Origin of the sequence: Cedecea davisae DSM 4568, assembly GCF_000412335.2 — a bacterium.
GTDB lineage: Bacteria > Pseudomonadota > Gammaproteobacteria > Enterobacterales > Enterobacteriaceae > Cedecea > Cedecea davisae.
On the sequence record NZ_KE161030.1, the window covers coordinates 958515 to 1013448 of the forward strand.

Genomic DNA, 54934 nt, shown 5'->3' on the forward strand with positions numbered 1-54934 from the left:
AGCTTAAATCGCCTCCGTTTTCTCTCCGACTGACCAGGGTCCGGACGCCGGGAGCGGGCGGAGGCTGTGAGCGTCGGGAACGCATCTCAGCCGACCCAGGGCTGGGAGATAAAACGGAGGTTTACCGCTTGCGGCGATTTATCTCGCCGGGAGTCCGGGGTCTCGGGGGAGTGACGGTGACTGCATATGAAGCAGGTCTGGAAGTGAACGGGATCCTCTCCGAACTGGCATAAATGGCTGTAAACCGAAGAGATAATCTCTACAAGTTCGGTTATGTTTCGTTCGCCCGTGCAGCGAGAAAACTCAATGCAACGGATAAAGAAATATAATCCCGCTTTGCCCCACCACCAGCGGCTGCCCGTTAAGCTTCAGCGGCTGCATCCAGACATCCATATTCATCATCAAATCCACCAGGCCGTCTATCATCAGGCCCTTGCTGGGGGTGCTGTAGTAAATAGGCGACCAGGAAAACCACTCCTGGCCTCGCCGGGAGTCGATGCGGGTGAATTTTCCTTTCAGCATAAAGCGCGGATCGTCCGGGCTGGTGATGGTAGTTAAAATCGTGTGGTTCACCATCTCCATGCGGGAGTCGTAAACTTCTTTGCGGCGTGACATCAGGTCATAAAAGCCCATTTGAACGTCGCCGGTAGCCTGCCGGGCAGGTGCCTCGCTGCTGTACGACCAGTTGTAAAAGCCGAGCATACTCAGCGCCAGTACGGCAATTAATGCACTCAGGATCCACTTAGCCAACGGTGCAGCCCTCCATTTCGCCAATTTTTCGTCTGGTTTCACGCAGGATCAAATTGTTGAGTTGATTGCCGTCAATGCGCCAGTGGTAGATGGCCATCGCCAGCTGTTTACGGTCGCAGCTGCTCTCCAGCGAAAAGGTGTAATTCAGCGTCTGGTCGATGCTCTGGTAGTAAATATTCATCATGACGGACTGCCCTTTTAGCAACTGATTCATCTGGTAGAGCGTGCCTTTTAGCTTGGTATAAAGCTGATCTTTACCGACGTCATCGTGGCTGGCAGGGTAAATTTCGTAGAGATGAATATTGCTGTAGACGTTGCTCTCTTGCTCTCTATACATCAGCCGGTTCCGCCCGGCGTCAAAAAAGTACCAGGTCGTGCTGGCAACGATCAGTACCGCTGCGATTACCAGGAACGTAATGCCCGGCATGCTTCGCCACCAGCGAGGGGCGCGAGCCGCTGCTACCGCAGGCAGTGGGGCAGGTTGGGGGAGAAGAGGCTCCGGCTGTAGCGGCGCGACTTCCCTGACTTCCGGTTCAGCGTTGGGCTGTTCTTCATAGAGAACGCTTTCGCTTTGCAGGATGTCATCTGAGTTATCACGAACCTCTTCTTCTTCTTTTTCAATAACGCAGCAGTAATCCTGCTCCAGCAAATAACCCTTTTTGGGTATGGTTTTGATTATTCTTTGTTGTTTTCCATCATCTTCAAGAGCGGTGCGTAAAGCATGAATGGCATTGGGTAAACTATTATTGCCAATTACCCTGCGCTCCCATACTAGCGTGGTGAGTTCTTCTCTGGTGAGAATCTTTCCCGCATTTTGCGTAAGGGTATCCAGCAGCTTTAATTGATATTCACCGAGGCGCTTGCGCTCCCCGCTGGTTAAATTGAGGATTGAACCAGAGCTAATATCAATCAGCCAGTCGTTTACAGAACAGTAGCGTTTATTCATTTTTTGGCAGCAGCCATTCCTTTAATAATTAACGGATATCGCCCCCGGCAGTGGCCTGCCGAGGCTAATTAATACGTCATCATTAAGTCCATTTAGAATTCATCACTGAATTGCCGCTCGCTGCGGAGGGAACGAAAGAACAGCCTGTTCTTATGTATGAGGACAGATTCAACGGCGCTGAAGCGGAAATAAAATGTAAGTTGACAGAGCAAAAGCAGGAAAATGTCCTTCCCGGTGTCTTTTTTACGCTATAAAAGTGTGATTGGCAACGTGATTTGGAATAATTTATTCTGATTTATATTAAATGTTTTGGGTGAATGTTAATGGATGTGAGTCGTGGAGGTGAATGTTATAAAAAACACGGTGAATGTGAAAATGATGTTTTCTGTTGCCCGCGTAATTAACCGAAATGCCCAGGTGGGAATTATTTTAATTTGGAATTTTTTATTATTTATCGATTAAGAATATTCTTAAATGTGTCGCTATTGTTTTCTTTTGTGCTTTTTATTTTTATTTCCCCGTGCAAATGAGAATGACTATTAATGCAGTGTAGGATATTTGTCTGTATATAAAGAGTCAGAGTGGAGGGGTGGCAAGATATGAAAAAATATTGCTGCTGGATTTAATTTGTCCGAACAGGATGTCGTTTTATCTCAGTACAACATCAAGGGACCTGATGGTCAGGTTCATTAAGGAGAATATAAAATGTCATTATCTATTTTCACCAGCGGCTCTTCCATGGCGTCCATCAACGCGCTGAATAAATCCAACAGCATGCTGTCCACCGCGATGGAACGCCTGGGCACCGGCAAGCGCATCAACTCTTCCGCAGACGATGCGGCAGGTATGCAGATTGCTTCCCGCCTGCAGGGCCAGACTAACGGTATGGCCGTTGCGCAGCGCAACATCTCTGACGCTACCGCAATGCTGCAAACCGCGGAAGGCGCGTTCGATGAAGTGAGCAACATCATGTACCGCATGAAAGACCTCGCCACCCAGGGCGCGAACGACACCAACACTCAGGACGACCGCGACGCGATCAACTCCGAGCTGGGCGAACTGCAGAAAGAGCTGGGCAACATCATGAGCAACACCTCTTACGGCGGCGAAAAGCTGTTTGCGGCCGGCGGCAAGCTGTCCGACGACCTGAACTTCCAGATTGGCGCCAGCGCCAACGAGAAAATGACCGTCAGCCTGTCCGGCTCTCTGGCAAAAACGGCTTCTGCGATTACCGGGCTGTCAAGCCAGCTGGATATCAAAGATGCTTCCGGCGCACAGGCGCTGATGAGCAGCCTGGAAAGCAGCCTGGCATCTGTAGGCTCTATGCGTTCCAGCCTGGGTGCCAACATTAACCGTCTGGGCCACACCGCGGCCAACCTGTCCAACATGAAGGACAACACCGAGCTGGCGTTGGGCAACATTCAGGATGCGGATTTTGCCACCGAAGCTTCATCCATGACCCGCAACCAGATGCTGGCGCAGACCAGCATGTCGATGCTGAAGCAGTCCAACAGCATGTCCGGCATGGTGATGTCCCTGCTGGGCTAATCCCTGCGAGACTCTGCATGACAAAAACACCGCCTTCGGGCGGTGTTTTGCTTCCAGGCGATAAAAATTAAGTTTTTTTGATTAAGCCATTTAATTATCCCGACCGCTGTGCCGCTTTGATTAAGTAACGAAAGCTCTATAACACGAACAGAATCCAGGAGATTTACTATGTCTTTATCTATTTTCACCAGCGGCTCTTCCATGGCATCCATCAACGCGCTGAACAAGTCCAACAGCATGTTGTCCACCGCGATGGAACGTCTGGGTACCGGCAAGCGCATTAACTCTGCGGCAGACGATGCGGCAGGTATGCAGATTGCTTCCCGCCTGCAGGGCCAGAGCAACGGTATGGCGGTTGCACAGCGCAACATCTCTGACGCTACCGCAATGCTGCAAACTGCGGAAGGCGCGTTCGACGAAGTGAGCAACATCATGTACCGCATGAAAGACCTCGCAACCCAGGGCGCGAACGACACCAACACTCAGGATGACCGCGACGCGATCAACTCCGAGCTGGGCGAGCTGCAAAAAGAGCTGGGCAACATCATGAGCAACACCTCTTACGGCGGCGAAAAACTGTTTGCCACCGGCGGCAAGCTGTCCAAAGACATGAACTTCCAGATCGGCGCCAGCGCGGAAGAAAAAATGACCGTCAGCCTGTCCGGTTCCCTGTCCGCAACCGCATCCGCAATCACCGGGCTGTCAAGCCAGCTGGATATCAAGGATGCTTCCGGTGCGCAGGCTCTGATGAGCAGCCTGGAAACCAGCCTGGCGTCCGTGGGCACCATCCGTTCAAGCCTGGGTGCCAACATTAACCGTCTGGGCCACACCGCGGCCAACCTGTCCAACATGAAGGACAATACCGAACTGGCGTTGGGCAACATTCAGGATGCGGACTTCGCAAGCGAAGCCTCCTCCATGACCCGCAACCAGATGCTGGCGCAGACCAGCATGTCGATGCTGAAGCAGTCCAACAGCATGTCCGGCATGGTGATGTCCCTGCTGGGCTAAAACCCGCAGGCAGTTGCACAACAAATACACCGCTTTATGGCGGTGTTTTTGTTTCTAAGTATTGCCTTCCGCCTTCCCCCTGTGCGGAAGAATGCCTTCCCGTTTCAATTTAACTTATTGATTTTATTTTAATTTAAAATTGGCACGCTAATTGCTAAATAAATCCGCATAACGCCCGGCAAGCCCGGCGTGCCCGTATACCTGGAGATGAAAAATGTCTGATTTGACCAGTCTTGATCCTCAATACCTCGCCACGCAGCTGGCGGGTTATGACATTGCGGCGATGAAAGCGGCGCTGGAAAAGCAGAGCAAATCTCTTGGCGCACAAAAAACGGCGCTAACAGCACTGCGTACAGCGATGAGCGATTTCCGCACCGCGCTGACCGCGCTGAACAAAACCGACAGCGGCATGCTGCAAAACGTGGCGACGACAAACATTGAAGGCATCGCCAATGTTACCGCCAGCTCAAGCGCGCAGAAGGGGACTTATAACCTTTTCGTGGAGCAGCTGGCCTCGGCGCACCAGATCTCATTCGATGATATGACCGATGAGTCAATCAAAAATGCTACCGGCACCATGACGATTACCATCAACGGCAAGTCGATGGATATCGAGATGGACGATCTGCAGTCGTTGTCGGATCTGACCAAAAAAATTAATACCAATAACGATAAAGATGCGCCCGGCGTGACCGCCTCGCTTATCCGCACCGACGGTAAAGTCAGCCTGATGCTGAGCAGCGACGAAAGCGGCGAGGCAAATAAGGTTGAGCTGGATACCAGCAAAATGGACGCGAACAGCGCACAAAAATTCAGCACGTTCGAAACCATCACCCAGGCGCGTAATGCCAAATTCAAACTTGGCGAAAGCAATAAGGTTTATGAAAGCAGCTCTAATACCCTGGATAAGCTGATTGATGGCGTCACCATCAAGCTGACCAAAGCCCAGAAGGATGGAGATGAGCCGCTGCGCATCGATGTCGGGGTAGATAACACCGCCACCAAAGAGCAAATGCAGAGCTTTGTTGATGCCTTCAATACGCTGAAGGGGGAACTCGGCAAGCTGACCAACAGCGGCAGCGACGGCAAAGACCGTGGCGCGTTTGCCGGTGATGCGGGTATTGCTTCGCTCGAGAGAGATATGAACAACCTGCTGCGCCAGACCTTTGGCGACAAGAACATGACCGATTACGGCATTACCGCCTCGCGTGACGGCACGCTGTCAATCGATAGCACCAAGCTGGACAAGGCGCTTTCTGAAGATCCTCAGGGTCTGAACGATTTATTTAACGGTAAAGACGGGCTTATCAAGGGCATGGATAAGTCGCTGGATAAATACCTCAACACGTCTAACGGTTTGCTCAAAGGCCGCCAGGAAACCCTGGACCGTCAGCAGAGCGAAATGGATATTCGGTCCGACAAAATTCAGGCGCGGTATGACACCTCTTACAACCGCTACCTGAAACAGTTCACCCAGTTGCAGTCGATTATGACGCAGATGAATAACACCATGAGTATGTTTGGCCTTGCCTAAGGAAGAAGTGAGTTATGTACGGAAATGAACGGGAGGGCTTTGGTGAGTATCAGCAGTCGGACCTGGCTATTCAGGCCGCTGCCGCAAGCCCTCATCAGCTGGTGCTGATGCTGTTTAACGGCCTGATGGACGAGCTGGTGCGCGCGAAGAGTCACATTGCCGCCCGCCGCTATGAGCGCAAGGTACAAAGCATCAATAAGTGCATCGATATTCTTAACGCACTCACCAGCGCGCTGGATTATGAAAAGGGCGGTGACCTGGCATTAAGCCTCGCCAACCTTTACGACTACTGCGTTTACCGCCTGTATGACGCCAGCCATAAGCTCTCCGTTGAGTATGTGGAGGAGGTCGAAAAGATCCTTATAAATCTGCAGGAAGGCTGGCAAAAAATGGGTCAGCAGCATGGATGATATTCAGGTCATTCGCTTTCTGACCCGTGCGCTGGCGGTAGCGGCAGAGGAGGAAAACTGGCCGCAGGTGCAGGAGGTGGATAAGCAAATTGCTTCTCTGCTGGCGGCGCTTGCGCGTAATCCTCTAACCGATGCCAAACGTGTGGCGCTGGAAGACCTGCGCCGTATGCATCACAAGGTCAATGAAAAGTGCCGCCTGAAGAGCGAAGAGCTGGAGCGCAAAATGGCGCTCCAGCGCCGTAATCAGGAAGGTGTTGCCGCCTACGCGGTCTTTATGGATGAAGAGGATTTTCGCTGATGAACGTGACCGCTTCTCCAGTGTTGCTCAACGATGCAGCCGTGACTACGGCTTCCGGCTCGCTGATGGGGGCGCAGGATATGGCTGCACCTGCGGCTATCGGGGCTAAGGCTGGCGCTACCGTGCAGCCTCAGCCGTTCACTCTTGCCTTGCTGAATGTGATGCAGGCTACTCCGGCCAGCGCTGCCGAAAGCGGGCAGTTACCGGGGCAGGCTGAACCCGCCGCGGAGAGTGACGACGACGGCGATACCTTAACCGCTGATGCCGAAGCGCCGGTGGCGCTGCTTCAGCAATTGCTCGATGGTCTGCTGGCGGCAAACGCGGTTCCGGCGATGCCGGTTAACACGGTTATCAACAACGCATCGGGTCAGGTCTCATCTGAACCCGGCGGTGATCTAATTTTGCCGCTTAGCAGCAATGTGCCTGCGCCTGTGGTTCAACAGCAGACCCCTGTGGGGTTACCCGGTGTGCCGCAGGCCGTTGGCCTTAAGGAAATGACGCCGGTAGCGCCGATATTGGTGCTTCATGCTGGTGAAAACGCGGCAATCTCTGCGGCTCAGCCGGATAGCAAAGCACAGGTGTCTGGCGGTGTAACTCAGGTTACGGCAGCTTCGGCCCCGATCAAACTGGATGCCGAAGAGTCGCGTTGGGCGCAGCAGCTTCAGTCCGCGCTGGGCGATCGCCTCCAGGTTCAGGTTAAGGACCAGATCCAGCACGCCACCATCCGCCTCGATCCGCCGGATATGGGCAAGATAGACATCTCGCTGCACATCGAAAATGGCCGTATGCAGGTCACGATTAACGCCAGCCAGGGTGAGGTTTATCGGGCGCTTCAGCAGGTCAGCAATGACTTACGTCAGAGCCTGACCGAGCAGAACTTTATGCAGGTTAATGTCCAGGTTTCCTCCCAGGGAGGGCAGCGTGAGGGGCAACAGCGTCCGTCGCAGCATGAACTGGCGCAGGATGTGCAGGCCGCCGCAGCCATCGAGGCGGATGCGGGCGCGCGCCGCGAAGATGACTCCGTACTACTGACCGTTTAATGACAGAAGATTATGACTATAAAAACTTTTTCACTCGGGCTGTTAATTGCCCTGATTGCCGCGGTGTTTGCGGCTCTGCTCACGGTAGTGGGTACTCACGTTATGAATAAGGACGATGGGGCGAGCAGCCTCATTAGCTCAATGTTCAGCTCCTCAGACGAGAAGGGCGTTGAGTTTGTGGAGATTAAAAACGTCGTTATCACCCTACAAAGCGACGGCAGCAAAGAACGCTATTTGCTTCTGGAGCTGGCGCTGGCGACCCACGAGCCGGAAAACGTGCAGAAAATTAACGATATGTCTCCCGCTATCCGCGGGGCGACGGTAAGCCTTCTGTCCGACATGCATTATGACGCTGTACGGGCGATGAGCGTTTCTCAGTTAAAGGAAAAGCTTATGGCCGCCTATAGCGAGCGCTTCAAAAGCCTCAACAGCGTTATGCCGTTCAGGGATGTGATCATCAGCAAGATGGTCTTTCAGTAAGCAGCACGGCGGTAAGGAAAATGATGGATTTTATTGCTGACGATGCGCTGACCCCGGCGGACGAGTCGCGTTATGTGAACGCTTACTTACCGCTGGTGCACCGTGTTGTTAAACAGCTTGCTTATCAGGCCAGCAGCGTAATGGACAGAGAGGATATGGAGCAGATAGCCCTGATGGGGCTGCTCTCTTCCCTGCGTCGTTACGGCCATCCTGATGAGCAGTTTGGTGCCTATGCGGTACACCGCATTCGCGGCGCCGTGCTGGATGAGCTGCGCCAGCTTGACTGGCGTCCTCGTCGTCTGCGGCAGAAAACCCACAAGCTGAACGACGCCATCCGCGAGATTGCCCGCGAGCTTGGCCGGCCGCCGGTGTTTGCCGACCTTGCCGGGCGGCTGGAGATTACCGCCGAAGAGTATCAGGAATATTTGCTGCTGGACTGCGCCAAGTCGATGGAGAGCCTCGACGAGCTGCTCGGAAGTGAAACTCACTTCGTGGCGCTTAACGGCCGCTCTTTAGAGGACGAGGTGATGGTTAGCCGGACGCTGAAAACCGCGCTGGCAAGCCTTGATGAGAGGGAAAAAATGATTTTGACGCTCTATTACCAGCAGGAAATGAGCCTGAAAGAGATAGCGCTGGTGCTCGACCTGACCGAAGCGCGTATCTGCCAGTTGAATAAAAAAATAGCGCAAAAGATTGAGAGTTTTTTTTAGCAGTTTATTGAGAAGTGGAAATCCATGCAGAAATTATTAGGTTTAACGATCATTTTCGTCTGTGTTCTGGGCGGCTTTATTATGTCGGGCGGGCGCCTGGCTTCGTTCTGGCAGCCCGGTGAAATCATTATTATTTTGGGCGCCGGGCTGGGCGCGATGGTGCTGGCCAACCCGAAAGCGGTGCTGGCCGAAATGTACCGTCAGTTTCGCGGCGTGATGCGTAAAAACGAGCATACCGATGAGTATCAGCGCCAGCTACTGATGCTGCTGTTTGAGCTGCTTGAGCTGGTGCAGGACGGCGGCCTGAAAGTGCTGGACGAGCATATTGAAGTCCCTGAAAGCAGCCCGCTGTTCCAGAAGTATCCGCTTATTCTGCGCGACAAGGCGCTGATTACCTTCATCTCGGACAACTTCCGCCTGATGGCAATGGGCAAAATCAACGAGCACGAACTGGAAGGGATTCTGGAGCAGGAGCTGGTGGCGATGGAAGAAGATCTCCTCCTGCCGTCCCGTTCGTTACAGCGTACCGCAGAGGCGATGCCGGGCTTTGGTATTTGCGCAGCGGTTCTTGGAATCATCATCACCATGCAGTCGATTGACGGCTCTATCGCGGTTATCGGCGTAAAAGTGGCGGCGGCGCTTATCGGCACCTTCCTCGGCGTATTTATCTGTTACTGCCTGATGGACCCGGTTGCCAACGCCATGGAACAGCGCACCAAAAAACAGATGGCGGTGCTGGAATGCGTGCGTACCGTGCTGGTCAACCATGTGGCGGGTAAACCGACGCTGCTGGCGGTAGATGCTGGGCGCAAAATGCTGCCGATGGACTCTAAGCCGACCTTTGCCACGCTGGATGGTTGGGTCAATCAGATGACGGGTGAAGCATAATGCGCGGCAAAGCGAAGGGGCATACCACGATAATTAAGCGCTCCTCGCGCAAAAGTCATGATGCGGTTCACGGCGGCGCGTGGAAGGTAGCGTTTGCCGATTTTACCCTCGCGATGATGGCGCTGTTTATGGTGCTCTGGATTATGGGGGCGGTAACCGAAGAGGAGCGTAAAGAGATTGTTTCCCTGCTCAACAGCGACTCTTTGTTTGACGGAATGTCGCCTTCGCCGATTACCCAGCCGAACGGCTCCGGCGGCAGCATTACGGTTCTGGCCGGCAAGCCGAAGTCCGAAGACGGCGGCAAAGATGCTAAGCAGAATGCCGAGGCGATACAGGCGCTGGCTAAGCAGGCAAGCCTGGGCGAGAGCCTGAAGGACGTAAACCGCCGTTCAGAGCAGGAAATTGAGGATCTGGCGCGGACCATCATGAAGATTACCTCCGCCTATGATGCCCAGTCGAACCTGCAAATTGAGATTGTTCCGCAGGGGCTGCGCATCCTGGTGCAGGATGACCAGAAGCGTGAAATGTTTCAGCGCAGCAGCGCCATTCTGACGCCGTTCTTTAACCGCCTGCTGACCGAGTTCGCCACGGCGCTGAACTCTATCGATAACAAGATAATTATTACCGGCCACACCGACTCAACCCGCTTCCGCGATCAGGAGTTATACAACAACTGGAATCTGTCCGGAGAGCGAGCCATGCAGGCGCGCAGGGCGCTGACGAAGGGCGGGCTGGACGGCGGCAAAATATTGCAGGTTAGCGGCATGGCCGATCAGATGCTGCTCGACCCGGAACATCCTCTAAGCTCGGCGAACCGCCGCATAGAAATAATGGTGTTAACCCATTCGGCAAGCGAGTCGCTGTATCAGTTCTTTGGCCAACACGGCGAAAAGGTTATTAAACCGCTGGCGGAAAGCGTTGCTAAGACGTCGCCGCCGGCACGATAAATTTCTCAGGTATTTTGTTTTGTTAATCTCGATTTCCACCTCAATTGTCTCCACTTTTCCGCCTGCGTCCGAACTCTCCCGACGCATGGCGGGATTCTTTTTTCTGCTGCTGATGGTGTTGTTTTCCACGCAGGTATTTGCCGCGCCCGTTAAACATAAACCGACACAAAGCCGCGCGCAGACGCAGAACAAAGAAGCCCGGGAACGCATGAAAAACCGCGCAAAGCTGCTCGCGAAGGCGAAAAAACGCGTTGCCGTGGTGCCCCTCACGCCCGAACAGCGGATACGCCAGGCGGCGGAAAAACTGGCCAGCCGCAGCTGGAATCGTCAGCAGCTGGCAATGCACGCCCGCTGGCGCCCAGGATATTTTGGCGGTTCGGAGCGCCTGCTGCCGCTGGCAACCGAGTCGCTGATGGCCGAAATGGTCAGCCCGCGCGTAGAAGAGACGATTTACAAAGTGATTCATCGGCTTAAGCAGCAGCTCGGCAAGCCTTATGTTTGGGGCGGGCAAACGCCGGATCAGGGGTTTGACTGTAGCGGGCTCATTTATTACGCCTATAACCAGTTACTCAGCCGCAAGCTGCCGCGCACCGCAAACGGAATGTTCCAGGACAGCAAGTTAAAGCGGGTCAACCAGCAGCAGCTCCAGCGCGGTGACCTGGTCTTCTTCAGTATTAAAAGCCAGGACAAGGCGGATCACGTTGGCGTTTACCTCGGAGACGGGCAGTTTATTGAAGCGCCGCGAACCGGGCTGAATATCCGCATCAGCCAACTGACGGACAATTACTGGCAGGATCACTATTTGGGCGCGAAGCGTATTTTGACCGAGGAAGCGATTCTGTAAGGTTTGACCCTCACCCCTTTGGGAAGAGGGTGAGGGGAAGTTCAACGCTTAGCGGTGCAGGTCGCCGGCCGCTTCGGGCTGGTACTGAAGTTCAAGCACTTCAAGGTTGGTCTGGCTGCCGTTTGGCATTACCCAATTAATGCTATCGCCTACCCGCAGGCCCAGCAGCGCGGCGCCTACCGGTGCCATGACGGAAAGCTGGTTGTCGCTGTCCGTGAGGTTGGCAGGGTAGACCAGAGTGCGAACGTGCTCTTCCTGAGTGCTGAGGTCACGGAATTTCACCCGGCTGTTCATGGATACCACATCCGCAGGCATTTTTTCCGGACTACACATCTCAGCGCGATCCAGCTCGGCGTTTAGCGCCTCTGCGACCGGGCTTTTGGCATACTGCGGTTGCTCCAGCAGTCGGTCAAGGCGTTCGGCGTCTAGTTCGTTAATGATGATGGCAGGTCTGGACATAATTCTCTCCGTGTAAAAAAGCAGGGCACTCATGTGCTGAAAATCGTACAAAGAAAAACCCTCACCGAAACCGGCGAGGGTTGATTCTGTAATGATGATACTGAGCTTAGCTTACCGTTGAAAGGGAGATAAGTCACATTTTGGCGTGCCTGCCCGCATCAAAGGATAATACTGCCCAGCGCCGCCAGCAGGAAGGCGATGGTGCCGATTAGCGTTTCCATTACCGTCCAGGTTTTCAGCGTAGTCTTTTCATCCATTTCCAGGAAGCGGCCAACCAGCCAGAAACCGGAATCGTTAACGTGGGAGAGTACCGTCGCCCCGCCCGCAATCGCTATCACGATAAAGCACAGGTCAAACTGGCTAAGGCCGGTCGTCGCTTCAACCATCGGAGCGACCAGAGCGGCGGTGGTGGTGAGCGCGACGGTAGCCGACCCCTGAGCAACGCGCAGCGCGGTAGAGATAACAAATGCCGCGACGATAACCGGCATTCCGGTATCGGACAGCACGCCGGCAAGCGCGTCGCCGATGCCGCTGGCGCGCAGTACGCCGCCGAACATGCCGCCAGCGCCGGTCACCAGAATAATGCCGCAGATTGGGCCCAGCGCGCCGTCACAGACCTTTTCCAGATGCTGACGGCTGTGTTTTCCGCTGAACACCATCAGGGCGAAGAATACCGTGATAAGCAGGGCGATAGGCGTTTTTCCAAGCATGCGCAGGAAGTTAACCAGCGTATTGTCGGCGCTAACCCAGCCGAGCACCGTTGCGGTGTTCAGGCCGGTATCCAGGAAAATCAGCACTAGCGGCATCAGTAAAATAGCCATCACCATGCCAAAAGACGGCGGCCGGTGGTTCTCGTCCACTTCGACTTTGCCGAGGAAAGAGGAAGGCAGAGGAATATCGAATTTCTTCCCGGCATAGATGCCAAACAGATAGGCACCAAGATACCAGGTCGGGATGGCGATAATCAGGCCGACCACGACCAGCAGCCCGATATTGGCGCCCAGCAGTTCGCTGGCGGCAACCGGCCCCGGGTGAGGCGGCAGCAGGGCATGCATCACGGCAAAGGCACCCGCGGCCGGAAGAGCATATTTTAACGTAGAGCCGCCAAACTGTTTCGCCACGCTGAAGATGATAGGCAGCATCACAACCAGGCCTGCGTCAAAGAAGATAGGGAAGCCGAACAGCAGCGAGGCCACGCCCAGCGCCAGCGGTGCGCGGTGGGATCCGAATGTTCCTATTAGCGTGTCGGCCAGCACTTTTGCGCCGCCGGAGATCTCCAGCAGGCGGCCAATCATCGCCCCAAGACCAACCAGCAGCGCAACGCCCGCCAGAGTGCTGCCGAAGCCGTTCAAGATCGTCGGGACAATTTTATCGAATGCTACGCCGGTGACGAGCGCGACAACGACGCTGACCAGAGTTAGCGCCAGGAAGGCGTGGACGCGAAAGCGCATGATCAAAACCAGCAGGAGCACGACGGAGCAGGCTGCAATCCCCAAAAGGGTTCCTGCGCTTAAAGTGGTTGTTATTTCGGTCATATTATTTCCTCAAGGCCGAATTTTTAGATGAATGCGCCAGTTTTGCGTCATCTGTTTATTTTGATACCGGTAACATGATATCGGTAACATCCGGCTACCTGTAAATGAACTCTGTAATGTTTGTTAACATTTTGAGAGCAAGCTCAAACTATCGAAATAATCAGGATAAAAGGTGAGCGGGTGAGTTGTCTGGCGAGGGAAAGTCTGACAGGTGCGAGAGATACGTTACGCTTTATGGGCAACGTCGATGTTTCTGACACCTTAGACAACCGGACGGGAGAGAACATGAGCCAGTACGACAAACTGAAATTGAAGGACGGCAGCTCGCTGTATTTTAAGGATTGGGGCGAGGGGCAGCCGGTGGTATTCAGCCACGGCTGGCCGCTTACCGCCGATGCGTTTGAAGACCAAATGTTATTTCTTGGGCAGCAAGGTTTTCGGGTCATCGCTCATGACAGGCGCGGCCACGGCCGCTCGTCCCAGCCCTGGGATGGGCATAATATGGATCAGTATGCGGACGATCTGGCTGAGTTGACTGCTTACCTTAATTTAAAAGATGCCGTGCACGTTGGGCATTCCACCGGCGGAGGTGAAGTGGCCCGCTATATTGGCCGTCATGGAACCGGTCGGGTGGCTAAAGCAGTATTGATTGGCGCAGTGCCGCCGATCATGCTGAAAACAGAATGGAATCCAGATGGCGTTCCGCTCGACGTCTTTGACGGTATCCGCAAAGGCGTGGTGGAAGATCGTGCGGCGTTTTTCAAGGAATTGACGCTGGCGTTTTATGGATACAACCGCCCGGATGCCAAAGTATCTGAGGGCGTGCGTGATAGCTTCGTGGCGCAGGGAATGCAGGGAAGCATCAAGGCGATGTATGACTGTATCAAAGCCTTCTCCGAAACCGACCAGCGCGAAGATCTGCGGAAAATGACCATCCCGACGCTGGTGATTCACGGCGATGACGACCAGATCGTTCCTTTTGAAACCTGCGGTAAGGCTGCCGCGGAGCTGCTACCTGATGCTGAATTGAAGGTTTACAAAGGCGGTTCGCACGGGATTTGCACTACGCACAAACAGCAGATTAATGAAGATCTGCTGGCATTTTTAAAGAACTGATCCTGCTCTGAGTTAAAATCGGCCTATTTTTAGGTCGGTTTTATTTCAGGGAAGTAATTACCACTTTGTGGTTGTGTTATTAATAAATAGAATAAAGCTCTTGATTTTATCCCGAATAAATTTAAAATCCACGGCCGATTTTTTCCATTTCACGATTGATGACTTTAATAGTAATAAATTTTTTAATTCATTGATTGTTAGTGGTTATTTTTATGATCTTGATTGCCGGGGAGTTGTTTCATGATTAGAGCTATATTGTTATCCGCCAGTTTTATGCTGGCCGGTTGTACCGCATCCGATTTCATCAGCGCTACGAGTGAAATATTAAATGCAAAGGATGGTTATGATAAGAATATGAGAAACGAGAAAATTAAGTCGGCAAATAAAGCAGCTGGCTATTAATTTGAATTTACAATTCGGTTTTATCGCGTCTGGAATAATGTTTTTGCGAAATATTTGTGGGCGGACCATCGTATATGCGACGGCCCGACAACGCTTTAGCGGCCATTTTTTTCAGCCAGCGGCAGCAGGATCTCTTTCAGGATCTCGTAGCGCTGCTGGGGTGAGAGCCAGATAAACCCCAGCAGCTTCTGTTTTTTCCCTTCACATTCAAACTGTGCTTTTAGTTGCAGTAAAAAGCGTTTTGTTCTGTTCATGGTCACCTCCGTATTCGATACCTGAAGGCTACTCCGTGAAACCCGGAACAAACAGTGATGCGATTAAAAAATGACTTCAGTATTTATGGGTTTTAGTAACCCACGGCGTCCAGACGGAAGCTTTTCCCGCAGTTGCCGGGATGTTTCTGCGGTGCAAACGAGGCGCTTTGCAGCGGCTGGTTAATTTTGTCTGCCAGCAGGGATATCTGCATTTCCGTCAGATAAGCGGGGTTACCGTTGCAGGTGAGTTTTACCGCGCTGACCGCGTCGCCACCCCAGCTTTGCTTCAGGGCTTTATTAAAGTCTTTACGCGTCACAACTTTGCCGTAGTTTTGAGCCAAAAATTCGCCGAAGGCGCTCTGTTTGACTTCGCCGTTGAGGCGCACCATGGTGCCGAAGTAGTCGTCCGGGTTGAAGCCGAAGCAGACGCCGTGTTTGGCGAACTCGTAACGTTCCAGGCAGGAGTTGCCGCCCGCACCCGGCATCACGCCGGAGAGCTTCGAAGCCATCTCAACCGAAAGGCCGGTGTCCGGAGCGGCGCATTTATTTGAGGCTCTGGCCTCCGCCATGTTGGGGATCGGGCGGGTTGCGCAGCCGTAGCGCATCCAGCGTTTCTCATCCACGCCGCGCGCGGCAACGGATTTTGGTAGCCCGGCCCACAGGCCATGCACCGTCAGGAAGGCGCGTTTGTCGGCCTGCTCCTGCTGGGTGGCGCACTCTTCGGGGATGTTGCGGTTGCGGTCGTGCATGCTCTGGCAGAAGCCGGTCTGCCAGGATAAAGCCAGCACGTAGCGGTCAAAATCGCCGTAACGGGCGGGTTGCAGCGGATCGGCCTGTGCCAACTGGCTGGCCAGAAGCGGGGCGCACAGCAGCAATGTCTTACAGGCAATGGCGTTCATATCTTTTCTCTTATTAGTCCGGGAGGCGCGATTATTATAAGCATAAAAAAAGCGCCCGATGCAGGCGCTTTAGCGTCGTGAACAGAGCGGTTAGTGAACCAGGGCCGCAGCCGGTACCAGGATCTCGGTGGCAACTATCACCACGATTAAGCCAACGGCAACCGGGACAGAGGTTCGTTTCACCACTTCGAATGGTGAGATTTTGGCCATCCCTGCCACGGCAACGACCACGCCGGAGACCGGTGAAATCGTGCGGCCCAGGTTGGAGGCTTGCAGCATCGGGATAGTCAGGTATGCCGGATTAATGCCTGAAGAGTGCGCCAGCTTAGGGATCATCTCCACGAAGGCATAGAACGGCGCATTACCGGAGCCGGTGGTCATGGCGGCCAGCATCGTCAATATCACCAGCACCAGCATCAGGATAATACTGGCTGAGCCGAACGAAGTGGCAATCGAGATAAGGCTCTGGATAAAGCCGATAGTGCTTAGGCCCTGAGCAAAGACGCCAGCGGCCACCAGCAGCATCACCACGTTGGCAAAGGCGTCCGCCATTCCGCGGTAGCAAACTTCCATCCCGGAGAAGACGTGCTGGGTGTTGAAGCTGCGGAAAAACTCAATCAGAGCAGCAATCAGAATGCAAATCACCAGAATGGTAATGATATGCAGCTGCGGGCCCCATTTCCCGTCGAAGATAAGTACCCCGATGATTGGGGTAAAAGGCAGCAGGGCATAGAAAGATGGCGCGGTGGTCTGGATTTCACTCACGTCGAGCATTTCGTGGTTGATGTGCTCTTTTTTATCGAGGTAGCGCTGCCAGAAAAAGTGCGCAATCGCCATGCTGATAATGGCCGCGATGGAGATAGGAATCGTGGTTTTAAAGGCAAAATCCACCAGCGACATTTCTGAAGCCTGAGCCGCCAGCACCACGTCACCGGAGGTCGGGGCGAGAATGATTGCCGCCGGGGAAGCACAGATAGCGGCTGCGGCGCCACGGCTGATACCGACGTTGACCATCACCGGGAATAGCGTGGCCATCAACAGTACGCCGAGGCCGGTAGCCGACGAAACGGCCAGCGACATCAGGCAGGCGACGAAGTAGGCGGCAATCATCAACAGATAAGGGGAGTTGATGAACTTCAGCGGCTTAGATGCCAGTTTTACCACCACGTCGTTAGCGCCGATATGCGTCATGTAAGCCGCAAAGCCGCACAACATCATGATCATCATCCCGAGATCGCCGCCGCGGCTCATCAGCAGGATTTTGACGTATTCAAAAATATCCGTGGCGGTATAGCCGGTGCTTTCTGCACTGGCAGGCAGGACTTTGTGGCCCATTAAGGCGCTGACGATCAGCAGCAATAGCCCGCCAACGAACAGCACGCCGGTAGCCGAGTAGCCTTTTATGATGTAGCGGGCAACGCCCACAATCACCACTACCCCAATAATAAGTTCCAGAATTGTAAGCATTATTTCCCCCAGTGCGTTAAGGCGCACAGCAGCACCTTACGCTTGCGGCTGTTAAGTCCGTCTGCCTGAATAATTAAAGTGACTTTGCAGGATACTGCAAAGGGCTACGAATTTGCCTGATAACAGGATTGTAGTTTCTGATGAGCATCAATATTCCGCGTAACGGATCAAATTCCGCTGTGGCTTTTGCAGTAGGGATTGCAGTTATTCAAACTGCTTATTGAAAACGGGAATAAAAGACGAGCGAGTTTAGCTGATTAAAGCAGCATAAGGTTGCTGTTTTATGAGTGATATTTTGCGCAATTGTTAATTTCAGAGGCATTCGTAAAGCATTTAAAAAAATCTTTAAAATAGCGCCCGCAGCCGCCTATACTGCGGGTCACTTTTATTGCGGGGTTTTTATGCTGCACACCTCCTTCTGGTCGACAAGCCGCTGGCGCTTTTTCAGGAAGCATCTTTTGATGCTGCTGTTGGCGTTTGGCTGGCTTTTTGTCAACAGTCAGGTGGCGGTGGCGTCTTACGATTGCCCGGTCGATATGACCGCAGGCCCTATGGCGGCCCCGCATAGCAGCTCAATGAAGATGGCCGACCAGGCCATGCAGTTGAAAATCAGCAACCCGCTGTGCGAGAAGCATTGCGTTCCAGATGTAATGCAGAAAGATAACGGCCACAGTTCGCTGGTGGCTCTGCCGGTTGTTGATTCTCTTGCGCTGGTTGAACCGCAGTGTAGCCAGGTTATTGAGTCCGTCTTCCACGTTGTCCCTCCCGCGACAGGCCCTCCGGCAACGATCCGTTTTTGCCGTTTCAGAGAATAACTCCAGCACCGTCATTGTTTTGGGTTTTTGCCCTTCACCTTTTTGACCGTGTTTCTGGAGATTAATCATGTTAAAAGCACTTCGTTTTGCCGCAGCTATTGCGCTGCTTTCCGGTGCCTCTTTCCCTGCGTTTTCCGCAGAGTCCTCTCACGATATGGCTGGTATGCCCGATATGCAGGGCATGTCGATGCCTGCGAAAGCTGCCCCTGCCGCGACGGTTTACCACACCGAAGGCGTGGTGAAAAAACTTACCGCCGACACCGTTTCTATTGCTCATCACCCGGTCGCCGGGCTCGGCTGGCCAGCAATGACTATGACCTTTTCTTTGCCGAAGGACGGTTCCGTGCCTGCGTTAAGCGTTGGGGAGAAGATTTCGTTCACCTTCGCGCAGCACGAACAAGGGTATCAGCTGGTTTCCGCAACCCCGCTTAACTAACCGAGGTTGCCATGAAACGACACACCCTGAGCCTTTGGCTCGGCGGGGTGCTGTTTGCTGCGTCTGTCTCCGCCGCCCCGGCGGCGGAGTTCAGCCTGCAACAGACTCTGCTGGCAGCCGAACACTACTCCGCGGCCCTGTCCGCAAACCGGAACCAGAGCGATGCCCTGAACGCGATGGCGGACTCCGCTCGCCAGCTCCCCGACCCGAAACTGAAGTTTGGTATTGAGAACCTGCCGGTGCAGGGCAGCAACAGTCATCGCTTTACCCGCGAAGGCATGACGATGCAGCGTATCGGCATCATGCAGGATTACGTTAGCGAGGAAAAACGCGACCGCAAGGCCGATACGATTCTTGCCCAGTCGGCAAGCAGCAAGGCTAAAGCTGAGACTATCCGCGCCAACCTTCAACGCGATACCGCGCAGGCCTGGCTTGAACTGGCTCTGTCCGAAAAAGTGCTCATTGCCGCCCGCAAGCTGGTGAGTGAAACCGAGCGGCAGGTTGGCGTGCAAAAGGCCACTGTAGCCAGCGGCAGCTCGCCCGCTTCCGGCGTGGTGGATATCCGCATGACGCTGCTGACCATGCAGGACAAGGTTACGCTTGCCGAACGCGACGTGACGCTGGCAAAAACTCGTCTTCTGCAACTGACCGGCCAGCAGGTTGATAGCGTTGCCGGTTCTCTGCCCCGCTTCCAGCGTTTACCCGCCGACCCGCAGGTGCTTGAAGAAGGCGTGGTGCAGCATCCAGAGGTGATTGAAGCGGCAAGAGAGGCCGATGTTGCCCGCGCGAAGTCCGCACAATCGGAGGTTGCGTCCAAACCCGATGTCGGAGTGGAAGTTTATTACGCCCGCCGCGCCGAGGGCTTTGACGATATGGCAGGGGTGATGTTTACCGTCGACCTGCCGCTGTTTAAATCTCAGCGCCAGGACAAAGACTATTCCGCCGATGTTTCCCGCTCGATGGAGGCGAACGATCAACTGGCGCTGGCTCGCCGGGAGCATGTCGCCCTTGTGCGTACGCTGGTGGCGAATTATCAGGCGGCGCAAAGCGTCTGGCAGCGCCAGCAGGAACAGGCGTTACCGCTTCAGCGCCAGCGCCTGTCACTGCTGGAGTCACAATATAGCGCCGGGAAGTCAACGCTTGCGGAATTACTGGCCGCTCGCCGCGAGCTTCTGGACACCGAGCTGACCGCCAGCAGCGCTGAAAAAGCCGTTGCCACCAACTGGGCCGCCATCCGCTACCTCACGCCTCAGGACGTTAACTAATGAAAAAATCACTTAACTTTTCCCTGCTGGCCGTCGCGGTTGTCGCCGCTCTGGCAGCAGGATATTACGCCGGGAAGCAGCAAAACGGTCATGCTCAGCCAGAGCCACAGGCAGGGCAGGAGAACGGGCGTAAAGTGCTCTACTGGTATGACCCAATGGTGCCGGGGCAGCGCTTTGATAAACCGGGTAAATCACCGTTTATGGATATGGAGCTGGTGGCCCGCTATGCGGATGAGGTCACGAACGACGGCGGCGTAACGGTAAGCAGCCGCCAGCAGCAAAATCTGGGGGTTAAAACCGCAGCCGTTGAGCGCCGGGCTTTGAGTGTTCCTTTTGCCGCTTTTGCCACCGTGACGCTGGACGAGCGCAGCGTGCAAATTATTCCCGCCAGCGCGAATGGCATTGTTGAGACGCTGTATGTGAAAGCCCCGCAGCAGTACGTGAAGGTCGGAGAGCCTTTGGCCCGGCTGTGGTTCCCTGAGTGGACGGCGGCCCAGCAGGAGTATCTGGCTGTGCGCAAGTTGGGAGACAGCGCGCTGACGGCGGCGGCAAGAGAGCGGCTACAGCTGCAATTTATGCCGACGGAGGTGATTAGCCAGGTTGAGCGCAGCGGCAAACCGCAAACGCGGGTGACCGTGCGCGCGAAGCTTGCCGGATATGTGAACAAGCTCGAAGCACGTGAAGGCCAGCAGGTTAGCGCGAATGCGCCGCTGTTTGAGGTCGCCAGCCTGCAATCGGTATGGATTGTAGTGGATTATCCTCAGTCTCAGGCTCAGGCGTTGCAGCCCGGGAGCGAAATTGTTGCCAGCGCCGACAGCTGGCCGGGGGAAGCTTTCCATGGCCGGGTTAGCGAGCTGCTGCCGAATCTGGAAACCACGACCCGCACCCTGAAGGCGCGTATCGTGCTCGACAACCCGCAGATGAAACTCAAACCGGGAATGTACCTGAGCGTCAGGCTTGCTAACCAGCAGCCGCGCTCGGCAGTGCTGGCGGTACCGGAGGAGTCGCTGATTGAAACCGGCAATGAAAGCCGCGTGCTGGTAGCCGAAGACGGCGGCCATTTCCGCCCGGTAAACGTGGTGCCGGGAATAGTCGATAAAGGCTGGGTGGAGATCCGTTCCGGGCTGACCGGGGGCGAAAAGGTGGTGACTTCAGGCCAGTTCCTCATCGATTCTGAAGCCAGCCTGCGCAGCGCTTTACCTGAGAGCGGGGCACAAACACAGGCTAAGGCGACGGTTAAAACCTACGATGGCGAAGGCGTGGTGAAAGCCGTTAGCGCCGATTCTATTACCATCTCCCATCAGCCGATCCCCGCGCTTAAATGGGGGGCGATGACAATGCCGTTTGCGCTTAAGTCGCCGACCAACCTGAAGCCGGGGGATGCGGTGATGTTCAGCTTTAGCACGGACGACGAAGAAGGCGCGGTAATTACCCACCTGATGCCGATGGCGGGGGCGAGCAAATGATTGCTGCCGTTATTCGCTGGTCGCTAAAAAACCGGCTGCTGGTGGTGCTGGCGGCCATTATCATGGCGGCCTGGGGACTATGGTCGCTTCAGCGTGCGCCGCTCGATGCCTTGCCCGATCTTTCCGACGTGCAGGTGATCGTGCGCGTAAGCTACCCTGGAAAAGCGCCGCAGATTGTTGAAGATCAGGTGACTTATCCGCTGACCACGACAATGCTTTCCGTTCCGGGCGCAAAAACGGTGCGCGGCTTTTCGATGTTCGGCGACTCCTACGTTTATATCCTGTTTGATGACGGCACCGATCCATACTGGGCGCGTTCCCGGGTGCTTGAATACCTGAGTCAGGTTCAGTCCCAGCTGCCGCCTGAGGCCAAAGCTGCGCTGGGGCCGGACGCAACCGGCGTGGGCTGGGTGTATGAATATGCGCTGATAGATCGCAGCGGGAAACACAGCCTTGCTGACCTGCGGGCGTTGCAGGACTGGACGCTGAAGTTTGAGCTAAAAACCGTGCCTGACGTTTCGGAAGTAGCAAGCGTGGGCGGTATGGTGCGTCAGTACCAGATAGTGCTCGATCCTGAACGGATGAAGGCGCTTAACATCACCCATGAACAGGTTATCGGCGCGGTGAAAAACGCCAACCAGGAAGGGGGCGGCTCGGTTATTGAGATGGGCGAGGCCGAGTATATGGTTCGTACGGCGGGGTATCTCAAAAATCTGGATGATTTTAAACAGGTGGTGATTACCAGTCGGGAAGGCGTGCCGGTGCTGCTTTCTGACGTTGCTTCTGTCAGGCTGGGGCCGGAGATTCGCCGCGGCGTGGCGGAATTCAATGGTGAAGGTGAGGTTGCAGGCGGCATCATTGTGATGCGTTATGGGAAAAATGCCCTCGAAACCATTAATGCGGTGAAGCAGAAGCTTGCTCAACTGCAAAAAAGCCTGCCTGCCGGTGTGGAAATTGTTCCGGTCTATGACCGTTCACATCTGATTGAAAACGCTATTGATACGCTCTCCCACAAGCTGCTGGAAGAGTTCATCGTGGTGGCTATTATCTGCTCTCTGTTCTTATTCCACTTCCGCTCCGCGCTGGTAGCGATAATTACCCTGCCGCTCGGTATTCTTGGGGCATTTATCGTGATGCATTACCAGGGAGTGAACGCCAACATCATGTCGCTTGGCGGTATTGCGATTGCGATTGGCGCGATGGTGGACGCCGCTATAGTCATGATAGAAAACATGCATAAGGTGCTTGAGCAGTGGAGGCACGACCACCCCGGCGAGCAGCCACGCAGTGCCGATTACTGGCAAATTTCCCAGCAGGCGGCGGTTGAAGTCGGGCCAGCGCTGTTTTGTAGCCTGCTTATCATTACGCTGTCGTTTATTCCGGTCTTCTCGCTTGAGGCGCAGGAAGGGCGCATGTTCTCGCCGCTGGCCTTCACCAAAACCTATTCAATGGCGGTTGCAGCCGGACTAGGAATTACCCTTGTGCCGGTGCTGATGGGCTGGTTTATTCGCGGCAAAATTCCCGATGAAAAGGCTAACCCGATTAACCGTTGGCTGATTGCGGCGTATGAGCCGATGCTGGAAAAGGTTCTCGATAAGCCTAAAACCACGCTGGCGGTTGCGGGACTGCTGCTGGTGGCCACGCTCTGGCCGCTTAGCCAGTTGGGCAGCGAATTTATGCCGCCGCTGGATGAGGGGGACCTGCTTTATATGCCTTCGACCCTGCCGGGAATTTCGGCGCGTGAAGCCGGGCGGCTGTTGCAGCAGACCGACCGCCTGATCAAAACCGTGCCGGAAGTGGAAACGGTGTTTGGTAAGGCAGGGAGGGCCGAAACCGCAACCGACCCTGCACCGCTGACGATGATTGAAACGACCATTCGCTTTAAGCCTCGCGACCAGTGGCGACCGGGTATGACGATGGACAAGCTGGTGAGCGAGCTGGATAACGTGGTTAAGGTTCCGGGCATAGCCAACGTTTGGGTGCCGCCAATCCGTAATCGCCTGGATATGCTGGCGACCGGCATTAAAAGCCCGGTGGGCATTAAGGTGAACGGCAATAACATTGCGGCCATTGAGTCGGTGGCGGAGCAGATTGAGCGGGTGGTGAAGCAGGTGCCGGGCGTCACTTCGGCGCTGGCAGAACGCTTAGGGGGAGGGCGCTATGTTGATATTGACATCGATCGCCGTAAAGCCGCTCGCTATGGCGTTTCCGTGAAGGAGCTGCAATCGCTGGTGGCCACGGTTATCGGCGGTGAAAACATCGGGGAAACTATCGAGGGGCGTGAACGCTATCCGATTAACGTGCGCTACCCGCGTGAACTGCGCGATAACCTGCAAAAACTTCGCGACCTGCCGGTGATTACCGCTAACGGCAGCCAGATTGCACTTTCCGAGCTGGCTAATATCGCTATCACCGAGGGGCCGCCGATGCTGAAAAGCGAGAATGCCCGTCTTTCTAACTGGATTTATGTTGATCTGCGCGGGCGGGATTTAAAGTCAGCGGTAGAAGATATGCAGCGCGTGGTTGCCGAGCAGGTGAAACTTCCTGAAGGCGTGTCGCTCTCGTGGTCGGGGCAATTTGAATATCTCGAACGGGCGACGGCAAAATTAAAAATCGTGCTGCCGTTTACGTTGTTAATCATATTTGTATTGCTGTATGTAACTTTCTCCCGGGTGAAAGATGCACTATTAATTATGGGGACTTTGCCGTTCTCATTAATTGGCGGTGTGTGGCTGTTGTATCTGCTGGGATATAACCTTTCGGTTGCCGGGGCTGTTGGTTTTATTGCTCTGGCAGGCGTAGCGGCAGAATTTGGTGTGATAATGGTGCTGTATTTAAATCAGGCGCTGGATAAACACCTGAAAACCGAGGGCGGGCAGAGTGACGGCCTGCTGCGGCGGGCTATCCACGAGGGGGCGGTGCTGCGCGTCAGGCCTAAGGTGATGACGGTTGCCACCATAATGGCCGGTCTGTTGCCCATTATGTGGGGCAATGGCGCAGGATCAGAGGTCATGAGGCGTATTGCTGCGCCGATGATTGGCGGCATGGTCACCGCACCGCTGCTTTCCATGTTGGTTATTCCGGCGGTATATATGCTGACCCACCGGCGTAAATAACTCTTTTCTCTCACGGGTCGCCTATTTTATGCGACCCGATTTGCATGGCTATTCATTGATATCTTATGAGTATTTAAGACCTTTGTGACTTGACATTAAATGAGTACAACTTTCAAGCTAAGTCTGGTGCTGATTTAGCTTTCATTGAGATATAATTCAGTAAGGTAGCTGTCGAATTTTAATATGGTAAGAAAGACGTGACTTACGCGAATAAATTTTTCTCGAATCTGATTTTGTTTTGCGCGCTGGCGCTGAGTACACCCGCTGCATTTGCCGCAGAAGGCGGGTTTTTCACTAACGCGTGGAATACTTTTTCCAGCAATGTTTCAAAGACCTGGAACGAGCCTGAGCATTATGATCTTTACGTTCCTGCAATCACCTGGCATGCCCGCTTTGCCTATGACAAAGATAAGACCGATCGCTATAACGAGCGTCCGTGGGGGGCCGGTTTTGGCCAGTCACGCTGGGATGAGGAGGGGAACTGGAACGGCATCTACCTGATGGCGTTTAAAGATTCCTTTAACAAATGGGAGCCGATTGGCGGCTACGGCTGGGAGAAAACCTGGCGACCGCTGAGCGATGATAACTTCCACCTCGGGCTGGGGTATACCGTGGGGGTTACCGCTCGCGACAACTGGAAGTACATTCCTGTTCCACTGGTGCTGCCGCTGGCTTCCATAGGATACGGCCCGGCAACCTTCCAGATGACCTATATTCCAGGGACTTACAACAACGGCAACGTTTACTTCGCCTGGCTGCGGTTCCAGTTCTGATTTTGTCTTGTCCGGTAGTCCTGAAAAAGGGGTTTTTTATACCCCTTTAAAAACAAGGGTTAATCTTTCAGGTGTTAAAAACTTCGCGACTTTTATCACTTTTTCTCAATTCTGGACTGGACAAAAGCCACCACAATTGTTGTACTGATGCCCGACACAGCATTTGTGTCGTTTTTTCATGTAAAGGTAATTTTGATGTCTAAGATTAAAGGTAACGTTAAGTGGTTTAATGAATCCAAAGGCTTCGGCTTCATTACTCCGGAAGATGGCAGCAAAGACGTGTTCGTACACTTCTCTGCAATCCAGAGCAATGGTTTCAAAACCCTGGCTGAAGGCCAGCGCGTTGAGTTTGAAATCACTAACGGTGCCAAAGGCCCTTCTGCTGCAAACGTAATGCCTATCTAAGTCATTACCAGTAGAATATAAAAACCCGCCAAGGCGGGTTTTTTTTTGCCTGAAACCAGGCTGCAAAAACCGCCAGATTTGAAGTGACCCTGCTGTAGGGCATTTTGTCTGGCGGTTTTTTCTGTCTATCAGGCGAACAGGTAAGCTTTCAGAAACAATCCAACAATCACTACGCTAACCAGAACGCTCAACCAGCCGGTGACTTGCTCTTTCATTGCCATCTCCCCAAAGATCATTGCGGGATAGTGGCAGAGAAAAATTAAGCTAACATTAACCCGGCGGTGATTACCGGGTGACAAACAAAGAAACCAGCCAAAATGCGAGTGCGGTCATAACAAATGAGCCGACAAGGTTCAGCAGCACGTTCATTCCGGCCCACGCAAAGCGCCCGTCCTGTAACAGCAGCACCACTTCAGCCGAAAAGGTAGAGAAGGTTGTCAGGCCACCGCAAAAGCCGGTGGTGATAAGCAGTTTCCACACGGGATCGACGTTACTAAAGCGGCTAAATAGCGCCAGTCCCAGGCCGATAATAAAAGCGCCGGTCAGGTTGGCTATCAGCGTGCCGATGGGAATGCCCATATGAATCGGGTTATATTTTAAACTCAGGAACCAGCGCGTTACGCTGCCGATCCCGCCGCCGATAAACACGGCGAACAGCATCTGAATCACGGTTAATCCTTGCTAAATACGTTGATGGGCAAAGTGTAGCGTTCGAACATGTAGATTTACACGCGATATACTGTAATTAATCATTTAGTTGAGGAGCAGGTATGAAGGTTGCCGTGGGGCAGTTTGCGGTGGGGCCTGAATGGCAGAAGAATGCAGCCACCTGCGTCGGGCTCATGGCCGAGGCCGGGCTGGCAGGAACGGACCTTCTGGTATTGCCGGAGGCGGTGCTCGCCCGGGACGATAACGACCCGGATATGTCTGTCAAATCGGCCCAGCCTGTCGATGGCCGCTACGTGGAACAGTTACGCGAGGAAAGTCGTAAAAATGGAATGACGACGGTGCTGACGCTGCATATCCCGACACGGCAGGGACGGGCGGCAAATACTCTGTTGGCGCTTCGGGGCGGCGAAATCGTGGCTCAATATCAGAAAGTGCATTTGTACGACGCCTTCAGCGTTCAGGAATCCCGGCTGGTGGACGCAGGAAATGAGCTGGCTCCTCTGCTTGAGGTTGCCGGAATGAAAGTTGGCCTGATGACCTGCTATGATCTGCGTTTCCCCGACATGGCCCTGAGCCTGGCGCTGGCGGGTGCCGAGGTTATCGTTCTGCCTGCCGCATGGCTAAAAGGCCCGCACAAAGAAGCTCACTGGGCGACGCTGTTGGCCGCCAGGGCGCTGGATACCACCTGCTATCTTGTGGCGAGCGGCGAATGCGGTAGTAAAAATATCGGCCAGAGCCGGGTTGTTGACCCGCTGGGCGTCACAATTGCGGCTGCGGCAGAATCGCCCGAGCTTATTTTCGCCGAACTCAGGGCGGACAGAGTGGCGGCGGTACGGCAAATGCTGCCGGTGCTTAATAACCGACGGTTTGCGATACCTCAAATGTTATGACGTTTTTTTAATCAGCTCTTGATTCACCTTGTTACAGATTGCTATTGTGTCGCGCGGACAAATGACCGTTAATGAAATCAGGTTTTTTTTATTCGCCGTTGTCACGGCACATATCACAGAAGAAGGTAGGTATGGGAGAGATTAGTATTACTAAGCTGCTGGTTGTCGGCGCGCTGATCGTATTGCTGTTTGGTACTAAGAAGCTGCGCACGCTGGGCGGCGATCTCGGTTCCGCCATCAAAGGCTTTAAGAAAGCAATGGCTGAAGATGACAACGGCAAGAAGTCCGATACCGAAGCTCAGGCACCTGCAGACCGCATCATTCATAAAGACTGATTGCTGACCTTTGCAGAATAAAAAAACCGGCTGATAAGGCCGGTTTTTTATTTTGGACAGCGTAAAGGTAACAATCTGTAACCAGATTATTTCACTTCCATCCCTTTAGCCTGCAGGTCAGCGTGGTAAGAAGAGCGCACAAACGGGCCACAGGCCGCGTGGGTGAAGCCCATCGCCAGCGCTTCCGCTTTCATCTCTTCGAACTCATCCGGGCTGACATAGCGCTGCACGGGCAGGTGGTGACGGCTAGGCTGCAGGTATTGACCCAGGGTCAGCATCGTCACGCCGTGGCTGCGCAGGTCGCGCATCACTTCGATGATTTCCGCATTGGTTTCACCGAGGCCAACCATTAAACCAGACTTAGTCGGGATATGTGGATGGGCTTCTTTGAAACGCTCCAGCAGCTTCAGCGACCAGTTATAGTCCGCACCCGGGCGCACATTGCGGTACACGCGCGGCACGTTTTCCAGGTTGTGGTTGAATACGTCCGGCGGGGTCGCGGTAAGGATTTCCAGCGCGCGATCCATACGGCCACGGAAGTCCGGCACCAGGGTTTCAATCTTGATGGTTGGATTTTTCTCGCGGATAGCGCTGATGCAGTCGGCAAAGTGCTGAGCACCGCCGTCGCGCAGATCGTCGCGGTCAACCGAGGTAATAACCACATAGCGCAGCGCCATATCGGCGATGGTTTGCGCCAGCTTGGCCGGTTCGTTGGCATCCGGTGCTACCGGGCGGCCGTGGGCCACGTCGCAGAACGGGCAGCGGCGGGTGCAAATTGCGCCCAGGATCATAAAGGTCGCGGTGCCGTGGTTAAAGCATTCGGCGAGGTTCGGGCAGGAGGCTTCTTCGCAAACGGAATGCAGACCATTTTTGCGCATCGCCGCTTTAATGCCCTGGATGCGGGTTGAGTCAGACGGAAGTTTGATTTTCATCCATTCCGGCTTTCTTAACAGCTCCTGGCGCTCTGTGACCACGTTTTTAACCGGGATCAGAGCCATTTTATCGGCGTCGCGGTATTTAACGCCGCGTTCCATCACAATGGGTTTGCTCATAGGGTGCGTATTCCAGTTGCGGATAATAAAGTCAGGCTAATCGAATTCAAGCTAAGTTGGGATCTATCAACTATTTTTGAATTAATGGCCGGGAGTATATCATCACGGCCAGGGAGAATCAGTATACCCCAACATGAAATGGAGAAAGAATTGTAAATGGGTTGTTGTTTTGTGCTAAATGCAAGGTTAATGGCCGTGTCGTTCACCTCCTGAACGCCCTGCAAGAGGTGAAAACCACTTTTTTTAAGCGGCGAATTCGTTGCGAATCGCTTTGATTATATCCTGCAATACCGTGTCACGTATGCTTAGCTTGTTGAAATGCATACTGGTTTCCATGGTTTTATCGGAAAACAGGTCGCAGTCAACGGCGCGCAGATTCCAGGTATCTTTAAACATTTCATACAGCCGCCACGGCATAAAGCCCAGCAGGTCGCTGCTGCCGAGCAGCGACGATAACGTCACATAGTTGTAACTACTAAAGGCAATCTGGCGGTTGGGCAGGCGTTCACTGATTTGCTGGCGCAGGTCGCGCAGCAGGTCATCCTGCATGATGAGAAAGGTGTGTTCCATATTCTGCATATCTTCGAGTGTCAGCCGCTTTTCAAGACAGGGGTGACCTTCGCGGCAGACGACAGCAATGTTTTCCTGGTAGAGCGGAATGCTGGTGATCGTTCGTGCGTAGTGGCGGCCGGTATCGATAATCAGGTCGGTTTGAAACTGGCTAAGCTGCGATTCACCGTCGTTGATAGGCACGTTGCGTATAAGCAGGTTAGGGTTGACCTTGCGGATGGCCGAATAGACCTTCGGAATAACCAGCGCCCCGATAGAGGGCTGAGTCGCTAGCGTTATGGTGCGCTGCTGATCGTTGCTGCTATTAAAGTCCAGCGCGCCCAGAATCGATTCCAGCCCCTGGCTGATATATTCGTGAAGATGCGCCGCATACGCGGTCGGCGTGACGCCCTGGCCTTTACGAATGAATAACGGGTCAGGGAAAATATATCGTAATTTTTGGATGGATTGGCTAATAGCAGAAGGCGTCAGGTTCAGTACCTTAGCGGCATTCACTATCCCTTTATGGATGTATACGGCTTCAAAAATCGTCAGCAAATTTAAATCTATGTTGCGTAATGCTTTGAATACGGGATAGTTATTTTCACTATCGCGATCCATGATTTTTTTTTCAGCTAGTGGGTTTTGCCCCATGCCCGGTCTCCGGTAAAAAATAAAGAATATTATATTTATAGATAAAAATAGGAGTATTGGGTGAATTAATACGGCTATTTTGCCGGGGCAAGCACGAATGCGAAAAAATAAAGCGTTTTGATGCACTAATTAGCGTGATTTGTGGCGTCATTATTTAAATAATGACGCCAATGAATTATCTAACTTGTGATTATTACCCGCGGACGGCGGCAATGTTACCGCCGTTTAATCCGCGGCAGCGTATTCGTGAGGGGGATTATCAAGCAGCGCCATAAAATGGGCTACCAGGCGTGGCTGAACGTCGGCTACGGAGATGCCGTTAACAAAGTGGCTCACCTGGGTCATTTCCAGTCCCGCATAGCCGCAAGGGTTGATGCGTAGGAAAGGAGTGAGATCCATATCGATGTTCAGCGCCAGGCCGTGGAAGGAGCAGCCTCTGCGGATGCGCAGCCCCAGCGAGCAGATTTTCCGCCCGTCAACGTAAACGCCCGGAGCGTCCGCTCGCGGGTAAGCCTCAATACCTAGCTCCGCCAGCGTATTCACCACGGTCTGCTCCAGTACGGTCACCAGCTCGCGCACGCCAAGCTTGCGGCGCTTTAAATTAAGCAGCAGGTACATTACCTGCTGACCAGGGCCGTGAAACGTCACCTGGCCTCCCCGATCGCTTTGTACCACCGGGATGTCTCCCGGCATAAGCACATGCTCGGCTTTCCCCGCCTGACCCTGGGTAAATACCTGAGGGTGCTCTACCAGCCAGATTTCGTCGGCGGTGGCGTCGTCGCGGGTGTCGGTAAAGTCATGCATTGCCTGCGATACGGGTTCGTAAGGCTGCAGGCCAAGGTTGCGGATCAGGATTGTATCTTGAGACAAAACAGCGTCTCCGGAAGGCAAAAGGTGGGAGGAAGTATATCACAACAAAAACCCGGCCTTAGCCGGGTCATCGCCTTACAGCACCATACGAACGATTTCGATGTTGCCTAACTCTTCGTACAGCGTTTCTACCTGCTCGATATGGGTCGCATTAATGGTAATCGACACGGAGTGGTAGTTACCCTTGCTGCTTGGTTTAACCTGAGGCGTGTAGTCACCCGGCGCGTGGCGCTGCACCACCTCAACGACCAGATCAACCAGCTCCGGTTTCGCCAGGCCCATTACTTTATAAGTAAAAGAGGTTGGGAATTCGAGCAGTTCGTTCAGTTTGGTTTTCATGGTAGCTCCAGCGTTACGGCAATAAAAATGATAACTCCCGCCGACGGGCGGGAGTTGCTTTGATACTCAGTATATGGGGTCAAGATTGACACTTTCAAGTGTTCAATAATTAACCGAACCAGTGGTGAAACATCAGTTTGATGTAGTCGATGATTCGGCTAAAGAAATTCCCTTCCGGCATTTCCTGCAGCACGACCAGCGGACGCTGCTCGATGGTTTTGCCGTCCAGCTGGAAGTTAATGGTGCCCACAACCTGGTTTTTCTGCAGCGGAGCGTGCAGTTCAGGGGTGGTCAGCACATAGCTGGCCTTCAGATCTTTCATGCGTCCGCGTGGAATGGTCAGGTAAACGTCTTTATCAACGCCGAGAGAGGCGCGATCGTTATCACCAAACCAGGCCGGCTCGGAGGCGAACTCTTTCCCGGCTTTCAGCGGAGAAACGGTTTCAAAGAAGCGGAAGCCCCAGGTCAGCAGTTTTTTACTTTCGGTTTCACGGCCTTTGTAGGTATGGCCGCCGAGAACCGCCGAAATCAGGCGCATCTGGCCTTCGGTCGCCGAAGCAACCAGGTTATAGCCTGCCGCATCGGTATGGCCGGTTTTGATGCCGTCAACGTTGAGGCTGGTATCCCACAGCAGGCCGTTACGGTTGGTCTGGCGGATATTGTTGAAGGTGAATTCTTTCTCTTTGTAGATAGAGTATTCGTTCGGCACGTCGCGGATCAGCGCCTGGCCAATCAGCGCCATATCGCGTGCGGAGCTGAACTGACCTTCTGCATCCAGGCCGTGTACGGTCTGGAAGTGGGTGTTTTTCAGACCCAGGGCGGAAACATAGCTGTTCATCAGGCTGACGAAGGCGTCCTGGCTACCGGCCACGAAGTCTGCCATTGCCACGCAGGCATCGTTGCCTGATTGCAGGTTAATACCGCGGATCAGTTTGTTAACCGGCACCTGCATGCCCGGCTGAAGGAACATCAGCGAGGAGCCTTTAAATACCGGGTTACCGGTCGCCCAGGCATCTTTGCCGATGGTAACCATCGCGTTGTCATCGAACTTGCCGGCTTTCATCGCCTGGCCGATAACGTAGCTGGTCATCATCTTGGTGAGGCTGGCTGGGTCACGACGCGCATCGGCGTTGGACTCGGCCAGAACTTTGCCTGAGTTGTAGTCAATCAGGATATACGCTTCTGCATCAATCTGCGGGACGCCTGGGATCATGGTTTTAATATTGAGGTCGTCAGCTTGAGCAGAGGCCATGGCCGCGAAGGCGAAAGCCGTGGTGAGCGCCAGGCGCTTAACAAAACGTGCAGAAAGAGCTGTATTCATGATGGAACTACGACGTCCGTGATGGAATTAAAAAAAGTGCCTTACTATAGCAAAAGCATTTTTGACTGGCATCTGACTTTGCGCGTGAGTTTGTTAATGGTCTTTACGCAAATTTACGAGCAGGAAACATGCCAGTCACAGCTTTACATAGACGGGGCGTTGGTAACGAATGATTGCTGCTGCGCCTCGGACATCAGGCGCTGTTGCAGGGCCGTAGCCTCGCCGCGGCTGCTGAACGGCCCGAGCTGTACGCGATAAACGGCTCCGTTGTGGGAAACCGCGCCCGGTACGCCAAACTGCTGGCTCAGCTTTTGCTGCCACTGGCTTGCTCTTGCGCCGTCGCTTACCGCGCCAACCTGCACAACATAGCGGCCGTTGGCCGGCGCTGCTGCCGAAGTGGTGCTGCGCTGGGCGACGTGGCCCTGGACTGAGCCCGGAGCCGTAACCGGGGCTGCAACGGCTGGAGCCGGAGGCTGAACGGCGGCTGGCTGTTGAACCGCTGCTGTTGCGGCCGGTGCGGCTACGGTTGCCGCCGCAGCGGCAGGTACGGATGTAGATGCAGCAGGGACGGCCGCAGGGGCGTCAGGTGTTTCAATTACCCCAGCCGCCAGAGGCGTTGGCGCCCCCAGGAAACCGCTGCTCTGAACCGGCGCGCCGGTACTGTCTGAGCTTTGCAGCGTAGCATTGCTGATAGCACGGACATCACCCTGCGGGGCTTCCGGCTGAGCCGGTGAAGAGGCGCTGCCCATGCCGCCGCCTAAATCCGGGCGAGCCGGTAAGGCATAGGTTTGCTTGGCAATGGTGGTACAGGCCGTGCCTGGGCCAGACATCGTGCCGTCCTGAGCGACGATAATCGGGTCGATGCGAACCTTGGTATTGTTCGAAGTATTCAGTCGGTCTGCCGCCGCGCGGGAAAGAGAAATCACTCGATCGTTGCCGTAAGGGCCGCGGTCATTAATGCGTACCACAATCATGCGGCCATTCGCGAGGTTGGTCACTCGCGCATAGCTTGGGATAGGCAGAGTAGGGTGCGCGGCAGTCAGCGCGTTTGCATCAAACGCTTCACCGGAGGCTGTCAGATTGCTGCCCGGCTCGGCATCATAAATCGCCGCAAAGCCGGACTGGCTGAAGTTTGCCGGGTTCTGGACAATCTTGTAGCTCTTGCCGTTGTTCTGGTAATCCTGGTTTACCGAAGGATTCAGAGGCTCGTAGCGCGGTTCAGCGCCGCTGATTTCCACTATCGGCCCGTTGCATACCACCGGCTGAGGCGGCTGATTAACCGGCTGCTGGTTATCATCATTTGACGAACATGCTGCCAACAACGCCGCAGCGATGCAGACGCCAGCCCACCGTTTTTGCTTACCCATTGCGCACCTCATCCAGTTACACGCTTTTTGATAACATTTTTCTATGTGTGTGTATCGACATCACGATACCGAACCCGGCCATCAGCACTATCAGGGCCGATCCCCCGTAGCTGACCAGCGGCAACGGCACGCCTACCACCGGCAAGATACCACTAACCATGCCAATATTGACAAATACATAGACGAATAAGATAAGCATCAGCCCGCCCGCCATCACTCGCCCGAAGGTAGTTTGCGCCCGGGCGGCAATAAACAGGCCGCGCATAATCAGCAGCAGGTAGAGTGCGAGCAGCACCAGAATGCCGACTAATCCCAGCTCTTCCGCCAGCACCGCGAAGATAAAGTCGGTATGACGTTCGGGCAGAAACTCCAGCTGGGACTGGGTGCCGTGCAGCCAGCCTTTACCGCGCAGGCCGCCGGAGCCGATGGCAATTTTAGACTGAATAATATGATAGCCCGCACCCAGAGGATCGCTTTCCGGGTCAAGCAGCATCATTACGCGCGCACGCTGGTAGTCGTGCATAAGGAAGAACCACAGAATCGGGACGAAGGCGGCAACCAGCAGCACCGCCACCAGAATCAAACGCCAGCTCATCCCCGAGAGGAACAGCACGAACAGGCCGGATGCGGCAACCAGAATGGAGGTTCCGAGGTCCGGCTGGGCGGCAACCAGTAGCGTAGGCATAAAGATGAGCACCAGCGCGATGCCGGTGTTTTTGAGCGTCGGCGGGCAAACGTCGCGGTTAATAAAACGCGCAACCATCAGCGGGACGGCTATTTTTGCAATTTCCGAGGGCTGGAAACGAACAAAACCCAAGTCCAGCCAGCGCTGGGCGCCTTTTGAAATGGCACCGAAGGCGTCCACCGCCACCAGCAGGATGATACAGAAGATATAGAGATAGGGCGCCCAGCCTTCGTAGACGCGAGGTGGGATCTGCGCCATCACCACCATGATAACCAGCCCCATCAGGATTTGGCCGACTTTGCGCTCCATCATGCCCATATCCTGGCCGCTGGCGCTCCAGACGACCAGGGCGCTGAAAACCAGCAGTGCCAGAATGGTAACGAGGAACGTTGGGTCAAGGTGGACCTTGTCCCAAATGGTCTTTTTATTTGGATTATCGGTCATGCTATTGATCCTCTGTGGCCGAGGCGGCCGGCGCTTCTGCAGGCAGAACCGTGTTGTTATCCCCCAACATGACGTGGTCGAGGATCTGGCGCATGATGCTGCCAACCGCTGGCCCTGCGCCACCGTTCTCCAGAATCATCGTCACGGTGTATTGCGGATTATCATACGGGGCAAACGCCGTCATCAGCTTGTGGTCGCGCAGGCGTTCCGCGATTTTGTGCGCGTTATACGTTTCGTTGGCTTTCAGGCCGAAGACCTGAGCAGTACCCGATTTCGCCGCCACTTTGTACGGTGCGTTGGCAAAGTATTTGTGGGCCGTACCGTTTGGACGGTTGGCAACGCCGTACATGCCGTCTTTAGCAATTTCCCAGTAGCCGGAGTGGATATCACCCACCGGGGCTTCAACCGGCTGCTGCCAGGGCACCTGTTTGCCGTTTTTCACCGTGCTCATCAGCAGGTGAGGCACGCGCACGACGCCGTCGTTAATCAAGATCATCATCGCCTTGCTCATCTGAATTGGCGTTGCCGTCCAGTAGCCCTGGCCGATGCCGACCGGGATGGTGTCACCCTGATACCACGGCTTTTTAAAGCGTTTCAGCTTCCATTCGCGGGTTGGCATGTTACCGGCGCGTTCTTCGGAAAGGTCGATGCCGGTGAGGTGGCCGTAGCCGAATTTGCTCATCCACTCGCCGATACGGTCGATACCCATGTCATAAGCGACCTGGTAGAAGAAGGTATCGGCGGACTCTTCAAGCGACTTGGTCACGTTCAGGCGGCCGTGGCCCCATTTTTTCCAGTCGCGGTAGCGTTTTTCCGAGCCTGGCAGCTGCCACCAGCCTGGGTCAAACAGCGAAGTGTTACGCGTGATTACGCCCGCGCTCAGCGCCGAAACCGCCATATAAGGCTTCACGGTGGAGGCCGGAGGATAGACGCCCTGGGTTGCACGGTTGATAAGCGGCGTGTTCGCGTCGCTCAGCAGCCCGGAGTAATCCTTGCTTGAGATGCCGTCAACGAACAGGTTCGGGTTGTAGCTTGGCATTGAAACCAGCGCCAGAATGCCGCCGGAGCGCGGGTCGGTAACGACAACCGCGGCACGGCTCCCCGCGAGCAGCGTTTCGATATAGGTCTGAAGCTTAAGGTCGAGCGTCAGGTAGATGTCATGCCCGGCCTGCGGCGGGACTTCTTTTAGCTGGCGGATAACGCGGCCGCGGTTGTTAACTTCAACCTCTTCATAGCCGGTCTGGCCGTGCAGCACATCTTCGTAGTAGCGTTCGATGCCCAGCTTGCCGATGTCATGAGTTGACGCGTAGTTGGCAAGCTTGCCTTCTTTGTCCAGGCGCTCAACATCCTTATCGTTTATTTTCGACACATAGCCGATGACGTGTGTAAGGGCGGAGCCATACGGGTAGTAGCGGCGTTTATAGCCCTTCACTTCTACGCCGGGGAAGCGGTACTGGTTTACCGCGAAACGGGCCACCTGAACTTCGGTCAGGTTGGTTTTTACCGCGATAGAGGTAAAGCGGTGCGAGCGGGCGCGCTCTTTTTTAAAGTTGGCGATGTCATCGTCGGTCAGGTCGACTACCGGGCGCAGCGCCTCGAGGGTTTCCTGAACGTTATCGACCTTTTCCGGCATCATCTCTATTTGGTAGATAGTGCGGTTGAGCGCCAGCGGCGTGCCGTTGCGGTCGTAAATAATGCCGCGGCTCGGCGGAATGGGAACCAGCTTGATGCGGTTTTCGTTAGACCGGGTCTGGTAATCGGTGAAGCGGACTATCTGCAAATTATACAGATTGGCGATCAGCACGCCGGTAAGCAGCAAAATGCCGATAAAAGCGACCAGCGCCCGGCGCACAAAGAGCGCAGACTCAGCAGTGTAGTCGCGAAAAGAATTCTGTAATTTCATTCGCTGCCTGGTATTACCCGCTCAGGTTTACTCACGATGATAAGGATGATTGGTGGTAATGCTCCACGCCCGGTACAGGCTCTCCGCTACCAGCACCCTGACCAGCGGGTGGGGCATGGTGAGCGTGGAAAGCGACCAGCTTTGCTCGGCGGCGGCTTTGCAGGCTGGCGCTAAGCCCTCCGGCCCGCCAATCAGCAGGCTGACGTCGCGGCCATCCTGTTTCCAGCGCTCGAGCTGCGCCGCAAGCTGGGGCGTATCCCACGGTTGCCCGGGGATATCCAGCGTTACGATTCGGTTACCTTTGCCCGCGGCGGCCAGCATCATTTCGCCCTCTTTTTCGAGGATACGTTTGATATCGGCATTTTTTCCGCGTTTTCCAGCCGGAATTTCAACCAGCTCAAACGGCATGTCTTTAGGGAAACGACGCAGGTACTCGGTAAAGCCGGTCTGCACCCAGTCAGGCATTTTGGTTCCAACGGCCACCAGTTGCAGCTTCACCCGTTAGCTCCAGAGTTTTTCCAGTTCGTACAGCTGGCGGCTCTCTTCCTGCATGACGTGAACGATAATTTCGCCCAGATCGACAACAACCCAGTCGGAAGCGTTGATGCCCTTCACGCCCATTGGCGACAGGCCAACTTCGCGGGAGGATTGAACAACGTGTTCAGCGATGGACATCACGTGGCGGTTGGAGGTTCCGGTACAGATAACCATGCAATCCGTGATGCTTGATTTGCCTTTAACATCGATAGCGATGATATCCTGGCCTTTGAGGTCGTCGATTTTATCGACGATGAAATCCTGAAGTGCTTTACCCTGCAAGTGTTCCCCCTGAGAGAATGAGAGTGTGTAGTTTGGCCCGTAAATAACCATTATACCCAACAGGGCAGGCGGCTTTGGCTGAAAAATTGGCCGTCCAGCGCAGATCGCGGGCTATCATCCCATTGCGCGCCGGAGTTTGCATCGCCATTTTTGTAAAACTATTTCAGAAAAGCCGGATTTACGGGCAGGAAATTATGGCAGCGGAGCATAACAGCCTGAGGGGTGGTGTCAATGGCTGGCGTGCGCCTGTCGTTTCCGGTGAATTATAATAGTGTAAACCGGTTCATCCCGCCGGTGATTCAGACTTCGCTGAATGGCTTAACGATAGAGGCCATGTTGCAGAATAAAAGCCAGTACCTCGGGCGGTAGCAGATCGTCGCAGGGCTGGTTTTCTTCAAGGCGCTGGCGGATGACGGTGGCCGAAATATCGTAGAGCGGCGTCTGTGCCAGAAAGACGTTGCCCGATGGCCGCTGGTGCAGCGTGGCTACCGAATCGGTGAGGTTCTGCGCCAGCCATGCCTGCTGTTCCGGGGTTTCCATCGCCAGAGGATAGCCCGGGCGCTGCGTTACCAGCAGGTGGCACAGAGACAGGAGTTCTTCCCAGCGGTTCCAGCGGTGCAGGCTGAGTAAAGAGTCCTGGCCGATGATAAATGCCAGCGGCTGCGAGTGTCCGATTTCTGCCCGCAATTGTTCAAGCGTTTCAACGGTCCACGAGGGCGTGGATCGAGACAGCTCGCGGTCATCCAGGGTAAACAGCGGGTTTCCGGCAATTGCCAGTTCAATCATCGCTTTGCGCTGTTCGCTGCTGGCTTCCGGCTGTGGGCGATGCGGCGGCACATTGTTCGGCATGATGGTGACCCGGCGCAGCAAAACCTGCCGGGCAAGCGCCTCAACTGACTTCAGATGCCCGTAATGAATGGGATCAAAGGTCCCGCCATAAAGCGCCAGGAGCGAAGCGTCAGACATCGATAAAAATTTCCGGTAATGCTTTGTGGCAAATCAGTAATGAGAGACCTTCCAGATCTTCCCAAACCGACTGACCATAATCCTGTTTCAGCGTTAGCTCAACCCGGGTAAGCAGGCGAACGGCCTGGTAGAGCTGCTCGCTCGAAACCCGGTTCAATGCCTCGGTTACCAACTGGCGGCGGTTTTGCCATACCCGCTGCTGGTCGAACAGAGTGCGCAGCGGGGTTGTCGCTGATTCACGCTTGAGGTTGACGAGCTGCAATAGCTCTCGCTGTAGCGTGCGCAGTAAAATGACCGGCTCGCTGGCCTCAAGGCGCAATTGCTGGAGGATGTGCAGCGCGCGTTTGCTTTTCCCGGCGAGCAGGGCATCTACCCAATGGAAAGGCGTAAAGTGCGCGGCATCGTTCACCGCCTGTTCCACGCGGGGCAGCGTCAGTTTGCCGTCCGGCCAGATAAGCGACAGCCTTTCCAGCGCCTGGGAGAGCGCCAGCAGATTGCCTTCGTAGCAATAGCAGAGCAGCTGGTTTGCCGCATCATCCAGCGTCAGGTTCATCTGCCTGGCACGCTGAGCGACCCAGCGCGGGAGATTTGCCTGCTCGGGGGTTTGGCAGGTTACCAATACCGAACGGTTCGCCAGTTGGGTAAACCAGGCGGCATTTTCCTGCGCTTTGGTGAATTTGTTACCGCGAACCAGCAGCAGAATGTCGTCGTGCAGCAGGCTGACCAGGGTTTCCAGCTGTGCGTTAATGGCGGCATTAGGGCCGTTTTCCGGCAGCAGTAGAAGCAAAGTTTGACGATTGGCGAACAGGCTGAGCGCCTGGCAAATAGAGAACAGAGCCTGCCAGTCGGTGGAGGCGTCTATCTGGACGCTGTGGTGTTCTTCAAAGCCGTGCTGCTGGGCGCTTTTGCGCACCGCATCCTGGCTTTCCTGGAGTAGAAGAGGGTCGTTGCCTGCCAGCAGATACGCCGCGCGCAGCCCTTCATTGAGCTGCGCGTGGAGTTGTTCCGGGTACACTCGAATCATTGGCTACCGGAGGTTGCCGACAGAGTGGTGGATACCCGGCCAGCCGGAGGGGCTGGTTTTGGCGTGCTTACCGGTTTTTCCGCATCCTTAGTGGCATCAAGATCGGCAGCGTGAACCGCCAGCAGCTTACGGATCAGCTGTTGAGCAACGTTGGTGTACATCTCTTTGATAATCAAATCCTGCTCGGCATCTTTCGCCAGGACAGTCAGTGGGTTATCAAAGAACGAGCGATAGGTCGTCGCGCTGATAGGATAAATATCATGGCCCGGGATCAACACCTGTGCGTTGACAGTCATCACCATCTGGTACTCCGCGGTCTGGCCGTTCTGGAACACCGAAACAGTGTCCTGACCCAGCCCGGCACTGCCCACGCGCAGAGATGGAATATCTTTACGCACGCCGGTGCCGGTATCGTCAACAATAGTGACGCCGTTCAAGCGCAACTGTTGGCGGATCTCACGGGTCAGCGGGCCGTTAGGATCGCCGGAGTTGAGGATCAGCGTCTTCATCTCAGTAGGAACCTGCGTGTTACCACGCAGGTGAAAACCACATCCGGCGGTGACCAGCACCGCCAGGCTTACTAACAAAGTGACAAAGGGATGTCGCACACTTCCTCCTGCGCTTAGCCCACAACCAGGTTGAGCAGTTTACCCGGAACGTAAATCACTTTACGCACGGTTACGCCCTCAAGATATTTCGCCACCAGATGTTCCTGACCTGCACGCTCACGAACCTGCGCTTCGGTAGCATCTGCTGGTACGGTGACTTTGCCGCGTACCTTACCGTTAACCTGAACCACGACCAAGCGAGAATCTTCCACCATTGCCTGCTCGTCGGCCTGCGGCCACGGTGCATTGTCAACATCGCCTTCGCCGCCCAGCGACTGCCACATATCGAAGCAAACGTGTGGGGTGAACGGATAAAGCATACGCACCACGGCCAACAGCGCTTCATTCAGCAGAGCACGATCCTGCTCGCCTTCCTGAGGGGCTTTAGCCAGCTTGTTCATCAGCTCCATAACGGCGGCGATGGCGGTGTTAAAGGTCTGACGGCGGCCGATATCATCGGTCACTTTAGCGATAGTTTTATGCACATCACGACGCAGCGCTTTCTGATCTTCGCTCAGCGCGGCAATATCCAGAGCCGGAGCTGCACCGCGGCTGGTGTGCTCGTAAACCAGTTTCCAGACGCGTTTCAGGAAGCGGTTTGCGCCTTCCACGCCGGACTCCTGCCACTCGAGCGTCATGTCTGCCGGTGAAGCAAACATCATAAACAGACGCACGGTATCCGCGCCGTAGCGCTGGACCATAACCTGCGGGTCGATGCCGTTGTTTTTCGACTTCGACATTTTGCTCATGCCAGCATAGACCAGTTCACGGCCCTCTGCGTCACGGGCTTTAACAATGCGGCCTTTGTCATCACGCTCGACGATGGCTTCTGCCGGAGAGACCCAGTTGCGCTCGCCGTTGTTGCCGGTGTAGTAGAAGGCATCTGCCAGCACCATGCCCTGGCACAGCAACTGCTTAGCCGGTTCGTCGGAGTTGACCATGCCCGCGTCGCGCATCAGCTTGTGGAAGAAGCGGAAGTAGAGCAGGTGCATGATGGCGTGTTCGATACCGCCGATGTAGATATCTACCGGCAGCCAGTAGTTGGCCGCTTTGGAGTCTAGCATGCCTTTGTCGTACTGCGGGCTGGTGTAGCGCGCGTAGTACCAGGACGACTCCATAAAGGTGTCGAAGGTATCGGTTTCGCGCAGGGCAGGCATACCGTTGACGGTGGTTTTTGCCCACTCAGGATCCGCTTTGATCGGGCTGGTAATGCCGTCCATCACTACGTCTTCCGGCAGGATAACCGGGAGCTGATCTTCAGGCGTTGGCATTACGGTGCCGTCTTCCAGAGTCACCATCGGGATTGGTGCACCCCAGTAACGCTGACGGGAAACGCCCCAGTCGCGCAGACGGAAGTTAACTTTACGCTCGCCCACGCCTTTAGCCGCTAACTTATCGGCAATGGCGTTGAACGCCTGCTGGAAGTCCAGGCCGTTGAACTCACCGGAGTTGAACAGCGCGCCTTTTTCGGTCATTGCTGCGCCAGACAGGTCCGGCTCGCTGCCGTCGGCATTGAGGATAACCGGTTTGATTTGCAGGCCGTATTTAGTGGCGAATTCCCAGTCGCGCTGGTCGTGACCCGGAACGGCCATGACCGCGCCGGTGCCGTATTCCATCAGCACGAAGTTTGCGACCCAAACCGGAACGCTTTCGCCGGTCAGCGGATGAATAGCGTTAATGCCTGTGGCAACGCCTTTCTTCTCCATAGTCGCCATATCGGCTTCGGCTACTTTGGTATTGCGGCATTCGTCGATAAACTCGGCAAGAGCCGGGTTGTTTACCGCAGCCTGCTGCGCCAGAGGGTGACCCGCGGCAACGGCCAGGTAGGTCACGCCCATGAAGGTGTCAGGGCGGGTGGTGTAAACGGTCAGCTTTTCGGCGCTGTTTTCGACGTCGAAGGTAATTTCTACGCCTTCGGAACGGCCAATCCAGTTGCGCTGCATGGTTTTAACCTGATCCGGCCAGTGGTCCAGCGTGTCCAGGTCGTTCAGCAGTTCGTCGGCATAGGCGGTGATTTTAATAAACCACTGTGGAATTTCTTTACGCTCAACCTTGGTATCGCAGCGCCAGCAGCAGCCGTCGATAACCTGCTCGTTGGCCAGCACGGTCTGGTCGTTCGGGCACCAGTTAACCGCCGAGGTTTTTTTGTAAACCAGGCCTTTGTTGTACAGCTGAGTGAAGAATTGCTGTTCCCAACGGTAATATTCCGGGGTACAGGTTGCCAGCTCGCGGCTCCAGTCATAGCCAAAGCCCAGCGTTTTGAGCTGGTTTTTCATGTAATTGATGTTGTCGTAGGTCCACGGAGCCGGTGCGGTATTGTTTTTAACCGCAGCGCCTTCAGCAGGCAGACCAAACGCATCCCAGCCAATCGGCTGCATGACGTTTTTGCCCAGCATGCGCTGGTAGCGTGCGATAACGTCGCCGATGGTGTAGTTGCGGACGTGGCCCATATGTAGTCGGCCAGAAGGATAGGGCAGCATTGAGAGGCAGTAGTATTTCTCTTTGCCTTCGTCTTCGGTCACTTCAAAAGTACGGTTCTCTTGCCAGTGTTGCTGGACGTTGGATTCTATCTCTTCCGGGCGGTATTGCTCTTGCATGGCAGCCAGTAGTCCTGTTAATGAAAGACAGCTACGAAAGTAGCCTTTAGTGATTTGAGTTCAGACAGGCATAGCATAGCCGATTAGACAGCGGCAAAACAGCCTTTCGACGAGCCGATTGGCCTTTTCACCGTTCTGGTTAACTTGCAGTTTTTTACTCCGGGTGTGGCTAAACTAACAAAGCGTTGGCCGATTAACGTCTACTCTTAGAGTGGTTACCACACTGTAAATGCAGGAACCCTTCAAGGAGGCAGGCTAACGATGAACAAGGTTGCTCAATTTTACCGGGAACTGGTTGAGTCTCTGAGCGAGCGGCTGCGCAAGGGCGAGCGTGATATCGATGAGCTGGTCGCCAGCGCGCGCAAACAAATGAACGATACCGGCGAACTGACCCGAACCGAAATAGAAGAAGTGACGCGAGCAGTGCGCCGTGACCTGGAGGAATTTGCTCGCAGCTACGGCGAAAGCCATGAGGAGTTTACCGATAGCGTCTTTATGCGGGTGATAAAAGAAAGCCTGTGGCAGGAACTGGCGGATATCACCGACAAGACGCAGCTTGAGTGGCGTGAGGTGTTTAAAGATCTCAGCCACCACGGCGTCTATCACAGCGGCGAGGTCGTCGGGCTTGGCAATCTGGTCTGTGAGAATTGCCACCATCATATTGCGATTTACACGCCTGAAGTCTTACCTGTCTGCCCTAAGTGCGGCCATAACCAATTTCATCGCCGGCCATTCGAACCCTAAAAGAAAGCCTTCCCGTTGGGGAAGGCTTTTTACTTTGGTGACGCGACTTGTTTAGTGCAGAATTTTTGCGAGGAAGTCTTTGGCGCGTTCTGATTGCGGGTTATTGAAGAAGTCGTCTTTGTTAGAGTCCTCAACAATTTTACCCTCGTCCATAAAGATAACGCGGTTCGCCACTTTGCGGGCGAAGCCCATTTCGTGGGTGACCACCATCATCGTCATGCCTTCATTGGCCAGCTCAACCATAACGTCCAGCACTTCGTTGATCATTTCCGGATCCAGCGCGGAGGTGGGTTCGTCAAACAGCATGGCGATAGGATCCATGCACAGAGCGCGAGCGATGGCCACGCGCTGCTGCTGGCCGCCCGAAAGCTGTGCCGGATATTTATCGGCATGGGCAGAAAGCCCTACGCGTTCGAGCAGTTTCAGCCCTTTGGCGCGGGAAGCGGCTTTATCACGCTTCAGCACTTTTACCTGGGCAAGCGTCAGGTTCTCGATAATCGACAGGTGCGGGAACAGCTCAAAGTGCTGGAACACCATGCCGACGTGCGAACGCAACTGCGCCAGGTTGGTTTTTTTGTCGTTCACCTGAGTGCCGTTAACCAGGATCTCGCCTTTCTGTACCGGCTCAAGGCCGTTAACGGTTTTAATCAGCGTGGATTTACCGGAGCCGGAAGGCCCGCAAACGACCACCACTTCGCCTTTTTTCACTTCGGTGGAGCAGTCGGTCAGCACCTGAAAGTGACCATACCATTTAGAAACATTTTTCAGGGTAATCATTAAACAGTCCTTTTCTTCAAATAGCTGACCAACAACGACGCGCTAAGGCTAATAACAAAATAGACCAGACCGGCAAACAGGATCATCTCGACCTGGGTTCCGTCACGCTCGCCGATGGTCGATGCGGTACGGAAGAAGTCTGCCAGGCTCAGGACATAAACCAGCGAGGTATCCTGGAACAGCACGATGCCCTGGGTTAGCAGCAGCGGGACCATCGCGCGGAAGGCCTGCGGCAGGATAATTAACTTCATCGACTGCCACTGGGTCATGCCCAGCGCCAGCGCGGCGTTGGACTGCCCGCGAGAAATGCTCTGGATACCGGCGCGGATGATTTCCGAGTAGTAAGCGGCCTCGAACATCGAGAAGGCCACCATCGCGGAGATCAGGCGAATATCGGTCTTTGGCGACAGGCCCAGTACCGACTGCAGGAAGCCCGGTACTACCAGGTAAAACCACAGCAGCACCATCACCAGAGGCACGGAGCGGAAGACGTTGACGTAGGCGGTAGCAAACCAGGCAACGGGCTTAAAGCTCGACAACCGCATGACCGCCAGCAGCGTGCCCCAGACAATACCGATAACCACCGCGGTAACGGTGATTTTCAGCGTAATCACCAGCCCCTGCATTAAAAACGGCAGGGCGGGCAGAATAGAACTCCAGTCAAAATCGTGCATTATTTGCCTCCCATATTGCCCGGCAGGCGAATTTTACGTTCCACGATAACCATCACGCCCATGATGACGGCGTTAATCAGCACGTAGGCAAGGGTGATTGCGGTAAAGGATTCATAGGCGTGCGCCGAGTAGTCCAGCAGTTTGCCCGCCTGAGCGGCCATATCCACCAGGCCGATGGTTGAAGCGATGGCCGAGTTTTTCACCAGGTTCATCATTTCGGAAGTCATCGGCGGGACGATAACGCGGTAGGCGTTAGGCAGCAGCACGTAGCGGTAAGCCTGCGGCAGCGTCAGCCCCATTGCCAGCGCGGCGTTTTTTTGCCCACGAGGAAGAGACTGGATGGCGGCGCGAACCTGCTCGCAGACGCGGGCGGCGGTAAACAGCCCGAGGCAAATCATGGACGAAAGGAAGAACTGAATATTGGGATCCAGCTCGGACTTAAACCACATGCCGAGGTTTTCCGGCAGCAGCTCAGGCACCACCAGATACCAGGTAAAGAACTGCACTATCAGGGGGACGTTACGGAATAGCTCGACATATAGCGTGCCCAGCCCTGAAAGCCATTTATTAGGAACGGTGCGTAAAATACCGAACAGCGATCCTACCAGGAAAGCGATTATCCATGCGGTAATTGACAGGGCTACGGTGACCTGGAAGCCATTCCAAATCCAGCCCAAATAGGTTGTGTTGCCGAACGGGGCGGGCTGTAGAAAGATCCCCCAGTTCCAGTCTATAGACATAACTTACTCCGAGATAAAAAAAAGAGGGTAGCTTTTGCTACCCTCGAAGATTGATGAGAAGCCTGCGCCCGTAAGCAGATCTTTGTCTGCATTTTTAGGCGCTTCACGCCGGATGGGGAACGACCATCCGACGCATAGTCTGTCCTGGCTTCAGTTCGTCAATCGGGAGGGCGGATTCTTCCGGCCCCTGTGTTTCTAATTAGTTGAGAGCTTTGTCGTTTGGTTCCTTGAACAGCGCTTTCATTTCGTCAGAAAGGTCGAAGTTCATGTTCAGGTTCTTAGGAGGAATCGGCTGCTTGAACCATTTATCAAACCATTTGGCGGCTTCGCCAGAGGTCTGCGCCTGGGCGATGGTGCTGTCCATCAGCTTTTTGAATTCAGGGTCGTCTTTACGCAGCATACAACCGTAGGCTTCCTGGGACTGCGGCTTGCCGAGGATCTCCCAGTTGTCCGGCTTTTTGGCCTTGGCGCGCTCGCCTGCCAGCAGGGCGTCATCCATCATAAAGGCAACGGCACGGCCGCTTTCCAGGGTACGGAAGGAGTCGCCGTGGTCTTTAGCGCTGATGATGCGCATGCCCAGTTTTTGCTCGTCGTTCAGCTTGTTCAGCAGAATTTCGGAGGTGGTTCCGGAGGTCACAACAACCGTTTTACCTTTCAGGTCCGGGAAGTCTTTAATCGGGCCGCCTTTTTTCACCAGCAGACGCGTGCCGACTACGAAGATAGTGTCGGAGAAGGCTGCTTGTTTCTGACGTTCCAGGTTGTTGGTGGTTGAGCCGCATTCAAAATCGAAGGTGCCGTTTTGCAGCAGCGGAATACGGTTCTGGGAGGTAATTGGGATCAGCTTAACCTGCAGATCGGGTTTGTTGAGCTGCTTCTTCACCGCTTCAACGATGGCGTTGGAGTAGTCCTGAGAGTAGCCAACCACTTTCTGCTGGTTGTCGTAATAAGAGAAAGGTACAGATGATTCACGGTGGCCGACCACGATAACGCCATTGGCTTTGATTTTATCCAGCGTTGACTGTTGAGCCGCAGGTTTGGCGTCTTCTGCGTGGGCGATTGTTGCGCTCATGCCCATCACCAGCATTGCCGTGGCCAGTTTGCGTAATTGCATATCTAACTCCTTAATCTTAGTGCCAGAGGAGGCACGGGTATCCGATGTGAGTGTTGTGTTTTGTTGTTTTTTCATGCTGCAAAAATCGTCGAGCAATGCTCTTTTGTTAACATTTAACCTAGCTGAATGTAAAGAAATTGCTAAGAGAATGTTTATTTTTGCGAAGCGCGCCGCACCGTTTAAAGGCAAAGATATGCCACTGCACCGTAATGGTGCTTGCGATGTCGCTTTTTGGTGCATGAATTTTTATCGCCGTCCACAGGCGGCTTATAAGGCGTCTTCGCGCCAATAAATTGATTTTTACAGTTAAAATCTAGCAAACGCTGTGCCAGAAATGAAAAAGGCCAGCAAATAAGCTGGCCTTTATAGAGGGAGGAGGATTACTTTTTGTTACGGTTGCGCAGGCTCATCACCAGCGCGCCGAAGCCGAACAGGGCGGTAATGACCCACAGTGGCCAGAAACCGAAGCGCGCATACGGCGTTAAGCCACGGGTTGGCGTCACTTTAGCTTCCAGCACGTCGCGGGTGAACTGCGGGAGCACGTTGGTAATATCACCTTCGGCATTTACCACGGCGGTTACGCCGTTATTGGTGCTGCGCAGCAGTGGGCGGCCCAGTTCAAGGGAGCGCATACGCGCCATTTGCAGGTGCTGCCATGGGCCAATCGATTTCCCGAACCACGCATCGTTAGAGATGGTCAGCAGGAAGTCGGTGTCCGGGCGGAAGTTATCCCGCACCTGTTCGCCAAGAATAATCTCGTAGCAAATCGCCGCCGTCAGTTTGATTCCGTTAGATTCCAGCTGCGGCTGAACATACGGGCCGCGGCTGAAAGAGGACATCGGTAAATCAAAGAACGGTGCCAGCGGGCGCAGAATAGACTCCAGCGGTACAAACTCACCGAACGGCACGAGGTGATTTTTGTTGTAGCGATTAGCGCTGGTGTAGCCGTACGGACTGCCTTCACCCAGGGTAATAATGGTGTTGTAGGTGTCGTAGCGGTTTTGCTTGTTCAGGCGCGCATCGACTATCCCGGTAATCAGCGAGCTGTGCTTTGAACGCAGCAGGTCGTCCATCATGGTCAGGAACGGCTGCTGGTTAATCTCGAGATCGGAAATAGCCGATTCTGGCCAGATAATCAGCTGCGCTTTGCCCATTTCAGGCTGAGTTTTATCAAGATAGATTTTCAGCGTGTCGAGCAGCTGGCTTTCGTTCCATTTCAGCGACTGGGGAATATCGCCCTGGACCATCGCGACTTCAACGGGACGCTCGCTCTGCGGCTGGAACCACTGAATGGTCCGCAGCGGCCACGGAAGCAACAGCAAAGCGACGGAGACAACGGCAGGCGCCCATTTACGCATTTGCAGCGCGTAAACCAGCAGGCCGCTGATAATCATCAGCAGGAAGGTGATGCTATCGACGCCCAGAATCGGCGCGATGCCTTTTAGCGGGCCGTCTATCTGGCTATAGCCGAACTGAAGCCACGGGAAGCCCGTTAGCACCCAGCCGCGCAGAAACTCGGTTATCTGCCAGACTACCGGCGCGGCAATAGCGACGCGCCACCAGGTGGTTTTTGGCCACAGGCGGCTAAGTATTCCGGCAAACAGGCCGGTATACAGCGACAGATAAGCGGCGAGAAGCACCACCAGGAACACGTTAACCGGGCCGGGCATGCCGCCAAACTGGGCGATGCTGACATACACCCAGTTAATGCCGCTGCCGAACAGGCCAAGCCCCCAGAAGAAGCCTATCCACGCGCTTTGCGTCGGGCGACGGTTTAGCGTTAGCCCCTGTAAACCGGCTAGAGAGACAATAGCCGCCGGCCAGAAGTCATAGGGAGAAAAGGCCAGCGTCCCGCAGGCGCCAAAGAAAAGCGCCAGCAGCAGGCGAACGCGCTGGCGTTGAAGTTGTTGAGCTATAGCCATAGCTGAGTTAGTCGTCCAGTTTTGGTTGCGGCGAGTCGTCCGGAATTCTGACATGAACCTGAATAATACGGCGGCTATCTGCCATGGCGACTTTGAACTGGTAACCATCTATTTCAATGGTTTCGCCGCGAGCGGGCAGGTGCCCAAACGCCTGCATGACCAGGCCGCCAATCGTATCGACCTCTTCGTCGCTAAAGTGCGTGTCGAAGGTGTCGTTGAAGTCTTCGATAGAAGCCAGAGCGCGAACCGTCCACGTATGGCGGCTGAGCTGACGGAAATCGCCGTCTTCCTCATCGTCGTACTCATCTTCGATTTCGCCGACGATAAGCTCAAGAATATCTTCGATGGTGACAAGGCCGGAAACGCCGCCGAACTCGTCTATCACAATCGCCATGTGGTAGCGCTGCTGGCGAAACTCTTTCAGCATGCGGTCGACGCGCTTGCTCTCAGGTACAACAACCACCTGACGTAACACTTTTTCCATGCTAAACGGCTCGGAATCGCTGCGCATAAACGGCAGCAGATCTTTCGCCATCAGAATCCCTTCGATGTGATCTTTATCTTCGCTAATGACCGGGAAGCGGGAGTGGGCGGACTCGATAATAACGTCCAGGCACTCGTCCAGGGTCTGATTGTGCTTGAGCGTCACCATCTGCGAACGTGGGATCATGATATCGCGAACGCGCTGGTCGGCGATGTCCATTACCCCTTCGAGCATGTCGCGGGTGTCCTGATCTATAAGATCGTTTTGCTCAGAATCACGAATAAGCGTCAGCAGATCGTCACGGTTTTTTGGCTCACCGTGGAATAGCTGGTTGAGAATCAGGGAAAAGAATCCCTTTTTACTGGCAGGCGTGTCACTGTTCTGTGAGTTGTCGTCGCTCATGGCGTTTGGTTTGAGGCCTCATATTAATCAATTACTAACAGGCAGCCTGATGGTACGCTGCCTGCGCTTTACTGCGGCTCAGGGAAAGCCCTGAACCGACTATTCTTTCTCGGCAATGTACGGATCGGCATACCCAAGAGCAAGCATTATCTCCGTTTCCAGCGCTTCCATCTCTTCGGCTTCTTCATCTTCTATATGATCATAGCCGAGCAGATGCAGGCTGCCGTGCACCACCATGTGCGCCCAGTGAGCTTCCAGCGGCTTCTCCTGCTCTTTGGCTTCCTGCTCAACCACCTGACGGCAGATTATCAGGTCGCCGAGCAGCGGCAGCTCAATGCCCGGAGGCGCTTCAAACGGGAAAGAAAGCACGTTGGTGGGCTTATCTTTACCGCGATAGGTCAGGTTAAGATCGTGGCTCTCGGCTTCATCAACCAGACGAACGGTCACTTCCGACTCTTCCTGGAACTGAGGAATAACGGCATTTAACCAACGCTGAAATTGAGCCTCTTCCGGCAGGCCGCTGGCGTCTTCGCAGGCGTTCTGTAAATCTAAAATAACCTGACTCATTTACTCTCCTGAGCGCTGGCTTGCAGGGCCAGGGCTTCGCGTTTACGCTCGGCCGCAAGCTCGTCTTTACGTTTTTGATCGGCGCTTTCCCATGCCTCGTAGGCGTTAACGATGCGGGCAACCACCGGGTGGCGCACCACGTCTTCGCTGTTGAGGAAGTTAAAGCTGATTTCGTCCACTTCTGACAGCACGTCTATCGCGTGGCGCAGGCCTGACTTCAGGTTGCGCGGCAGGTCTATCTGCGTGACGTCGCCGGTGATAACCGCTTTGGAGTTAAAGCCAATGCGGGTCAGGAACATTTTCATCTGTTCGGTCGTAGTGTTCTGGCTTTCGTCGAGGATAACAAAGGCGTCGTTCAGCGTGCGGCCGCGCATATAGGCAAGCGGCGCGACTTCGATGACGTTGCGCTCGATGAGCTTTTCGACCTTCTCAAAGCCAAGCATCTCAAACAGGGCGTCGTACAGCGGGCGCAGATAAGGGTCCACCTTCTGGCTTAAATCACCCGGCAGGAAGCCAAGCTTTTCGCCCGCTTCGACGGCGGGGCGGGTCAGCAGAATTCGGCGAATCTCCTGGCGCTCGAGCGCGTCAACCGCGGCTGCAACGGCGAGATAGGTTTTCCCCGTCCCGGCAGGGCCGATGCCGAAGGTAATGTCGTGGTCGAGAATATTGGCAATGTACTGTGCCTGGTTAGGCGTACGTGGTTTGATAACCCCACGTTTGGTCTTAATGTTGATTGCTTTGCCGTAATCAGGAACGCTGTCCGCCGTTTGCTCCAGCACGCGGCTTTCTTTTATAGCGAGGTGGATCTGCTCCGGGTTGATATCCTGGCTCTGGCCGCGCATTGGCGCGGTATCCACGTACAAATGGCGCAGAATATCCGCGGCGGCGTTAACTGAGAGATCCCGGCCGGTGAGTCTGAAGTGATTGTCACGGCGGTTGATTTCAATTCCCAGTCGGCGCTCCAGCTGTTTGATGTTGTCATCAAACGGGCCGCACAGGCTAAGCAGGCGGGCGTTATCCGCAGGTTCCAGCGTTAATTCTCTTGTTTCGATATTCAAACTTATCCTCTGGGTCACTCGGGGCCAGTTAGAGTAAACGGTCTCGCTTCGCCGAAAATTTCGTTCCGGCTACAGGGAAATTATTTATCCCGTGTCGTGATGGCGCAAGCGTCGCAATTGATATTTGGGTGATGTATTCAGAATGCAAGTACGGGCGATGAGATTCGTTGCCGGAGCACGATGTTAGCGCTCCGGCAGCGGCAAAGAAGGATTATGGCTGGTAGAAACCTACGCCAGAGTCGTTCTCTTTGCGGGTACGGGCGATAACGGATGCCGGCGTTTCGGCGATGCGCAGGCCCATCTCATCTTCGGTGCGAACCAGCGTGGCGCGCAGCGAGTTGGTCAGGACTTCGGTTATCTCAACATCGACGAATTTGCCAATCATGTCCGGCGTGCCTTCGAAGTTCACCACGCGGTTATTTTCGGTACGCCCGGAGAGCTGCATGATGCTTTTGCGCGAGGTGCCTTCAACCAGAATACGTTGCACCGTGCCGAGCATTTTGCGGCTCCACTCCATTACCTGCTGGTTAATGCGGTCCTGCAGAATATAGAGGCGCTGCTTCTTCTCTTCTTCCGGAACGTCATCCACCATGTCCGCCGCCGGTGTACCCGGACGGGCAGAGAAGATAAAGCTGAAGCTGGTATCGAAGTTAACGTCGGCGATAAGCTTCATGGTTTGCTCGAAGTCCTGGCGGGTTTCGCCCGGGAAGCCGACGATGAAGTCAGAGCTTATCTGAATATCCGGGCGCGCCGCGCGCAGCTTGCGGATAGTCGATTTATATTCCAGCGCGGTGTGGGTGCGGCCCATCATATTCAGCACGCGGTCGGCACCGCTCTGAATCGGCAGGTGCAGGAAGCTCACCAGCTCCGGCGTGTCGCGATACACTTCGATAATATCGTCGGTGAATTCGATCGGGTGGCTGGTGGTAAAACGAATGCGATCGATACCGTCGATGGCGGCCACCAGGCGCAGCAGTTCTGCAAAAGAGCAGATACCGCCGTCATAGGACGCGCCGCGGTATGCGTTAACGTTCTGGCCGAGCAGGTTAACTTCACGCACGCCCTGGGCCGCCAGTTGGGCAACCTCAAACAGAATATCGTCGCACGGGCGGCTGACCTCTTCTCCACGGGTGTACGGCACCACGCAGTAGGTGCAATATTTATTGCAGCCTTCCATTATTGAGACAAAGGCGGTTGGGCCTTCGGCTTTTGGCTCCGGCAGACGGTCGAATTTTTCGATTTCCGGGAAGCTGACGTCAACCACCGGGCTGCGGGTACCGCGAACCTGGTTGATCATTTCCGGCAGGCGGTGCAGGGTTTGCGGCCCGAAGACGATATCCACATAATGCGCGCGCTGGCGAATTTTTTTCCCTTCCTGGGAGGCGACGCAGCCGCCAACGCCGATGATAACATCCGGTCTTTTGGCTTTGATGTGCTTCCAGCGGCCAAGCAGATGAAACACCTTTTCCTGCGCTTTTTCGCGGATGGAACAGGTGTTCAGCAGCAGGACATCCGCTTCATCAGCATTCTCGGTCAGCGTAAAGCCGTGGGTGCTATCCAGCAGGTCGGCCATCTTGGATGAATCGTATTCGTTCATCTGACAGCCCCAGGTTTTTATATGGAGTTTTTTTGTCATCGACTTGCCATTGCTCAGGTGAAGCCAGGAATTAAGCCCGATAGTGTAATGCTTTGCCATGGATGTGACCAGCCTGGGAAAAGTCAGTAGAATCAGCTGAGATAAATTAAGGAAAGTGACTCATGGCAAATCAAGCAATTGAAGTGGCCGTTGTCGGCGGCGGTATGGTCGGCGCGGCGGCGGCGCTGGGGCTGGCGCAAAGCGGCTTCCGGGTTGCGGTTATTGAGCATCAGGCTCCCGAGGCTTTTGTCGCCGATAGCCAGCCTGACGTCAGAATTTCGGCAATCAGCAGCGCGTCGGTTGGCGTGCTGAAATCTCTGGGCGTCTGGGATAGCGTGCTGGCAATGCGTGCGCACCCTTATCGTCGCCTTGAAACCTGGGAATGGGAGAGCGCTCACGTTGGTTTCGACGCTGCCGAACTGGGCTTACCCGAGCTTGGTTTTATGGTGGAGAATAACGTTCTGCAACGTGCGCTTTGGGGCGCGCTGGAAGCTCACCCTCAGGTTTCGCTGCTTTGCCCGGCCAGTCTGAACAAAATACACCGGCGCCAGCAGGGCTGGACGCTGGAGTTTAGTGCGGGCGATACGCTTGATGCGGCGATGGTGATTGGCGCTGACGGGGCGAACTCTCAGGTCAGACAATGGGCCGGAATTGGCATCCACGCCTGGCAGTACCGTCAGTCCTGTATGCTGATTACCGTGAAATGCGAATCGGCCCCGGGCGACAGCACCTGGCAGCATTTTACCCCGACCGGTCCACATGCGTTTTTACCGCTGTTCGACAACTGGGCTTCGCTGGTCTGGTACGACACTCCGGCGCGTATTCGCCAGCTGCAAAGCATGAATATGCCGCAACTGCAAAAAGCGATTGCGGCCGCCTTCCCGAGCCGACTTGGGGCGGTGACTCCGCTCGCCAGCGGCGCTTTCCCTCTGACTCGCCGCCATGCGCTACAGTACGTTCAGCCTGGGCTGGCGTTGATTGGCGATGCCGCGCATACCATCCATCCTCTGGCGGGCCAGGGCGTGAATCTCGGCTATCGTGATGTGGAAGCTTTGCTTGAGGTGATGATTAACGCTCGTAGCCACGGGGAAGACTGGGCGAGCTCGGCAATTCTTAAGCGCTACCAGGCACGCAGGCAGGCGGATAACTTCCTGATGCAAAGTGGAATGGATCTGTTCTACGCAGGGTTCAGCAATACGCTGTCACCGCTGCGCGTGGTGCGAAATCTTGGTCTGATGGCGGCAGAAAGAGCGGGCGGTCTGAAACGTAAAGCGCTGAAATACGCTCTGGGACTCTAAACTTGATACCCTCTCCCCGTGGGAGAGGGTATCAGGCAACTCTGTTTCTGACAGAAAAGCAAAAAGCCCGCTTGCGCGGGCTTTTCATTGTGTGGCTGGGGTACGAGGATTCGAACCTCGGAATGCTGGTATCAGAAACCAGAGCCTTACCGCTTGGCGATACCCCAACGGGTTGCGCTCACAAGTGAACGACTTTTTAAATTGGCTGGGGTACGAGGATTCGAACCTCGGAATGCTGGTATCAGAAACCAGAGCCTTACCGCTTGGCGATACCCCAACAATTTTTTAGGATTTATCGAACTTAATCAATAACTCCGTTGTATGGTGGCTACGACGGGATTCGAACCTGTGACCCCATCATTATGAGTGATGTGCTCTAACCAGCTGAGCTACGTAGCCAAATCTTAACATATTCTTCGATGGCTGGGGTACCTGGATTCGAACCAGGGAATGCCGGTATCAAAAACCGGTGCCTTACCGCTTGGCGATACCCCAATGACCGTCGCGGTGAACCGCTAATATCGAAGAATTGTGGCTGGGGTACCTGGATTCGAACCAGGGAATGCCGGTATCAAAAACCGGTGCCTTACCGCTTGGCGATACCCCATCCGTGCA

Annotated in this window: 57 protein-coding genes and 5 tRNA genes; 26 read left to right on the top strand and 36 right to left on the bottom strand. The window is 54.6% G+C overall.

Annotated features, from left to right (window positions below; all coding sequences use genetic code 11):
* Window positions 1-303 precede the first annotated feature (303 nt).
* Together HMPREF0201_RS04530 and HMPREF0201_RS04535 are read right to left on the bottom strand one after the other, a co-directional pair.
* Window positions 304-750, bottom strand: coding sequence for a hypothetical protein (locus HMPREF0201_RS04530; protein ID WP_016535306.1), 447 nt, complete (start codon window positions 748-750; stop codon window positions 304-306).
* Window positions 743-1696, bottom strand: a complete 954-nt coding sequence (locus HMPREF0201_RS04535) for a winged helix-turn-helix domain-containing protein (RefSeq protein ID WP_016535307.1) — start codon at window positions 1694-1696, stop codon at window positions 743-745. The genes HMPREF0201_RS04530 and HMPREF0201_RS04535 overlap by 8 nt, the downstream gene beginning before the upstream one ends.
* A 705-nt stretch (window positions 1697-2401) precedes the next feature.
* On the opposite strand from HMPREF0201_RS04535, the gene HMPREF0201_RS04540 reads away from it, so the two are divergent.
* From HMPREF0201_RS04540 to HMPREF0201_RS04590, 11 genes are all read left to right on the top strand, one after another.
* Entirely contained in the window at window positions 2402-3244 is an 843-nt protein-coding gene (locus tag HMPREF0201_RS04540; protein ID WP_039897985.1) for a flagellin N-terminal helical domain-containing protein, read from the top strand.
* Window positions 3245-3412: 168 nt separating this feature from the next.
* Window positions 3413-4255 (top strand): flagellin N-terminal helical domain-containing protein, encoded by an 843-nt coding sequence (locus HMPREF0201_RS04545; RefSeq protein WP_039897986.1) that lies wholly within the window; start codon window positions 3413-3415, stop codon window positions 4253-4255.
* A gap of 214 nt (window positions 4256-4469) precedes the next feature.
* A complete protein-coding gene (gene fliD / locus HMPREF0201_RS04550; protein ID WP_016535314.1) occupies window positions 4470-5789 on the top strand; it encodes a flagellar filament capping protein FliD in 1320 nt (439 codons plus the stop codon).
* A 14-nt stretch (window positions 5790-5803) separates the two neighbouring features.
* Window positions 5804-6199, top strand: a complete 396-nt coding sequence (gene fliS / locus HMPREF0201_RS04555; protein ID WP_016535315.1) for a flagellar export chaperone FliS — start codon at window positions 5804-5806, stop codon at window positions 6197-6199.
* The gene (locus HMPREF0201_RS04560; protein ID WP_016535316.1) at window positions 6192-6497 is read left to right on the top strand and encodes a hypothetical protein; all 306 of its coding nucleotides are present in this window, start codon (window positions 6192-6194) and stop codon (window positions 6495-6497) included. The genes fliS and HMPREF0201_RS04560 overlap by 8 nt, the downstream gene beginning before the upstream one ends.
* On the top strand, window positions 6497-7537 hold the full coding sequence (locus HMPREF0201_RS04565; protein ID WP_016535317.1) for a flagellar hook-length control protein FliK: 1041 nt from the start codon (window positions 6497-6499) through the stop codon (window positions 7535-7537). Before HMPREF0201_RS04560 ends, HMPREF0201_RS04565 begins: the two co-directional genes overlap by 1 nt.
* 12 nt (window positions 7538-7549) lie before the next feature.
* Complete coding sequence (locus HMPREF0201_RS04570; protein ID WP_016535318.1) at window positions 7550-8017, top strand: flagellar basal body-associated FliL family protein; 468 nt, start codon at window positions 7550-7552, stop codon at window positions 8015-8017.
* A 23-nt stretch (window positions 8018-8040) separates the two neighbouring features.
* A complete protein-coding gene (locus HMPREF0201_RS04575; RefSeq protein WP_039897987.1) occupies window positions 8041-8727 on the top strand; it encodes a FliA/WhiG family RNA polymerase sigma factor in 687 nt (228 codons plus the stop codon).
* Window positions 8728-8751: 24 nt separating this feature from the next.
* Entirely contained in the window at window positions 8752-9615 is an 864-nt protein-coding gene (gene motA / locus HMPREF0201_RS04580; protein WP_016535320.1) for a flagellar motor stator protein MotA, read from the top strand.
* Entirely contained in the window at window positions 9615-10562 is a 948-nt protein-coding gene (gene lafU / locus HMPREF0201_RS04585; protein WP_016535321.1) for a putative lateral flagellar export/assembly protein LafU, read from the top strand. Before motA ends, lafU begins: the two co-directional genes overlap by 1 nt.
* 19 nt (window positions 10563-10581) lie before the next feature.
* On the top strand, window positions 10582-11406 hold the full coding sequence (locus HMPREF0201_RS04590; RefSeq protein WP_244878499.1) for a C40 family peptidase: 825 nt from the start codon (window positions 10582-10584) through the stop codon (window positions 11404-11406).
* A 48-nt stretch (window positions 11407-11454) separates the two neighbouring features.
* Here the strand turns inward: HMPREF0201_RS04590 and rnk are convergent, their stop codons facing one another.
* Together rnk and HMPREF0201_RS04600 are read right to left on the bottom strand one after the other, a co-directional pair.
* Window positions 11455-11865, bottom strand: a complete 411-nt coding sequence (rnk, locus tag HMPREF0201_RS04595; RefSeq protein ID WP_039897988.1) for a nucleoside diphosphate kinase regulator — start codon at window positions 11863-11865, stop codon at window positions 11455-11457.
* A 158-nt stretch (window positions 11866-12023) separates the two neighbouring features.
* Window positions 12024-13400, bottom strand: a complete 1377-nt coding sequence (locus HMPREF0201_RS04600; protein WP_016535324.1) for a GntP family permease — start codon at window positions 13398-13400, stop codon at window positions 12024-12026.
* A 285-nt stretch (window positions 13401-13685) separates the two neighbouring features.
* On the opposite strand from HMPREF0201_RS04600, the gene HMPREF0201_RS04605 reads away from it, so the two are divergent.
* Together HMPREF0201_RS04605 and HMPREF0201_RS23160 are read left to right on the top strand one after the other, a co-directional pair.
* Entirely contained in the window at window positions 13686-14516 is an 831-nt protein-coding gene (locus tag HMPREF0201_RS04605) for an alpha/beta fold hydrolase (protein ID WP_039897989.1), read from the top strand.
* Between the two features lie 240 nt (window positions 14517-14756).
* Window positions 14757-14918 (top strand): hypothetical protein, encoded by a 162-nt coding sequence (locus HMPREF0201_RS23160; RefSeq protein ID WP_016535328.1) that lies wholly within the window; start codon window positions 14757-14759, stop codon window positions 14916-14918.
* 95 nt (window positions 14919-15013) lie between these two features.
* On the opposite strand, the gene HMPREF0201_RS22975 is transcribed toward HMPREF0201_RS23160, so the two are convergent.
* The 3 genes from HMPREF0201_RS22975 to dcuC all read right to left on the bottom strand — a co-directional run bounded on the left by HMPREF0201_RS22975 (window position 15014) and on the right by dcuC (window position 17538).
* A complete protein-coding gene (locus HMPREF0201_RS22975; protein ID WP_016535329.1) occupies window positions 15014-15172 on the bottom strand; it encodes a hypothetical protein in 159 nt (52 codons plus the stop codon).
* 92 nt (window positions 15173-15264) lie between these two features.
* Window positions 15265-16071, bottom strand: a complete 807-nt coding sequence (gene rna, locus HMPREF0201_RS04610; RefSeq protein ID WP_016535330.1) for a ribonuclease I — start codon at window positions 16069-16071, stop codon at window positions 15265-15267.
* A gap of 90 nt (window positions 16072-16161) precedes the next feature.
* Window positions 16162-17538: an anaerobic C4-dicarboxylate transporter DcuC gene (gene dcuC / locus HMPREF0201_RS04615; protein ID WP_016535331.1), complete on the bottom strand. Its 1377-nt coding sequence runs from the start codon at window positions 17536-17538 to the stop codon at window positions 16162-16164.
* Window positions 17539-17939: 401 nt separating this feature from the next.
* Between dcuC and HMPREF0201_RS04620 the strand changes: the two genes are divergently transcribed.
* From HMPREF0201_RS04620 to cspE, 7 genes are all read left to right on the top strand, one after another.
* Window positions 17940-18353: a DUF2946 domain-containing protein gene (locus HMPREF0201_RS04620; RefSeq protein ID WP_316245178.1), complete on the top strand. Its 414-nt coding sequence runs from the start codon at window positions 17940-17942 to the stop codon at window positions 18351-18353.
* Between the two features lie 67 nt (window positions 18354-18420).
* Window positions 18421-18789, top strand: a complete 369-nt coding sequence (locus tag HMPREF0201_RS04625; RefSeq protein WP_016535333.1) for a copper-binding protein — start codon at window positions 18421-18423, stop codon at window positions 18787-18789.
* Window positions 18790-18800: 11 nt separating this feature from the next.
* Window positions 18801-20054 carry a TolC family protein gene (locus HMPREF0201_RS04630; protein ID WP_016535334.1) on the top strand — a complete coding sequence of 418 codons (1254 nt, stop codon included), beginning with the start codon at window positions 18801-18803 and terminating at the stop codon, window positions 20052-20054.
* Window positions 20054-21520: an efflux RND transporter periplasmic adaptor subunit gene (locus tag HMPREF0201_RS04635; protein ID WP_016535335.1), complete on the top strand. Its 1467-nt coding sequence runs from the start codon at window positions 20054-20056 to the stop codon at window positions 21518-21520. The genes HMPREF0201_RS04630 and HMPREF0201_RS04635 overlap by 1 nt, the downstream gene beginning before the upstream one ends.
* The gene (locus tag HMPREF0201_RS04640) at window positions 21517-24636 is read left to right on the top strand and encodes an efflux RND transporter permease subunit (RefSeq protein ID WP_016535336.1); all 3120 of its coding nucleotides are present in this window, start codon (window positions 21517-21519) and stop codon (window positions 24634-24636) included. The genes HMPREF0201_RS04635 and HMPREF0201_RS04640 overlap by 4 nt, the downstream gene beginning before the upstream one ends.
* Before the next feature lie 197 nt (window positions 24637-24833).
* Entirely contained in the window at window positions 24834-25409 is a 576-nt protein-coding gene (pagP, locus tag HMPREF0201_RS04645; RefSeq protein ID WP_016535337.1) for a lipid IV(A) palmitoyltransferase PagP, read from the top strand.
* 195 nt (window positions 25410-25604) lie between these two features.
* Window positions 25605-25814: a transcription antiterminator/RNA stability regulator CspE gene (cspE, locus tag HMPREF0201_RS04650; protein WP_004100146.1), complete on the top strand. Its 210-nt coding sequence runs from the start codon at window positions 25605-25607 to the stop codon at window positions 25812-25814.
* A 285-nt stretch (window positions 25815-26099) separates the two neighbouring features.
* On the opposite strand, the gene crcB is transcribed toward cspE, so the two are convergent.
* Window positions 26100-26483, bottom strand: a complete 384-nt coding sequence (gene crcB, locus HMPREF0201_RS04655) for a fluoride efflux transporter CrcB (protein WP_039897991.1) — start codon at window positions 26481-26483, stop codon at window positions 26100-26102.
* A 101-nt stretch (window positions 26484-26584) separates the two neighbouring features.
* Between crcB and HMPREF0201_RS04660 the strand changes: the two genes are divergently transcribed.
* Together HMPREF0201_RS04660 and tatE are read left to right on the top strand one after the other, a co-directional pair.
* Window positions 26585-27373 (top strand): deaminated glutathione amidase, encoded by a 789-nt coding sequence (locus HMPREF0201_RS04660; RefSeq protein WP_016535341.1) that lies wholly within the window; start codon window positions 26585-26587, stop codon window positions 27371-27373.
* Between the two features lie 131 nt (window positions 27374-27504).
* On the top strand, window positions 27505-27708 hold the full coding sequence (gene tatE / locus HMPREF0201_RS04665; RefSeq protein WP_039897992.1) for a twin-arginine translocase subunit TatE: 204 nt from the start codon (window positions 27505-27507) through the stop codon (window positions 27706-27708).
* 86 nt (window positions 27709-27794) lie between these two features.
* On the opposite strand, the gene lipA is transcribed toward tatE, so the two are convergent.
* From lipA to rsfS, 10 genes are all read right to left on the bottom strand, one after another.
* Window positions 27795-28760, bottom strand: coding sequence for a lipoyl synthase (gene lipA / locus HMPREF0201_RS04670; RefSeq protein ID WP_016535343.1), 966 nt, complete (start codon window positions 28758-28760; stop codon window positions 27795-27797).
* 243 nt (window positions 28761-29003) lie between these two features.
* Window positions 29004-29963: a YbeF family transcriptional regulator gene (locus HMPREF0201_RS04675; protein ID WP_016535345.1), complete on the bottom strand. Its 960-nt coding sequence runs from the start codon at window positions 29961-29963 to the stop codon at window positions 29004-29006.
* A 225-nt stretch (window positions 29964-30188) separates the two neighbouring features.
* The gene (gene lipB / locus HMPREF0201_RS04680; protein WP_039897993.1) at window positions 30189-30833 is read right to left on the bottom strand and encodes a lipoyl(octanoyl) transferase LipB; all 645 of its coding nucleotides are present in this window, start codon (window positions 30831-30833) and stop codon (window positions 30189-30191) included.
* A gap of 75 nt (window positions 30834-30908) precedes the next feature.
* A complete protein-coding gene (gene ybeD / locus HMPREF0201_RS04685; protein WP_008456041.1) occupies window positions 30909-31172 on the bottom strand; it encodes a DUF493 family protein YbeD in 264 nt (87 codons plus the stop codon).
* A gap of 109 nt (window positions 31173-31281) precedes the next feature.
* Window positions 31282-32493: a D-alanyl-D-alanine carboxypeptidase DacA gene (dacA, locus tag HMPREF0201_RS04690; protein WP_016535347.1), complete on the bottom strand. Its 1212-nt coding sequence runs from the start codon at window positions 32491-32493 to the stop codon at window positions 31282-31284.
* Window positions 32494-32636: 143 nt separating this feature from the next.
* On the bottom strand, window positions 32637-33860 hold the full coding sequence (gene rlpA / locus HMPREF0201_RS04695; RefSeq protein ID WP_016535348.1) for an endolytic peptidoglycan transglycosylase RlpA: 1224 nt from the start codon (window positions 33858-33860) through the stop codon (window positions 32637-32639).
* 16 nt (window positions 33861-33876) lie between these two features.
* Window positions 33877-34989: a peptidoglycan glycosyltransferase MrdB gene (mrdB, locus tag HMPREF0201_RS04700; RefSeq protein WP_016535349.1), complete on the bottom strand. Its 1113-nt coding sequence runs from the start codon at window positions 34987-34989 to the stop codon at window positions 33877-33879.
* Window position 34990: 1 nt separating this feature from the next.
* On the bottom strand, window positions 34991-36892 hold the full coding sequence (gene mrdA, locus HMPREF0201_RS04705) for a peptidoglycan DD-transpeptidase MrdA (protein WP_016535350.1): 1902 nt from the start codon (window positions 36890-36892) through the stop codon (window positions 34991-34993).
* 27 nt (window positions 36893-36919) lie between these two features.
* Window positions 36920-37390, bottom strand: coding sequence for a 23S rRNA (pseudouridine(1915)-N(3))-methyltransferase RlmH (gene rlmH / locus HMPREF0201_RS04710; protein WP_016535351.1), 471 nt, complete (start codon window positions 37388-37390; stop codon window positions 36920-36922).
* Window positions 37391-37393: 3 nt separating this feature from the next.
* Window positions 37394-37711 (bottom strand): ribosome silencing factor, encoded by a 318-nt coding sequence (gene rsfS / locus HMPREF0201_RS04715; RefSeq protein ID WP_038474720.1) that lies wholly within the window; start codon window positions 37709-37711, stop codon window positions 37394-37396.
* Window positions 37712-37785: 74 nt separating this feature from the next.
* On the opposite strand from rsfS, the gene HMPREF0201_RS22980 reads away from it, so the two are divergent.
* Window positions 37786-37980 carry a hypothetical protein gene (locus HMPREF0201_RS22980; protein WP_016535353.1) on the top strand — a complete coding sequence of 65 codons (195 nt, stop codon included), beginning with the start codon at window positions 37786-37788 and terminating at the stop codon, window positions 37978-37980.
* A 49-nt stretch (window positions 37981-38029) separates the two neighbouring features.
* Here HMPREF0201_RS22980 and nadD read toward each other — a convergent pair whose 3' ends face one another.
* The 4 genes from nadD to leuS are packed head-to-tail and all read right to left on the bottom strand — an operon-like array spanning window position 38030 to window position 42906.
* A complete protein-coding gene (gene nadD, locus HMPREF0201_RS04720) occupies window positions 38030-38677 on the bottom strand; it encodes a nicotinate-nucleotide adenylyltransferase (RefSeq protein ID WP_016535354.1) in 648 nt (215 codons plus the stop codon).
* Window positions 38670-39701: a DNA polymerase III subunit delta gene (gene holA / locus HMPREF0201_RS04725; protein WP_016535355.1), complete on the bottom strand. Its 1032-nt coding sequence runs from the start codon at window positions 39699-39701 to the stop codon at window positions 38670-38672. Before holA ends, nadD begins: the two co-directional genes overlap by 8 nt.
* Window positions 39698-40309 (bottom strand): LPS assembly lipoprotein LptE, encoded by a 612-nt coding sequence (lptE, locus tag HMPREF0201_RS04730; protein ID WP_039897994.1) that lies wholly within the window; start codon window positions 40307-40309, stop codon window positions 39698-39700. The genes holA and lptE overlap by 4 nt, the downstream gene beginning before the upstream one ends.
* Before the next feature lie 14 nt (window positions 40310-40323).
* Complete coding sequence (gene leuS / locus HMPREF0201_RS04735; RefSeq protein ID WP_016535357.1) at window positions 40324-42906, bottom strand: leucine--tRNA ligase; 2583 nt, start codon at window positions 42904-42906, stop codon at window positions 40324-40326.
* Window positions 42907-43167: 261 nt separating this feature from the next.
* Between leuS and HMPREF0201_RS04740 the strand changes: the two genes are divergently transcribed.
* Entirely contained in the window at window positions 43168-43650 is a 483-nt protein-coding gene (locus tag HMPREF0201_RS04740; protein WP_016535358.1) for a zinc ribbon-containing protein, read from the top strand.
* A 51-nt stretch (window positions 43651-43701) separates the two neighbouring features.
* Here the strand turns inward: HMPREF0201_RS04740 and HMPREF0201_RS04745 are convergent, their stop codons facing one another.
* The 4 genes from HMPREF0201_RS04745 to HMPREF0201_RS04760 all read right to left on the bottom strand — a co-directional run bounded on the left by HMPREF0201_RS04745 (window position 43702) and on the right by HMPREF0201_RS04760 (window position 46952).
* Complete coding sequence (locus HMPREF0201_RS04745) at window positions 43702-44427, bottom strand: amino acid ABC transporter ATP-binding protein (RefSeq protein ID WP_016535359.1); 726 nt, start codon at window positions 44425-44427, stop codon at window positions 43702-43704.
* Window positions 44427-45101 (bottom strand): glutamate/aspartate ABC transporter permease GltK, encoded by a 675-nt coding sequence (gltK, locus tag HMPREF0201_RS04750; RefSeq protein ID WP_016535360.1) that lies wholly within the window; start codon window positions 45099-45101, stop codon window positions 44427-44429. The genes HMPREF0201_RS04745 and gltK overlap by 1 nt, the downstream gene beginning before the upstream one ends.
* Complete coding sequence (locus HMPREF0201_RS04755) at window positions 45101-45841, bottom strand: amino acid ABC transporter permease (RefSeq protein ID WP_016535361.1); 741 nt, start codon at window positions 45839-45841, stop codon at window positions 45101-45103. The genes gltK and HMPREF0201_RS04755 overlap by 1 nt, the downstream gene beginning before the upstream one ends.
* A 199-nt stretch (window positions 45842-46040) precedes the next feature.
* Window positions 46041-46952 (bottom strand): amino acid ABC transporter substrate-binding protein, encoded by a 912-nt coding sequence (locus HMPREF0201_RS04760; RefSeq protein WP_039897996.1) that lies wholly within the window; start codon window positions 46950-46952, stop codon window positions 46041-46043.
* Between the two features lie 46 nt (window positions 46953-46998).
* Between HMPREF0201_RS04760 and HMPREF0201_RS22985 the strand changes: the two genes are divergently transcribed.
* Complete coding sequence (locus HMPREF0201_RS22985) at window positions 46999-47244, top strand: hypothetical protein (RefSeq protein ID WP_157056723.1); 246 nt, start codon at window positions 46999-47001, stop codon at window positions 47242-47244.
* A gap of 88 nt (window positions 47245-47332) precedes the next feature.
* Here HMPREF0201_RS22985 and lnt read toward each other — a convergent pair whose 3' ends face one another.
* The 5 genes from lnt to miaB form a co-directional block, all read right to left on the bottom strand.
* The gene (gene lnt, locus HMPREF0201_RS04765; RefSeq protein ID WP_016535364.1) at window positions 47333-48874 is read right to left on the bottom strand and encodes an apolipoprotein N-acyltransferase; all 1542 of its coding nucleotides are present in this window, start codon (window positions 48872-48874) and stop codon (window positions 47333-47335) included.
* A gap of 7 nt (window positions 48875-48881) precedes the next feature.
* On the bottom strand, window positions 48882-49760 hold the full coding sequence (corC, locus tag HMPREF0201_RS04770; protein ID WP_016535365.1) for a CNNM family magnesium/cobalt transport protein CorC: 879 nt from the start codon (window positions 49758-49760) through the stop codon (window positions 48882-48884).
* A gap of 99 nt (window positions 49761-49859) precedes the next feature.
* Window positions 49860-50327 (bottom strand): rRNA maturation RNase YbeY, encoded by a 468-nt coding sequence (ybeY, locus tag HMPREF0201_RS04775; protein ID WP_016535366.1) that lies wholly within the window; start codon window positions 50325-50327, stop codon window positions 49860-49862.
* The gene (locus HMPREF0201_RS04780; RefSeq protein WP_039897997.1) at window positions 50324-51385 is read right to left on the bottom strand and encodes a PhoH family protein; all 1062 of its coding nucleotides are present in this window, start codon (window positions 51383-51385) and stop codon (window positions 50324-50326) included. The genes ybeY and HMPREF0201_RS04780 overlap by 4 nt, the downstream gene beginning before the upstream one ends.
* Window positions 51386-51596: 211 nt before the next feature.
* Entirely contained in the window at window positions 51597-53021 is a 1425-nt protein-coding gene (miaB, locus tag HMPREF0201_RS04785) for a tRNA (N6-isopentenyl adenosine(37)-C2)-methylthiotransferase MiaB (protein WP_039899143.1), read from the bottom strand.
* A 122-nt stretch (window positions 53022-53143) separates the two neighbouring features.
* Between miaB and ubiF the strand changes: the two genes are divergently transcribed.
* Window positions 53144-54319, top strand: coding sequence for a 3-demethoxyubiquinol 3-hydroxylase (gene ubiF / locus HMPREF0201_RS04790; protein WP_016535369.1), 1176 nt, complete (start codon window positions 53144-53146; stop codon window positions 54317-54319).
* Between the two features lie 92 nt (window positions 54320-54411).
* On the opposite strand, the gene HMPREF0201_RS04795 is transcribed toward ubiF, so the two are convergent.
* The 5 genes from HMPREF0201_RS04795 to HMPREF0201_RS04815 all read right to left on the bottom strand — a co-directional run bounded on the left by HMPREF0201_RS04795 (window position 54412) and on the right by HMPREF0201_RS04815 (window position 54926).
* A tRNA-Gln gene (locus HMPREF0201_RS04795) sits at window positions 54412-54486 on the bottom strand.
* Window positions 54487-54521: 35 nt separating this feature from the next.
* A tRNA-Gln gene (locus tag HMPREF0201_RS04800) sits at window positions 54522-54596 on the bottom strand.
* Between the two features lie 45 nt (window positions 54597-54641).
* Window positions 54642-54718, bottom strand: a tRNA-Met gene (locus HMPREF0201_RS04805).
* A 21-nt stretch (window positions 54719-54739) separates the two neighbouring features.
* Window positions 54740-54814: transfer RNA gene (locus tag HMPREF0201_RS04810), tRNA-Gln, on the bottom strand.
* Window positions 54815-54851: 37 nt separating this feature from the next.
* A tRNA-Gln gene (locus HMPREF0201_RS04815) sits at window positions 54852-54926 on the bottom strand.
* Between the last annotated feature and the right edge of the window lie 8 nt (window positions 54927-54934).

Excerpts from the sequence above, each read along its gene's own strand:
- HMPREF0201_RS04535 (WP_016535307.1), bottom strand. The coding sequence starts at position 1,696 with ATGAATAAACGCTACTGTTCTGTAAACGACTGGCTGATTGATATTAGC.
- HMPREF0201_RS04540 (WP_039897985.1), top strand. The coding sequence starts at position 2,402 with ATGTCATTATCTATTTTCACCAGCGGCTCTTCCATGGCGTCCATCAAC.
- HMPREF0201_RS04545 (WP_039897986.1), top strand. The coding sequence starts at position 3,413 with ATGTCTTTATCTATTTTCACCAGCGGCTCTTCCATGGCATCCATCAAC.
- fliD (WP_016535314.1), top strand. The coding sequence starts at position 4,470 with ATGTCTGATTTGACCAGTCTTGATCCTCAATACCTCGCCACGCAGCTG.
- fliS (WP_016535315.1), top strand. The coding sequence starts at position 5,804 with ATGTACGGAAATGAACGGGAGGGCTTTGGTGAGTATCAGCAGTCGGAC.
- HMPREF0201_RS04560 (WP_016535316.1), top strand. The coding sequence starts at position 6,192 with ATGGATGATATTCAGGTCATTCGCTTTCTGACCCGTGCGCTGGCGGTA.
- HMPREF0201_RS04565 (WP_016535317.1), top strand. The coding sequence starts at position 6,497 with ATGAACGTGACCGCTTCTCCAGTGTTGCTCAACGATGCAGCCGTGACT.
- HMPREF0201_RS04570 (WP_016535318.1), top strand. The coding sequence starts at position 7,550 with ATGACTATAAAAACTTTTTCACTCGGGCTGTTAATTGCCCTGATTGCC.
- HMPREF0201_RS04575 (WP_039897987.1), top strand. The coding sequence starts at position 8,041 with ATGGATTTTATTGCTGACGATGCGCTGACCCCGGCGGACGAGTCGCGT.
- motA (WP_016535320.1), top strand. The coding sequence starts at position 8,752 with ATGCAGAAATTATTAGGTTTAACGATCATTTTCGTCTGTGTTCTGGGC.
- lafU (WP_016535321.1), top strand. The coding sequence starts at position 9,615 with ATGCGCGGCAAAGCGAAGGGGCATACCACGATAATTAAGCGCTCCTCG.
- rnk (WP_039897988.1), bottom strand. The coding sequence starts at position 11,865 with ATGTCCAGACCTGCCATCATCATTAACGAACTAGACGCCGAACGCCTT.
- HMPREF0201_RS04600 (WP_016535324.1), bottom strand. The coding sequence starts at position 13,400 with ATGACCGAAATAACAACCACTTTAAGCGCAGGAACCCTTTTGGGGATT.
- HMPREF0201_RS04605 (WP_039897989.1), top strand. The coding sequence starts at position 13,686 with ATGAGCCAGTACGACAAACTGAAATTGAAGGACGGCAGCTCGCTGTAT.
- HMPREF0201_RS23160 (WP_016535328.1), top strand. The coding sequence starts at position 14,757 with ATGATTAGAGCTATATTGTTATCCGCCAGTTTTATGCTGGCCGGTTGT.
- HMPREF0201_RS22975 (WP_016535329.1), bottom strand. The coding sequence starts at position 15,172 with ATGAACAGAACAAAACGCTTTTTACTGCAACTAAAAGCACAGTTTGAA.
- rna (WP_016535330.1), bottom strand. The coding sequence starts at position 16,071 with ATGAACGCCATTGCCTGTAAGACATTGCTGCTGTGCGCCCCGCTTCTG.
- dcuC (WP_016535331.1), bottom strand. The coding sequence starts at position 17,538 with ATGCTTACAATTCTGGAACTTATTATTGGGGTAGTGGTGATTGTGGGC.
- HMPREF0201_RS04620 (WP_316245178.1), top strand. The coding sequence starts at position 17,940 with ATGCTGCACACCTCCTTCTGGTCGACAAGCCGCTGGCGCTTTTTCAGG.
- HMPREF0201_RS04625 (WP_016535333.1), top strand. The coding sequence starts at position 18,421 with ATGTTAAAAGCACTTCGTTTTGCCGCAGCTATTGCGCTGCTTTCCGGT.
- HMPREF0201_RS04630 (WP_016535334.1), top strand. The coding sequence starts at position 18,801 with ATGAAACGACACACCCTGAGCCTTTGGCTCGGCGGGGTGCTGTTTGCT.
- HMPREF0201_RS04635 (WP_016535335.1), top strand. The coding sequence starts at position 20,054 with ATGAAAAAATCACTTAACTTTTCCCTGCTGGCCGTCGCGGTTGTCGCC.
- HMPREF0201_RS04640 (WP_016535336.1), top strand. The coding sequence starts at position 21,517 with ATGATTGCTGCCGTTATTCGCTGGTCGCTAAAAAACCGGCTGCTGGTG.
- cspE (WP_004100146.1), top strand. The coding sequence starts at position 25,605 with ATGTCTAAGATTAAAGGTAACGTTAAGTGGTTTAATGAATCCAAAGGC.
- HMPREF0201_RS04660 (WP_016535341.1), top strand. The coding sequence starts at position 26,585 with ATGAAGGTTGCCGTGGGGCAGTTTGCGGTGGGGCCTGAATGGCAGAAG.
- tatE (WP_039897992.1), top strand. The coding sequence starts at position 27,505 with ATGGGAGAGATTAGTATTACTAAGCTGCTGGTTGTCGGCGCGCTGATC.
- lipA (WP_016535343.1), bottom strand. The coding sequence starts at position 28,760 with ATGAGCAAACCCATTGTGATGGAACGCGGCGTTAAATACCGCGACGCC.
- HMPREF0201_RS04675 (WP_016535345.1), bottom strand. The coding sequence starts at position 29,963 with ATGGGGCAAAACCCACTAGCTGAAAAAAAAATCATGGATCGCGATAGT.
- ybeD (WP_008456041.1), bottom strand. The coding sequence starts at position 31,172 with ATGAAAACCAAACTGAACGAACTGCTCGAATTCCCAACCTCTTTTACT.
- dacA (WP_016535347.1), bottom strand. The coding sequence starts at position 32,493 with ATGAATACAGCTCTTTCTGCACGTTTTGTTAAGCGCCTGGCGCTCACC.
- rlpA (WP_016535348.1), bottom strand. The coding sequence starts at position 33,860 with ATGGGTAAGCAAAAACGGTGGGCTGGCGTCTGCATCGCTGCGGCGTTG.
- mrdB (WP_016535349.1), bottom strand. The coding sequence starts at position 34,989 with ATGACCGATAATCCAAATAAAAAGACCATTTGGGACAAGGTCCACCTT.
- mrdA (WP_016535350.1), bottom strand. The coding sequence starts at position 36,892 with ATGAAATTACAGAATTCTTTTCGCGACTACACTGCTGAGTCTGCGCTC.
- nadD (WP_016535354.1), bottom strand. The coding sequence starts at position 38,677 with ATGTCTGACGCTTCGCTCCTGGCGCTTTATGGCGGGACCTTTGATCCC.
- holA (WP_016535355.1), bottom strand. The coding sequence starts at position 39,701 with ATGATTCGAGTGTACCCGGAACAACTCCACGCGCAGCTCAATGAAGGG.
- leuS (WP_016535357.1), bottom strand. The coding sequence starts at position 42,906 with ATGCAAGAGCAATACCGCCCGGAAGAGATAGAATCCAACGTCCAGCAA.
- HMPREF0201_RS04740 (WP_016535358.1), top strand. The coding sequence starts at position 43,168 with ATGAACAAGGTTGCTCAATTTTACCGGGAACTGGTTGAGTCTCTGAGC.
- HMPREF0201_RS04745 (WP_016535359.1), bottom strand. The coding sequence starts at position 44,427 with ATGATTACCCTGAAAAATGTTTCTAAATGGTATGGTCACTTTCAGGTG.
- gltK (WP_016535360.1), bottom strand. The coding sequence starts at position 45,101 with ATGCACGATTTTGACTGGAGTTCTATTCTGCCCGCCCTGCCGTTTTTA.
- HMPREF0201_RS04755 (WP_016535361.1), bottom strand. The coding sequence starts at position 45,841 with ATGTCTATAGACTGGAACTGGGGGATCTTTCTACAGCCCGCCCCGTTC.
- HMPREF0201_RS04760 (WP_039897996.1), bottom strand. The coding sequence starts at position 46,952 with ATGCAATTACGCAAACTGGCCACGGCAATGCTGGTGATGGGCATGAGC.
- lnt (WP_016535364.1), bottom strand. The coding sequence starts at position 48,874 with ATGGCTATAGCTCAACAACTTCAACGCCAGCGCGTTCGCCTGCTGCTG.
- corC (WP_016535365.1), bottom strand. The coding sequence starts at position 49,760 with ATGAGCGACGACAACTCACAGAACAGTGACACGCCTGCCAGTAAAAAG.
- ybeY (WP_016535366.1), bottom strand. The coding sequence starts at position 50,327 with ATGAGTCAGGTTATTTTAGATTTACAGAACGCCTGCGAAGACGCCAGC.
- miaB (WP_039899143.1), bottom strand. The coding sequence starts at position 53,021 with ATGACAAAAAAACTCCATATAAAAACCTGGGGCTGTCAGATGAACGAA.
- ubiF (WP_016535369.1), top strand. The coding sequence starts at position 53,144 with ATGGCAAATCAAGCAATTGAAGTGGCCGTTGTCGGCGGCGGTATGGTC.